This window comes from Streptomyces sp. NPDC043952 (assembly GCF_056435325.1).
This window is the reverse complement of record NZ_JBWKES010000001.1, coordinates 146,681-204,351: the sequence shown is the minus strand read 5'-3', so window position 1 is coordinate 204,351 and position 57,671 is coordinate 146,681. Positions and strand designations below refer to the sequence as shown.

45 protein-coding genes and 3 pseudogenes (1 of these 48 cut by a window edge) are annotated in these 57,671 nt (G+C 72.3%); 27 read left to right on the top strand and 21 right to left on the bottom strand.

Features of this window, described 5'->3' with window-relative positions:
* Window positions 1–882, bottom strand: partial view of a carboxyl transferase domain-containing protein gene (locus AC069R_RS00935; RefSeq protein WP_478763386.1) — the 5' portion only. Its footprint begins 735 nt before the window's first position; only the first 882 of its 1,617 coding nucleotides appear in the window; it begins with the start codon at window positions 880–882; the stop codon falls past the left edge of the window.
* 97 nt (window positions 883–979) lie between these two features.
* Here AC069R_RS00935 and AC069R_RS00930 point away from each other — a divergent pair, with 97 nt between their 5' ends.
* The 5 genes and pseudogenes from AC069R_RS00930 to AC069R_RS00910 all read left to right on the top strand — a co-directional run bounded on the left by AC069R_RS00930 (window position 980) and on the right by AC069R_RS00910 (window position 5,130).
* Complete coding sequence (locus AC069R_RS00930) at window positions 980–1,582, top strand: SACE_7040 family transcriptional regulator (protein WP_397985826.1); 603 nt, start codon at window positions 980–982, stop codon at window positions 1,580–1,582.
* A 52-nt stretch (window positions 1,583–1,634) separates the two neighbouring features.
* A pseudogene (locus tag AC069R_RS00925) lies at window positions 1,635–2,210 on the top strand (Uma2 family endonuclease).
* A 147-nt stretch (window positions 2,211–2,357) separates the two neighbouring features.
* Complete coding sequence (locus tag AC069R_RS00920) at window positions 2,358–3,515, top strand: acyl-CoA dehydrogenase family protein (RefSeq protein ID WP_425947295.1); 1,158 nt, start codon at window positions 2,358–2,360, stop codon at window positions 3,513–3,515.
* A 34-nt stretch (window positions 3,516–3,549) separates the two neighbouring features.
* Window positions 3,550–4,467, top strand: coding sequence for an acyl-CoA thioesterase (locus AC069R_RS00915; RefSeq protein ID WP_478763383.1), 918 nt, complete (start codon window positions 3,550–3,552; stop codon window positions 4,465–4,467).
* Between the two features lie 285 nt (window positions 4,468–4,752).
* A complete protein-coding gene (locus AC069R_RS00910; protein WP_478763382.1) occupies window positions 4,753–5,130 on the top strand; it encodes a hypothetical protein in 378 nt (125 codons plus the stop codon).
* A 92-nt stretch (window positions 5,131–5,222) separates the two neighbouring features.
* On the opposite strand, the gene AC069R_RS00905 is transcribed toward AC069R_RS00910, so the two are convergent.
* Together AC069R_RS00905 and AC069R_RS00900 are read right to left on the bottom strand one after the other, a co-directional pair.
* Window positions 5,223–6,023: a phosphatase gene (locus AC069R_RS00905; RefSeq protein WP_478763381.1), complete on the bottom strand. Its 801-nt coding sequence runs from the start codon at window positions 6,021–6,023 to the stop codon at window positions 5,223–5,225.
* Between the two features lie 89 nt (window positions 6,024–6,112).
* Window positions 6,113–7,744: a PucR family transcriptional regulator gene (locus AC069R_RS00900; RefSeq protein WP_478763379.1), complete on the bottom strand. Its 1,632-nt coding sequence runs from the start codon at window positions 7,742–7,744 to the stop codon at window positions 6,113–6,115.
* 191 nt (window positions 7,745–7,935) lie between these two features.
* On the opposite strand from AC069R_RS00900, the gene speB reads away from it, so the two are divergent.
* On the top strand, window positions 7,936–8,907 hold the full coding sequence (speB, locus tag AC069R_RS00895; protein WP_478763377.1) for an agmatinase: 972 nt from the start codon (window positions 7,936–7,938) through the stop codon (window positions 8,905–8,907).
* Between the two features lie 5 nt (window positions 8,908–8,912).
* On the top strand, window positions 8,913–10,598 hold the full coding sequence (locus AC069R_RS00890) for a thiamine pyrophosphate-binding protein (protein ID WP_478763375.1): 1,686 nt from the start codon (window positions 8,913–8,915) through the stop codon (window positions 10,596–10,598).
* Between the two features lie 28 nt (window positions 10,599–10,626).
* Here AC069R_RS00890 and AC069R_RS00885 read toward each other — a convergent pair whose 3' ends face one another.
* A complete protein-coding gene (locus AC069R_RS00885) occupies window positions 10,627–11,382 on the bottom strand; it encodes a hypothetical protein (protein WP_478763373.1) in 756 nt (251 codons plus the stop codon).
* A complete protein-coding gene (locus tag AC069R_RS00880) occupies window positions 11,379–11,708 on the bottom strand; it encodes a hypothetical protein (RefSeq protein WP_478763372.1) in 330 nt (109 codons plus the stop codon). The genes AC069R_RS00885 and AC069R_RS00880 overlap by 4 nt, the downstream gene beginning before the upstream one ends.
* Window positions 11,709–12,309: 601 nt before the next feature.
* On the opposite strand from AC069R_RS00880, the gene AC069R_RS00875 reads away from it, so the two are divergent.
* Window positions 12,310–13,068: a GntR family transcriptional regulator gene (locus AC069R_RS00875; RefSeq protein WP_478763370.1), complete on the top strand. Its 759-nt coding sequence runs from the start codon at window positions 12,310–12,312 to the stop codon at window positions 13,066–13,068.
* A gap of 4 nt (window positions 13,069–13,072) precedes the next feature.
* Here the strand turns inward: AC069R_RS00875 and AC069R_RS00870 are convergent.
* Window positions 13,073–13,417, bottom strand: a pseudogene (locus tag AC069R_RS00870) (hypothetical protein).
* A 450-nt stretch (window positions 13,418–13,867) separates the two neighbouring features.
* Between AC069R_RS00870 and AC069R_RS00865 the strand changes: the two are divergent.
* From AC069R_RS00865 to AC069R_RS00845, 5 genes are all read left to right on the top strand, one after another.
* A complete protein-coding gene (locus AC069R_RS00865; RefSeq protein ID WP_478763369.1) occupies window positions 13,868–14,788 on the top strand; it encodes a serine hydrolase in 921 nt (306 codons plus the stop codon).
* Between the two features lie 71 nt (window positions 14,789–14,859).
* On the top strand, window positions 14,860–15,936 hold the full coding sequence (locus AC069R_RS00860; RefSeq protein WP_478763368.1) for an esterase-like activity of phytase family protein: 1,077 nt from the start codon (window positions 14,860–14,862) through the stop codon (window positions 15,934–15,936).
* Window positions 15,937–16,019: 83 nt separating this feature from the next.
* Window positions 16,020–19,796, top strand: a complete 3,777-nt coding sequence (locus AC069R_RS00855; RefSeq protein WP_478763367.1) for an ABC transporter ATP-binding protein — start codon at window positions 16,020–16,022, stop codon at window positions 19,794–19,796.
* A 142-nt stretch (window positions 19,797–19,938) separates the two neighbouring features.
* Complete coding sequence (locus AC069R_RS00850) at window positions 19,939–20,328, top strand: hypothetical protein (protein ID WP_478763365.1); 390 nt, start codon at window positions 19,939–19,941, stop codon at window positions 20,326–20,328.
* Between the two features lie 119 nt (window positions 20,329–20,447).
* On the top strand, window positions 20,448–22,385 hold the full coding sequence (locus tag AC069R_RS00845; protein WP_478763363.1) for a glycoside hydrolase family 3 protein: 1,938 nt from the start codon (window positions 20,448–20,450) through the stop codon (window positions 22,383–22,385).
* Between the two features lie 41 nt (window positions 22,386–22,426).
* Here AC069R_RS00845 and AC069R_RS00840 read toward each other — a convergent pair whose 3' ends face one another.
* Window positions 22,427–23,221, bottom strand: a complete 795-nt coding sequence (locus tag AC069R_RS00840) for a sugar phosphate isomerase/epimerase family protein (RefSeq protein WP_478763362.1) — start codon at window positions 23,219–23,221, stop codon at window positions 22,427–22,429.
* 175 nt (window positions 23,222–23,396) lie between these two features.
* Between AC069R_RS00840 and AC069R_RS00835 the strand changes: the two genes are divergently transcribed.
* Window positions 23,397–24,824, top strand: a complete 1,428-nt coding sequence (locus AC069R_RS00835) for an alkaline phosphatase family protein (protein ID WP_478763360.1) — start codon at window positions 23,397–23,399, stop codon at window positions 24,822–24,824.
* 1,065 nt (window positions 24,825–25,889) lie between these two features.
* On the opposite strand, the gene AC069R_RS00830 is transcribed toward AC069R_RS00835, so the two are convergent.
* Window positions 25,890–26,936 carry a LacI family DNA-binding transcriptional regulator gene (locus tag AC069R_RS00830; protein WP_478763358.1) on the bottom strand — a complete coding sequence of 349 codons (1,047 nt, stop codon included), beginning with the start codon at window positions 26,934–26,936 and terminating at the stop codon, window positions 25,890–25,892.
* A gap of 292 nt (window positions 26,937–27,228) precedes the next feature.
* Here AC069R_RS00830 and AC069R_RS00825 point away from each other — a divergent pair, with 292 nt between their 5' ends.
* From AC069R_RS00825 to AC069R_RS00815, 3 genes are read left to right on the top strand one after another with little or no spacing between them, the layout of a single operon-like run.
* On the top strand, window positions 27,229–28,353 hold the full coding sequence (locus tag AC069R_RS00825) for a Gfo/Idh/MocA family protein (protein WP_478763684.1): 1,125 nt from the start codon (window positions 27,229–27,231) through the stop codon (window positions 28,351–28,353).
* Window positions 28,350–29,501 carry a dihydrodipicolinate synthase family protein gene (locus AC069R_RS00820; RefSeq protein ID WP_478763356.1) on the top strand — a complete coding sequence of 384 codons (1,152 nt, stop codon included), beginning with the start codon at window positions 28,350–28,352 and terminating at the stop codon, window positions 29,499–29,501. Before AC069R_RS00825 ends, AC069R_RS00820 begins: the two co-directional genes overlap by 4 nt.
* A gap of 32 nt (window positions 29,502–29,533) precedes the next feature.
* A complete protein-coding gene (locus tag AC069R_RS00815) occupies window positions 29,534–30,331 on the top strand; it encodes a sugar phosphate isomerase/epimerase family protein (protein ID WP_478763683.1) in 798 nt (265 codons plus the stop codon).
* 13 nt (window positions 30,332–30,344) lie between these two features.
* On the opposite strand, the pseudogene AC069R_RS00810 reads toward AC069R_RS00815, so the two are convergent.
* From AC069R_RS00810 to AC069R_RS00770, 9 genes and pseudogenes are all read right to left on the bottom strand, one after another.
* Window positions 30,345–30,866 (bottom strand): annotated as a pseudogene (locus tag AC069R_RS00810) (hypothetical protein); the annotation flags it as partial.
* Window positions 30,867–31,320: 454 nt separating this feature from the next.
* Window positions 31,321–31,737, bottom strand: coding sequence for a DUF6221 family protein (locus tag AC069R_RS00805; protein WP_478763354.1), 417 nt, complete (start codon window positions 31,735–31,737; stop codon window positions 31,321–31,323).
* Window positions 31,738–31,763: 26 nt separating this feature from the next.
* Window positions 31,764–32,144 carry a D-ribose pyranase gene (gene rbsD, locus AC069R_RS00800; RefSeq protein WP_478763353.1) on the bottom strand — a complete coding sequence of 127 codons (381 nt, stop codon included), beginning with the start codon at window positions 32,142–32,144 and terminating at the stop codon, window positions 31,764–31,766.
* On the bottom strand, window positions 32,141–33,040 hold the full coding sequence (locus tag AC069R_RS00795; RefSeq protein WP_478763351.1) for a ribokinase: 900 nt from the start codon (window positions 33,038–33,040) through the stop codon (window positions 32,141–32,143). The genes rbsD and AC069R_RS00795 overlap by 4 nt, the downstream gene beginning before the upstream one ends.
* 122 nt (window positions 33,041–33,162) lie before the next feature.
* Window positions 33,163–35,112, bottom strand: coding sequence for an ABC transporter permease/substrate-binding protein (locus AC069R_RS00790; protein ID WP_478763350.1), 1,950 nt, complete (start codon window positions 35,110–35,112; stop codon window positions 33,163–33,165).
* Window positions 35,102–36,643 carry a sugar ABC transporter ATP-binding protein gene (locus AC069R_RS00785; protein WP_478763349.1) on the bottom strand — a complete coding sequence of 514 codons (1,542 nt, stop codon included), beginning with the start codon at window positions 36,641–36,643 and terminating at the stop codon, window positions 35,102–35,104. The genes AC069R_RS00790 and AC069R_RS00785 overlap by 11 nt, the downstream gene beginning before the upstream one ends.
* On the bottom strand, window positions 36,640–37,698 hold the full coding sequence (locus AC069R_RS00780; protein ID WP_478763347.1) for a LacI family DNA-binding transcriptional regulator: 1,059 nt from the start codon (window positions 37,696–37,698) through the stop codon (window positions 36,640–36,642). The genes AC069R_RS00785 and AC069R_RS00780 overlap by 4 nt, the downstream gene beginning before the upstream one ends.
* A 282-nt stretch (window positions 37,699–37,980) precedes the next feature.
* Window positions 37,981–38,250, bottom strand: coding sequence for a hypothetical protein (locus AC069R_RS00775; protein ID WP_478763345.1), 270 nt, complete (start codon window positions 38,248–38,250; stop codon window positions 37,981–37,983).
* Between the two features lie 28 nt (window positions 38,251–38,278).
* Window positions 38,279–39,175 (bottom strand): hypothetical protein, encoded by an 897-nt coding sequence (locus AC069R_RS00770; RefSeq protein ID WP_478763344.1) that lies wholly within the window; start codon window positions 39,173–39,175, stop codon window positions 38,279–38,281.
* A 73-nt stretch (window positions 39,176–39,248) separates the two neighbouring features.
* Between AC069R_RS00770 and AC069R_RS00765 the strand changes: the two genes are divergently transcribed.
* From AC069R_RS00765 to AC069R_RS00755, 3 genes are all read left to right on the top strand, one after another.
* Window positions 39,249–39,725: a hypothetical protein gene (locus AC069R_RS00765; protein WP_478763342.1), complete on the top strand. Its 477-nt coding sequence runs from the start codon at window positions 39,249–39,251 to the stop codon at window positions 39,723–39,725.
* Window positions 39,726–39,784: 59 nt separating this feature from the next.
* Window positions 39,785–42,058, top strand: coding sequence for an SF1B family DNA helicase RecD2 (recD2, locus tag AC069R_RS00760; protein ID WP_478763341.1), 2,274 nt, complete (start codon window positions 39,785–39,787; stop codon window positions 42,056–42,058).
* Between the two features lie 178 nt (window positions 42,059–42,236).
* On the top strand, window positions 42,237–43,526 hold the full coding sequence (locus AC069R_RS00755) for a citrate synthase (protein WP_397985861.1): 1,290 nt from the start codon (window positions 42,237–42,239) through the stop codon (window positions 43,524–43,526).
* Between the two features lie 516 nt (window positions 43,527–44,042).
* On the opposite strand, the gene AC069R_RS00750 is transcribed toward AC069R_RS00755, so the two are convergent.
* The 3 genes from AC069R_RS00750 to AC069R_RS00740 all read right to left on the bottom strand — a co-directional run bounded on the left by AC069R_RS00750 (window position 44,043) and on the right by AC069R_RS00740 (window position 47,704).
* On the bottom strand, window positions 44,043–46,337 hold the full coding sequence (locus AC069R_RS00750) for a heavy metal translocating P-type ATPase (protein ID WP_478763339.1): 2,295 nt from the start codon (window positions 46,335–46,337) through the stop codon (window positions 44,043–44,045).
* Window positions 46,338–46,423: 86 nt separating this feature from the next.
* A complete protein-coding gene (locus AC069R_RS00745) occupies window positions 46,424–46,663 on the bottom strand; it encodes a heavy-metal-associated domain-containing protein (protein WP_478763338.1) in 240 nt (79 codons plus the stop codon).
* An 87-nt stretch (window positions 46,664–46,750) separates the two neighbouring features.
* The gene (locus AC069R_RS00740) at window positions 46,751–47,704 is read right to left on the bottom strand and encodes a PrsW family glutamic-type intramembrane protease (protein ID WP_478763337.1); all 954 of its coding nucleotides are present in this window, start codon (window positions 47,702–47,704) and stop codon (window positions 46,751–46,753) included.
* 188 nt (window positions 47,705–47,892) lie between these two features.
* On the opposite strand from AC069R_RS00740, the gene AC069R_RS00735 reads away from it, so the two are divergent.
* Window positions 47,893–48,936, top strand: coding sequence for a zinc-dependent alcohol dehydrogenase family protein (locus AC069R_RS00735; RefSeq protein ID WP_478763335.1), 1,044 nt, complete (start codon window positions 47,893–47,895; stop codon window positions 48,934–48,936).
* 22 nt (window positions 48,937–48,958) lie between these two features.
* Here the strand turns inward: AC069R_RS00735 and AC069R_RS00730 are convergent, their stop codons facing one another.
* Window positions 48,959–49,159, bottom strand: a complete 201-nt coding sequence (locus AC069R_RS00730) for a helix-turn-helix transcriptional regulator (protein ID WP_478763334.1) — start codon at window positions 49,157–49,159, stop codon at window positions 48,959–48,961.
* Between the two features lie 351 nt (window positions 49,160–49,510).
* On the opposite strand from AC069R_RS00730, the gene iolC reads away from it, so the two are divergent.
* The 6 genes from iolC (at window position 49,511) to AC069R_RS00700 (ending at window position 57,560) form a co-directional block, all read left to right on the top strand.
* Window positions 49,511–50,461 carry a 5-dehydro-2-deoxygluconokinase gene (iolC, locus tag AC069R_RS00725; protein ID WP_478763332.1) on the top strand — a complete coding sequence of 317 codons (951 nt, stop codon included), beginning with the start codon at window positions 49,511–49,513 and terminating at the stop codon, window positions 50,459–50,461.
* 191 nt (window positions 50,462–50,652) lie between these two features.
* Window positions 50,653–51,549, top strand: coding sequence for a Cgl0159 family (beta/alpha)8-fold protein (locus tag AC069R_RS00720; protein ID WP_478763682.1), 897 nt, complete (start codon window positions 50,653–50,655; stop codon window positions 51,547–51,549).
* A complete protein-coding gene (gene iolB / locus AC069R_RS00715; protein WP_478763330.1) occupies window positions 51,546–52,370 on the top strand; it encodes a 5-deoxy-glucuronate isomerase in 825 nt (274 codons plus the stop codon). The genes AC069R_RS00720 and iolB overlap by 4 nt, the downstream gene beginning before the upstream one ends.
* Window positions 52,367–54,238, top strand: a complete 1,872-nt coding sequence (gene iolD / locus AC069R_RS00710; RefSeq protein WP_478763328.1) for a 3D-(3,5/4)-trihydroxycyclohexane-1,2-dione acylhydrolase (decyclizing) — start codon at window positions 52,367–52,369, stop codon at window positions 54,236–54,238. Before iolB ends, iolD begins: the two co-directional genes overlap by 4 nt.
* 17 nt (window positions 54,239–54,255) lie before the next feature.
* Complete coding sequence (gene mmsA, locus AC069R_RS00705; protein WP_397985870.1) at window positions 54,256–55,758, top strand: CoA-acylating methylmalonate-semialdehyde dehydrogenase; 1,503 nt, start codon at window positions 54,256–54,258, stop codon at window positions 55,756–55,758.
* 398 nt (window positions 55,759–56,156) lie between these two features.
* Window positions 56,157–57,560 carry an APC family permease gene (locus AC069R_RS00700; RefSeq protein WP_478763325.1) on the top strand — a complete coding sequence of 468 codons (1,404 nt, stop codon included), beginning with the start codon at window positions 56,157–56,159 and terminating at the stop codon, window positions 57,558–57,560.
* Window positions 57,561–57,671 lie beyond the last annotated feature (111 nt).

The following is a 57,671-nucleotide window of genomic DNA, read 5'->3' as shown; positions in this document are numbered from 1 at the left end:
GCCGTACAGCCCGGCCGGGTCCACCTTCGGCTCGACGGCCGGGGCGACCTCCCAGGGCGGCGACTTCCGGGCCGGGAGGGTGGCGACGATGTTCCGGACGATCCGCAGCGCGTGCGCGTCGTCCTCCGCGAGGTGGTCGGTGACGCCGGAGATCCGGGAGTGGACCTCGCCGCCGCCCAGCTCCTCGGCCGTGACCACCTCGCCGGTGGCCGCCTTCACCAGCGGGGGGCCGCCCAGGAAGATGGTGCCCTGATTGCGGACGATGACCGCCTCGTCGCTCATCGCCGGGACGTACGCGCCGCCCGCCGTGCACGAGCCGAGGACGGCCGCGATCTGCGGGATGCCCGCTCCGGACATCCGGGCCTGGTTGTAGAAGATCCGCCCGAAGTGCTCGCGGTCCGGGAAGACCTCGTCCTGCATCGGCAGGAAGGCGCCGCCGGAGTCGACCAGGTAGACGCAGGGCAGCCGGTTGTCGAGGGCGACCTCCTGGGCGCGCAGGTGCTTCTTGACCGTCATCGGGTAGTACGTGCCGCCCTTGACGGTCGCGTCGTTGGCGACGATCACGCACTCGCGCCCGCCGACCCGGCCGATCCCGGCGATCACACCGGCGGCCGGCGCCTGCCCGTCGTACAGCCCGTCGGCCGCGAGCGGGGCCAGCTCCAGGAACGGCGAGCCCGGATCGAGCAGGGTGTCGACCCTGTCCCTCGGCAGCAGCTTGCCGCGCGCGGTGTGCCGGGCGCGCGCCCGCTCCCCGCCGCCGAGCGCCGCCGCGGCGAGCTTGCCGCGCAGCTCCTCGACCAGCGCCAGATGGGCCTGTTCATTGGCCCGCCAGGCCTCCGACGCGGGCTCGGCCGTGCTCCGGAGTTCCGGTGCCTCCTGCATCCTGCGGTCCCCTCACCCGGTGCTCGAACCGGTTAATGAGCGTTAACCATCTCCTTCAGGTTAACGACCGCTAACCTCGCTGTCTAGAATTGTCTTCATGGCCAGAACCGACGCCCCCACCCGCCGCGAGCAGATCCTCAAGGAGGCCGCCCGCCTCTTCGCCGAGCGCGGCTTTCACGGCGTCGGCGTGGACGAGATAGGAGCGGCGGTCGGCATCAGCGGCCCCGGTCTGTACCGGCACTTCCCCGGCAAGGACGCGATGCTCGCCGAACTGCTCGTCGGCATCAGCGGCCAGCTGCTCACCGGGGCCCGGCGGCGGCTCGCGGAGGCCGACGGGGACGCGCGCGCCACCGCGGTCCTGGACTCCCTGATCGAGGGCCACATCGACTTCGCGCTGGACGACCGGCCGCTGATCACCCTGCACGACCGCGAGCTGGACCGGCTGCGCGACAGCGACCGCAAGCTGGTGCGCCAGCTCCAGCGGCAGTACGTGGAGCTGTGGGTGGGCGTGGTCCGCGAGGTCTACCCGCCACTGACCGAGCCCGCCGCCCGCTCCGCCGTCCACTCCGTCTTCGGCCTGCTCAACTCCACCCCCCACCTGGGCCGCGCGGGAACGCTCCCCGGCCGGGGCGCGACGGCGGAACTGCTGCACCGGATGGCACGCGGGGCGTTCGAGGCGGCGGGTTCCTCCGGGGGGTGAGGGAGGCGTTGGGGGCGGGCGGGGGAGTGACGTGCGCCACTATCATCGGGCCGTGGACTACGCGAAGATGCGCGCGATCGCCGAGGAGCTGGGTGCCTACGCGGAGCGGCTTGAAGGGGCCTGGAGCGTCGAGATCGGACCGTCGGGCCCGATACTGGCCATGATGTGCCCGTCGAAGCGGCACGAGGGCACGGTTCACCGCATCCGCGAACAGCTCGACCAGCAGGTACCCGTCACTCATCCGGGTTGCGTCTGCGCGACGGGTCCCGAGATCGAGCACCCGGCGCTCGGCCGTATGCGGCTCCCCGACGCGGTGGTCATCCCCGAGGCCGTCCTGGACGAGGAGGGCATCGCCGTCGACGCGACGCAGGTCCTCGCCGTGGTGGAGGTCGTCTCGCCGTCCAACCCCACCAACGAGTACATCGAGAAGCTGGCCGACTACCCGGCCATGGGCATCGCGCACTAGCTGATCGTCGACCCCCGCACCGGCACCATCGAGGTCCACTCCGACCCGTGCAAGGGCCGCTACGCGCGCAAGGACTCCTACATCTACGGCGACTCGGTCCCCTTCGGGCCCTGGACGGTCGAGACGTCCGCCTTCCGGCGTTACGGCAAAGCGGGGAACTGACCGGGACGGCCTGGCTGCCCGAGTGCCGCCTGCCTCGTGGCGCAACTCACCCTGGACGCCCCCCGTACCCGCCGGTATCTTCGAATCTGAGCAAGCGCTTAGACATGCCCCTTGCCGGCATGCCCGAGGTACGTGGAGGTGGGCGGCGTGCGCCGTACGGTGTTCAACGAGGATCACGAGGCGTTCCGGGAGACCCTGCGCGCCTTCATCGAGGCCGAGGTCGTACCGGTGTACGACGAGTGGTTCGCGGCCGGCCAGGCGCCCCGCGACTTCTACTACAAGCTCGGCGAGCTGGGCATCTTCGGCATCAACGTGCCCGAGGAGTTCGGCGGCGCGGGCATGGACAGCCACAAGTTCGAGGCCGTCCTCTACGAGGAGACCGCCCGCGCGGGCGTCCAGTTCGGCGGCTCCGGCGTGCACGTGCTGCTCGCCCTGCCGTACATCAAGATGCTGGCCACCGACGAGCAGAAGAAGCGCTACCTGCCGAAGTTCGTCACCGGCGAGGAGATGTGGGCCATCGCGATGACGGAGCCGGGCACCGGTTCCGACCTCGCGGGCATGAAGTCCACCGCCAAGCTCAGCGAGGACGGCACGCACTACGTCCTCAACGGCGCCAAGACCTTCATCACCGGCGGCGTGCACGCCGACCGCGTGATCGTGTGCGCCCGCACCGCCGCGCCCACCGCCGAGGACCGCCGCCACGGCATCTCCCTGTTCGCGGTGGACACCAAGTCCGAGGGCTACTCCGTCGGCCGCAAGCTGGACAAGCTCGGCCTGAAGACCTCCGACACCGCCGAGCTGGCCTTCGTGGACGTCAAGGTCCCCGTCGAGGACCTGCTGGGCGAGGAGAACAAGGGCTTCTACTACCTCGGCCACAACCTGGCCTCCGAGCGCTGGGGCATCGCCTTCGGCGCCTACGCGCAGGCCAAGGCCGCCGTCCGGTTCGCCAAGCAGTACGTGCAGGAGCGCACCGTCTTCGGCAAGCCGGTCGCCCACTTCCAGAACACCAAGTTCGAGCTGGCCGCCTGCCAGGCCGAGGTGGACGCCGCCGAGGCCGTCGCCGACCGGGCCACCGAGGCCCTGGACGCCGGCGAGCTGACCCCCGCCGAGGCCGCCTCCGCCAAGCTGTTCTGCACCGAGGTCGCCCACCGCGTCATCGACCGCTGCCTCCAGCTGCACGGCGGCTACGGGTACATGAACGAGTACCCGATCGCCCGCCTGTACGCGGACAACCGCGTCAACCGCATCTACGGCGGCACCAGCGAGATCATGAAGACGATCATCGCCAAGGACATGGGCCTGTAAGGTCCCCGCGATCACTGGCCGGTACAGACCCGTCATGAGCCAGGCACTCCAGGACCTCCTCGATCTGCTCGACCTCGAACAGATCGAGGAGGACATCTACCGCGGCCGGTCCCGCTCCGCCGTCGTACCCCGCGTCTTCGGCGGGCAGGTCGCGGCGCAGGCCATGGTCGCCGCCGGGCGGACGGTCCCCGCGGACCGCCCCGCCCACTCCCTGCACGCCTACTTCCTGCGCCCCGGCGACCCCGGCGTGCCCATCGTCTACACCGTCGACCGCATCCGCGACGGCCGGTCCTTCACCACCCGCCGCGTGGTCGCCGTCCAGCACGGCAAGCCGATCTTCCACCTCTCGGCGTCCTTCCAGACGTACGAGGAGGGCCTCGACCACCAGGTGCCGATGCCGCCCGCGCCCGACCCGGCGACCCTGCCCACCTCCCAGGAGCGGCTGCGCGGCTACGCCCATCTCGCGCCCGAGGTGGTGGAACGCTTCCTGGAGGCGCGCGAGGCGGTCGACCTCAGATACGTGGACGAGCCGCCGTACGGCCGCTACGGCGAGCCGCGCGAGCCGCACAGCCAGGTGTGGTTCCGCACCAACGGCAAGCTGGCCGACGATCCCGCCCCGGACTCCGTCTGGGGCGACCCCCAGCTGCACGTCGTCCTCGCCACCTATGTCTCCGACATGACCCTGCTCGACTCCGTGCTGCTCGCGCACGGCCGCGGCGGCTGGGCGGTCGGCGACGTGGTGGGCGCCTCCCTGGACCACGCGATGTGGTTCCACCGCCCCTTCCGCGCCGACGAATGGCTGCTGTACGACCAGGAGTCGCCGTCCGCGCACGGCGGCCGCGGCCTCGGCCAGGCCCGCATATACACCCGTGACGGGCGGCTCGCCATCACCGTCATCCAGGAGGGCGTGGTCCGCGTCCCGCGCCCGCCGGACGGCAAACCGGTTTGCTGAGGTGCCAAGCGGCGGGTGGGGTACTAGGCTCGATCAGTGAAAGCCGCGAGTGCACGGCATGAGCGGCCGGCGAGGTTCCGGGACACCTCGGACCTCAGCCGCGGCACCTGACGACGCGCCAGCGTCCGGGTGGGCCGCAGGCGTCGACCGTACAGATGTGCCGTACGCACACATGATCTCTCGCGGTGATATCCGAAGACCGCTCCGTGCGTTTTCCGTGCGGCGGCGGCCATCCACCTCGCGTGTCCCTCCGGGGGCCGCGAGAGACGATGGAGGGTAATTCCCATGCGAGCAACACGCGCGCGGCGCCTTGTCGCGCTGTCCGCCACCGGCCTGCTGCTGGCAGGCGGAGCCGCGATCGGCGCGGCGGGCACCGCCTCGGCGAGCCCGTCCAACGTGCACAGCTCCTACAGCAGTGACTGGGGCGGCGGCCACGGCGGCCACGGAGACCACGGCCGCGGTGGACACGGCGGCTGGTGGGGCGACGACGATGACGACTGGGGCTACGGCGGCTACGGCGGCTACGGCCACGGAGACCACGGTGGCTATGGCGGCCACGGCGACCATGGTGGCTACGGCGGTCATGGCGGCTACGGCGGTCATGGCGGAGGCCACGGAGGCGGCCACGGTGGCGGCCACGGTGGTGGAGGCCACGGTCGCTGAGCCGGGTCCCGATCCGATGTGACACGATGTGCGGCTCCGTGCGCGGGGCCGCACATCCTTTTGTTTCCGGGGCCGGCCGGCCCCGGTCGGACCTACTGGTCCAGGCCGGTCAGCCCCGCCGCGGCCAGCAGATACGCGGTCATCGGGTCGTAGTGGCGCGGGCTGACCACATGGTCGTCCAGCGGCACGGCGACCTGCAGGGTGCCCTCGGCCTCGGCGAGGAACAGCGCGGGGTCGTTGCAGTCGGCGTAGCCGACCGAGTCCAGGCCGTGCTGCGCGGCGTACCCGGCCCAGCCGTGGTCGGCGACCACCAGGTCGGGCAGCGGCCGCCCGGCCTGCTCAAGTCCCTTGAGAATGGCCCGCATCGGCGCCCCGGAGTGGGTGTGCCACAGGGTCGCTCCGTGCTCCAGGACGGCCACGTCCGCGAACTGCATGACGTATCCCTCGTCCGTCCGGAGCCCGTCCGGGATGACGACGATCTCGCAGCCGGCGGCGCGCAGCGCGGCGGCCGTGGCCCGGTGCACATCCAGCAGCCCGCCCGGATGCCCGGTCGCGAACAGCACCCGCTCGCGCCCCTCGGCCGCCTTGCGCAGCCGCGCCGCGAGCCGGTCCAGGGCGTCCACGGTCAGTTCCGGGTCGATGGTGTCCTGGCCGTACCGGTACTCCGGGTCGTCGTTGACCCCCACCCGCTCGGCCATCACCGCGAGCACGTCCTGCTCGTCCGCCCAGCGCTCGCCCAGCTCCAGACCGAGCCAGAAGTTGCGGTCCCCGTTGGCCAGCAGGCGGTAGTGGGAGAGGTTGTTCTCGCGGGGCGTGGCGACGTCCCCCGCGATACGGGTCCTCACCAGGTGGTCGACGAGCTGGGCGCGGCTGGGTGTCCCGGATATCGGCATGGCACCCATTGTGGGGCAGCCCGGCGCGGGCGTCCCCGTGGTTTCGCCCGCTGGGACGGGCGTCACCCTCGCCCGAGCGGCACGCGGCGTCAGGAGTGCCGCAGCGCGAACCACAACTCCATGCGTACGTCCGGGTCGTCCAGGTCGGCGCCGAGCAGCAGGGCGGCGCGGGCCACGCGTTGACGCACGGTGTTGCGGTGCACCCCCAGGGCCACCGCGGTGCGGTCCCAACTGCCGTGCAGGGAGAGCCAGGTGCGCAGGGTGTCCACGAGGGCGGGCCCCGCGGCCAGCGGCGCGAGCAGGGCCTCGGCGTGGGCCCGCGCCTCCGTCTCGGGCACCAGGTCGGACAGCCCGTGCCGGGTGCCGTGGCCGCTGCCGTGCCGGACCAGCGGGACGCGGGTGGCGCGGGCGCGGGCCAGCGCGCGGGCCGCCCGGGCGTCGGCGGCCGGCCAGCCGCCGGGGCCCGCGGGCGCGCTGACCCCGAGCGTCCAGCCGGGCACCGGGCCGGGTTCCCGGCCGGCCGGCACCAGCACCCGTACGACCTCGCCGTCCACGTCGACCAGGGGGGAGCCCAGGGCGGTGCCGAGGGCGGCGGCGGCCACGGCGTCCGGCGTCCCCCGCTCGGGCCGGGCGTGTACGACGATCCGCTCGCCGTCCTCCGCGTCGTCCCCGGTGCCGTCGCCCGCGCCGTCGCCGGTGCCGAGCAGCGGCGCGACCTCCTCCGGCGTGGCCCCGAGCAGCAGCCGTACCAGCGCGGAGGAGCGGGCGGCCCCGGCGCCGCTGTGGTGCTCCCCGGTCAGCAGCGACAGCAGCACCGCGCCGACGGAGGCGATGGTGTGGTCCCCGCCCTCGCGGTGCCCGGCGGCGACCCCGAGCACGAAGCCCCCGCCGGAGCCGAGGGCGTAGGCGGACAGGCGGGTGCCGTCGGCGGTGTCGGTGGCGGAGGCGGGCCGGGGCGGGCCCGTGGGGGAGAGGTTGGCGGGTGCGGTGGGGCCGGCCGGGTGGGCGAGCGCGGGGCCGGTCCGTCCGGTCGGGCGTACCACCGCGGCCAGGTCGCGCAGTGCTTCCCCGGCGGCGGGCGCGGGTGCCCGGCCCGCCGAGGCGATGGCGGTGCCGTCGGGGCCGTAGAGCACCGCGTGCCCGCCGAGCCGCTGGGCGAGCCGGCGCAGCACGGCCGGCACCGGATCGGGGTGGGCGGCGGCCGCGGCGAGGCTCTGCTGGGCCTCGGTGACCCGGCGCAGTTCGGCGAGCCGGGCCTGCGCCATCAGCTGCCACACCGCACGGGCCACGCCCGAGAAGGTGGTGCCCGGCGGGACCTCCAGCAGCGGCAGCCCGTGGGCTTCGCAGGCGGCCACCAGGGCGTCCGGCACCGTGTCGTGCACGGGGGCGAGCCCGAAGCCGAGGGCGGCGCCGCCCGCGGCGACGACACGGGCCACGTAGGCGTCGAAGAAGGTGTCCGGCGAGGGGGTGTCGGGGATCTGGACCCCCGCCGTGAGGAGCAGTTCGCCGCCGAGGAGATAGGGGAAGGGGTCCGCCATCTCGGAGGTGTGCGCCCAGTGGACGACGATGTCCGGGCCGGTGGGCCCGGCGAGCTGGCGCAGGGCGAGGTCGTCGCGGGCGAGGAGGGCGGAAAGGGGGATCGGCGGGGTGGGCGGGACGGAGGCAGCGGCGGCAGGGGCAGTGGCCGGGGCTGCCGGGACCGTGGGGCGTGTTTCGGCCATGGTGTGCACTTCCTCCACTCCAGGTCCCCTGTGTGGATAAAACGTACACTTCGTAGTGGCTGCCCGGCCACCTAATGTCGATCCCAGGAAAACGCGGCGAGAAGCCGGTCAGGCCGCGGCCGGGCCCCGGTCGGGCCGCTGCCGGGCCGAGCCGGGCCGCAGTCAGGACGCAGGAAAGAAGGCACACCCCCATGAGCAGCAACGAGACGCCCCGCGGCCCCGTCGACTCCTCCCGCGTCCCCCGGTACGCCGGCCCCGCGACCTTCGCCCGGCTGCCCCGCCTGGACGAGGTCGGCGCCGCCGACGTCGCCGTCGTGGGCGTGCCCTTCGACTCCGGCGTCTCCTACCGGCCCGGCGCCCGCTTCGGCGGCAACGCGATCCGCGAGGCGTCCCGGCTGCTGCGCCCCTACAACCCCGCGCAGGACGCGTCCCCCTTCGCGCTCGCGCAGGTCGCGGACGGCGGTGACATCGCGGTGAACCCGTTCAACATCAACGAGGCCGTCGAGACGATCGAGGCCGCGGCGGACGACCTGCTGGGCACCGGCGCCCGTCTGATGACCCTGGGCGGCGACCACACCATCGCGCTGCCGCTGCTGCGCTCGGTGGCGAAGAAGCACGGCCCGGTCGCGCTGCTGCACTTCGACGCCCACCTGGACACCTGGGACACGTATTTCGGCGCCGAGTACACGCACGGCACGCCGTTCCGCCGCGCGGTGGAGGAGGGCATCCTCGACACCTCCGCCCTCTCGCACGTGGGCACCCGCGGCCCGCTGTACGGCAAGCAGGACCTCACCGACGACGAGAAGATGGGCTTCGGCATCGTCACCTCGGCGGACGTCTACCGGCGGGGCGCCGACGAGGTGGCCGACCAGCTCCGCCAGCGCATCGGCGACCGCCCGCTGTACATCTCCATCGACATCGACTGCCTCGACCCGGCGCACGCCCCCGGCACGGGCACCCCGGAGGCGGGCGGCATGACCTCCCGCGAGCTGCTGGAGATCCTGCGCGGCCTGGCGTCCTGCAACCTGGTCTCGGCGGACGTGGTGGAGGTCGCCCCGGCCTACGACCACGCCGAGATCACGTCCGTGGCGGCCAGCCACACCGCGTACGAACTGACCACCATCATGTCCCGCCAGATCGCGGCGGCCCGGAAGGACGCGTAACCGACGTGACGCACGACCACGACCTGGTACTCCGCCCGACCGCCGCCCAGCGGGAGGCCGCGCTGAATCCTCCCGCCGGACGCGTCGGCGGAGACCTGGTCGTGGAGACCCTGGCCGGGCTCGGCGCGACGACCGTCTTCGGCCTGCCCGGCCAGCACGCGCTCGGCATGTTCGACGCCCTGCGCAGGTCCTCCCTCCGGTACGTGGGCCTGCGGGTGGAGAACAACGCGGGCTTCGCGGCGGACGCGTACGGCCGGATCACCGGCGAGGCCGCGCCGCTGCTCCTGTCCACCGGCCCCGGCGCGCTGACCTCGCTGGCCGCGCTCCAGGAAGCGGCCTGTGCCTCCGCCCCGGTCCTGGCGATCAGCAGCCAGGTCCCGACGCCCGGCCTGGGCGGCGGCCGCCACGGCTATCTCCACGAACTCCCCGACCAGGCCGCCTCGTTCCGGGGCGTGGTCAAGTCCGTGCACACGGCCCGCACCCAGTCCCAGATCCCCTCGGCGATCGCCGCGGCCTGGAAGTCGGCGCTGACGGCCCCGCACGGCCCGGTGTGGGTGGAGATCCCCCAGGACGTACTGGCCGCGCCGGCGTCGCTGCCGGTGGTGACGGCGCTGGACGCGACCCCGGACGACCTGGCCCCCCGCCCCGAACTGACCGCCGTGGCCGCCGAGTTGCTGTCCCGTTCGGCCCGCCCGGCGATCATCGCGGGCGGCGGCGTCGTACGCTCCGACGCCTCGGGCAAGCTGCGGCGGCTGGCGGAGCTGCTGGACGCCCCGGTGGTGACGACGTACGGCGGCAAGGGCGCGTTCCCCTGGGAGCACCCGCTGTCCCTCCAGTCCTGGATGGAAGACCGCCATACGACCGACTTCCTGGAAGACGCCGATGTCCTGCTGGTCGTGGGCTCGGGGCTGGGCGAACTCTCCTCGAACTACCACACGTTCAGGCCCCGCGGCCGGGTGATCCAGATCGAGGCGGACCTCGGCAAACTGGAGTCGAACCACCCCGCGCTGGGCATCCACGCGGACGCCCGCCTGGCGCTCCAGGCGCTCCTGGAGACGGTGACGGAGCGGCACGACCCGGAGGCACCGGAGCGCGTCCGCTCCCTCCTCGCCCGCGTTTCCGACCGCATCGCCTCCCAGGAACTCACCCTGGAACAGTCGCTGTTGACCGCCGTCCGCCGGGCACTGCCGGCCCGCGCCCCGTCCTTCTGGGACATGACGATCCTGTCCTACTGGGCGTGGTGCGCGTTCGACCCCCGCGGCACGAACCTGATGCACTCCGCCCAGGGCTCGGGCGGCCTCGGCTACGCCTTCCCGGCGGCCCTGGGCGCGGCGGTCGCCGACCCGTCCCACCCGGTCCTCGCGGTCTCCGGCGACGGCGGCGCCCTCTACTCCCTCGCCGAACTGGCCACGGCCCGCCAGCACCACCTCCCCGTCACCTGGCTGATCATCGACGACGGCGGCTACGGCATCCTGCGCGAATACATGACGACCGCCTTCGGCAAACCAACGGCCACGGACCTGTCCCGCCCCGACTACGTCGCCCTCGCGCAATCCTTCGACGTCCCGGCGGTCCGCACGACCCCGGAGACCCTGGAAAGCGACCTGGCGAAGGCACTCGGCACACCGGGCCCGTCGGTGGTGGTGCTGCCGGCGGCACTGCGGATGTTCGCGCCGACGCACTTGGACTAACGGGTCGACGCCGGTCGATGACCTGGCTTCAGGAGTCGTGATCCTCGATGAGCCGGCTGATGACGTCGTGCAGCAGATCCCTGCGACGCTCGTCGTCCGCCTGCTCGCGCAACGCGCGCTCGGTCTCCCGAAGGCTGCGCCAGACGTCCGGGTCCTGGTCCATCACCTTGTCCACAAGCGGTTCGGAGATCAGGGCCATGCACTCGGCGAGCCGACGCCGAGTGGCGGAGGACGGCGGGGCGGGGCGGGGCTCGGCGAAGCCGGGGGTCAGGTATCGCGCGGGGTCGGCGAGGCTCCAACCGATCATCCTGCCGTCACTCACCAGAAGCACCAGATCCCGCGCGACACCGATGCATGCGTCCGGAACGACACCGAGCAAACGTGCGTCCCGCACGCACCTCAGTTCGGTCGCATCAGCATCGCAATGGAAGGCGGCTGTTTGCGGCAGCCCGAAGGACTCCGCGACATCTGCACGGAGGCCCGACGAGGACACCGGTGGCCCAGCGGGCAGACGATTGCCCTCCATGGAGGCGAAATGCGGCGGCACGAACAGGCTGAGGCCGACCAGTTTCCGGGATGCCTGATCGAAATAGACGTCGTCGGTCTCCGCCCACAGCCACTGCGTACTGCCAAAAGTTGCCCCCGACAGCCGTTCCCGTCCCTCCCTGTCCGTGTACTCGGCAACGGTGACGGCAGGGACGGTGATATCGAAGCGGGGCGTATACGGCAGCGGGTTCCCCGTCGTTTCGACATTCACGGTTCCGGTGACCGTGAACTTCGTCATACCTGCCGCCCGGCATCTCCAGTTCGAGATGTTTGCAGCCTTTCGTGCGGCATGCTCAGGAACTCGGTGGAGCTGTCCTCGACGGCCGCAGTGATGACGCCGCCCGTTTTTTCGAGCCGCACTTCCTTGCGCCCCGGAGGGCTCCAGCCGTACACCGACACGTTCCGTACGTCGGTGAAGGTGAGGAAGAACTCGAAGGCCTCGTGGCCCCCCTGGGCGGTGAAGCCGAGGGTGGCGGAGCACTGCCGCTCGTCAAGAGGTACGTAGAACAGGTCATGGCTGCTCAACGCGGCTGGTTTCGTCAGTGCGGCGACTTCAGCGTTCATAGAAGGTCTTCTCGCAGGGATCGGGGACCGTCGAGTGCAGTCTGGCGTCAACCTTGCTGAGGAAGAAATGCGGGCCACCGTCCGAACCGTCCGGCCCCAGCCGGAACCCACTCGCGTGCCTGGCGTCGAAATCCGGGCCGTTACGGGCGGTTCCCAGGTGGACAGTACAGGGTCGGCTACCGCCAGGAACCGCACCGACGCACTTGGACTAGGCGGAGGGGTCCAGCGGTAATTCGGCCCAGACGGCCTTGCCGACGCCGTGCAGGCGGGGGCAGTAGCCCCAACAGTCGGCGAGCGCGGCGACGATGGCGAGACCGCGACCGCGCCGTGCGGATTCCGCGCGTGCTGTATGGCGTTGCTCACCAGCTCCGACAGTAACAGCTCGGCGTCGTCCGCGACTTGGGCGTCGCCCTTCCACTCGATGAGCTGTGGGCGCAGCAGCGCGCATGCGCGTCCGGCGCTGCGGGGACTGTGAGGCAGCCGCCGGTTCGCCTCGGCCATGCCGGGGACGAGTACCTCCGGAGCCGGCGTCGTGCCGCTCGACTGGGTGGCCGTGTCTGATGCCTAGGATGTCTAGAGATCATCAGGAGGAGAGGTCTGGATGAGCAGCCGGGAGACGGGGCGGCAGCCCAAGTACCAGCGCATCGCGGCTGAGCTGCGGGCCGCCGTCGAGGCCGGGCAGTACGGTCCCGGAGACCGGCTGCCTGGTGAGAACGACCTGATGACCGAACACGGCGTCGCCCGTATGACGGCCCGCCAGGCGCTGGGGCTGCTCCAGACGGAGGGCATCGCCGAAGCCCGCAAGGGTGCCGGTGTGTTCGTACGGGACTTCCGCCCGATCCGCCGCCGTGGCATCGAGCGGCTCGCGCGGGCGGGTTGGAGTGAGGGGCGGTCCGTCTGGGCGGCGGATGTGCAGGGCCGCGAACTCGCCGTCGACTCCGTCGAGGTGGCGCATGAGCCCGCGCCGGAGGCCATCGCCGGGGTCATGGGTCTGGACGAGTCCGCGAACCTCTGTGTCCGCCGCCGTCGCTTCGTCCTCGACGGCAAGCCGGTGCTGCTGTCCACGTCCTACCTGCCGGCCGACCTCGTCGCGGGCAGCCCGATCATCCACCTGGACACGGGTCCGGGTGGCGTCTACGCCCGCCTCGCCGACCTCGGCCACGCCCCCGTCCGCTTCCGCGAGGAGATCCGTTCCCGGATGCCCGGCCAGGCCGAGGCCGAACGCCTGTCCCTGCCGCCCGGCGTCCCCGTGATCCAGATCGCCCGCACGGCCTTCGACGCGGAGGGCCGGGTGGTCGAGGTCAACGAGATGGTCCTCGACTCCGCCGCGTACGTCCTGGAGTACGACTTCGAGGCGTGAGCCGTCAGTTGCCGTGCCGTTGGCCCAGTAAACGCGCCTGTTCGCATTTCAGGCGGGTGAAGCCCGTGCGCGCGTAGTGGCGATCTCGGCGCTGGGGAACGGCACGACCGAGAGGTGCTGGTCGTAGTCGCCCGCCGCCCACCGGGCGGCCGTGATGTTGGGGAGGAAGACGGTCGCCACCCACAGCCGCCACTCGGCCAGTTCCTCTTCGGTGGTCGGTGTCGAAGTCGCTGAGTTGGCGGTTCACCCGAGCGGGACGCTCCTCGCGCTGCGACAGCCGCAACCCGTTGGGATAGGTGACGACGTAGCCGACGAACGCCAGCCCGATAGTGACGACCTCTGCGACCATGAGGGGAGATGCTAGCGAGCGGCGACAGGCACCGGTCGCGCGGTCACCCCGGCAGGTCGGGGAACTGCGTTCGGAACAAGGCCATTTGCGCCTCGTACCCCGCCCTGTGCTCCACAAGTCCCTGCTCCGGCATGGGCCCCCGCGGCATCGGCCCCCGTCGAAGAAGTCCGGGATGGCGCGGAACGCCCCGCCGCGGCCGGCCGGTGGTGCCCCGCACGGGACGTGACGAGGAAGTCGTACGGAGCCTGCCTGTGGAGGACGTCCAGGTGGCCCGACCGCGTGCAGCGAGATTCGTTCTGCTCCGGCATGAACGAAGCATTGCCACCCCTTGGTCAGTTGGAACACGCACCTTGAGAACATGTGTGCAACTTCCGACCACCCCTGCGAGTCAAAGGGCCGTACGCGCCCGCCAGGGGTGCGTGCACACGTCGTTCTCAGGGGGACCCCTCCATGACCCACCGCTTCAGCCGGCGCGCCAAGGCGTCGGCCGCGGCGCTCGGTGCCGCGCTGCTCATACCCACCGTCGCCGCCGCCACCCCGGCCGCCGCGACCACGCCCGCCGTGAGCTGTACGTCGGGCAAGGCCGGCCTCGCCGCCAAGCTCACCAAGGACATCACCGCGGCGCTCGCGAACCGCAAGAGCACCGTCGCCCTCGGCCTGTACGACCGCAGCACCAAGACCACCTGCACCCTGCGCGGCACCTCCGCCTACGACTCGGCCAGCACCGTCAAGGTCACCGTGCTTGCCACCCTGCTGTGGGACGCCAAGAAGCACAACCGGTACCTGACGAGCACCGAGGCCTCGCTCGCCACCGCGATGATCACCCAGTCGGACAACGACGCCACCAGCAAGCTGTGGAAGCAGCTGGGCCTCACGAAGATCAAGGGCTTCCTGGCCGCCGCCAAGATGACCAAGACCGTGCCGGGTGCGGGCGGTTACTGGGGCCTGACCCAGGAGAACGTCACCGACGAGCAGAAGCTGCTCCAGCTCGTCACCGCCAAGAACAGCGTGCTCAGCGACAACTCGCGTGCTTACATTCAGCAGTTGATGGGGAACGTCGAATCCGACCAGCGGTGGGGCACCCCCGCCGGCGCCCCGTCCACCGTCTCCGTGCACGTCAAGAACGGCTGGCTCCAGCGCTCCACGCACGGCTGGCGCGTGCACAGCCTCGGCACCTTCAACGGCGCCGGGCACGACTACATGATGTCCGTGCTGACCCAGGACAACAGCACCATGGACTACGGCGTCACCACCATCCAGAACGTCGCCAAGGCCATCCACAAGGACCTCGTGCCGACCACCGCCAAGACGGCACGTTACGTCCCCACCAGCAAGCCGAGCGAGGCGTTCGTCGCCACGCCCGCGCAGTAGCCGGGATTTTCAGCACATCGTCAACCCGTGGTCTCACACGCGTAGTTGACCAGCGGATACGGTGACCGACCATGCGACTGAGACATGTCATCGCCACCGTCACCGCCGGCCTGGCGGCCGTCACCACGCTGACCGCCGCCGGGCCCGCCGCCGCCCAGCCTGCCGCCAAGCCCGCCGCCGTCCAGCCCGGACACTCCGCACCCAACTCACGGGCGAGCCACGCCTGTTCGCCACGCGTCTCCCTCGACCGCTTCTCCGACGCGCTCGACAAGACGACGTACGACAACACCTTCGTCGGCAACTTCTCCGCCCTCGCCGTGGACCGCGACGGCTCGCTCGCCGCCCTGGCGGACCGGTCCTTTCTCTTCGGCCTGGACGCGAAGACCCTCGCGCCCCGGTCCGTCGTCCACCTCGCCGACGAGAACGGCGCCGACCTCGACTCCGAGGGCCTCGTCATCGATGGCGACGGCACCCGCCTCGTCACCTCCGAGACCGAGCCCTCCATCCGCCGCTACTCCCGCGACGGCCGGATCCTCGACCGGCTCCCCGTGCCGTCCAGCCTCCTCGTCGCCCCCGCCGGCCGCGCCACCGCCAACCAGACCTTCGAGGGCCTGACCCTGCTGCCCGGCGGCCACACCCTCCTCGCGTCCATGGAGGAGCCGATCGCGGGCGACGACCCCGGCCTCGTCCGCTTCCAGACCTGGACCCGGACGAAGGGCGGCCACTTCCGGCTCGGCGCGCAGTACGCGTACCGCATCGACCCCGGACTCGGCGTCCCCGAGGTGCAGGCCACGCCCGACGGCCGCCTCCTCGTCCTGGAGCGCGGCTTCACCGCCGGCGTCGGCAACACCGTCCGCCTCTACCTGGCCGACCCGCGCCACGCCACCGACACCAGCGGCATCGAGCACCTCACCGGGCAGCGCGGCGTCCGGCCGGTCGGGAAGACCCTGCTCGCCGACCTCGCCGCCTGCCCCTCCCTCGGCGCCACCGCCAGGCAGCCGCAGCCCAACCCGCTCCTCGACAACATAGAGGGCATGACCATCACCGGCCGCGACCGCACCGGCCGCCTCACGGTCCTCCTGGTCAGCGACGACAACCAGAACCCGGCCCAGACCACACGCTTCTCCTACCTGCGGGTGCGCGCCTGAGGGCCGATTGTTACGGCGGGATGAAATCATCCCCCGCCCGCGTTGGTGCCTTCCGGATAAGTACGACGATCGGGAGGCACCGCGTGGGACCACAACGGGGATGGGCACGACGGCTCGCGGGCTACGCCTGGCGCTATCCGAAGGACGTCGTCCTGGCCCTCGGCTCCGCGCTCGCCGGCATGGCCGTCACCGCCGTCGTCCCCCTGATCACCAAGGTGATCATCGACGATGTGATCGGCGCCCACACCCGCTCCATGGCCCCCTGGGCGGGCGCCCTCGTCGCCGCCGCCGTCCTCGTCTACGCCGCCACCTACGTCCGCCGCTTCTACGGAGGCCGGCTTGCCCTCGACGTCCAGCACGACCTGCGGACGGAGATGTACGACACGATCACCCGCCTCGACGGCCGCCGCCAGGACGAGCTGTCCACCGGGCAGGTCGTGGGCCGCGCCACCAGCGACCTCCAGCTGATCCAGGGCCTGCTGTTCATGCTCCCGATGACCATCGGGAACGTCCTGCTGTTCCTGGTCTCCCTGGTGATCATGGCGTGGCTGTCGCTGCCGCTGACCCTCGTCGCGCTCGCCGTCGCCCCCGCGCTCGGCTGGATCGCCCGGCGCAGCCGCACCAAGCTGCACCCCGCCACCTGGTACGCCCAGGCCCAGGCCGCCGCCGTCGCCGGTGTGGTCGACGGCGCGGTGAGCGGCGTACGCGTGGTCAAGGGCTTCGGACAGGAGGCGCAGGAGACCCGCAAACTGCGCGAGGTCGGCCGCAAGCTGTTCGCCGGCCGGCTGCGCACCATCCGCCTGAACAGCAAGTACACCCCCGCCCTCCAGGCCGTCCCGGCGCTCGGCCAGGTCGCCATGCTGGCCCTCGGCGGCTGGCTCGCGGTGCGCGGGCACATCACGCTCGGCACCTTCGTCGCCTTCTCCACCTACCTCGCCCAGCTGGTCGGCCCGGTCCGCATGCTCGCGATGGTCCTCACCGTCGGCCAGCAGGCCCGCGCCGGCACCGAGCGCGTCCTGGAGCTGATCGACACCGAGCCGACCATGAGGGACGGCACCCTGGAGCTGCCCGCCGACGCGCCCGCGACCGTCGAGTTCGACGACGTGTCCTTCGGGTACGCCGAGGACGCCAAGGTCCTGGACGGGCTCAGCTTCGAGATACGCCAGGGTGAGACGCTGGCCGTCGTCGGCTCCTCCGGCTCCGGCAAGTCCACCCTCTCCCTGCTCCTGCCGCGCTTCTACGACGTCACCCACGGCGCCGTCCTCATCGGCGGCCACGACGTCCGCGAGCTGACCCTCTCCTCGCTGCGCGCCGCCATCGGACTGGTCCCGGAGGACTCCTTCCTCTTCTCCGACACGGTCCGCGCCAACATCGCGTACGGCCGCCCCGACGCCACCCAGGACGAGATCGAGGCCGCCGCCCGCGCCGCACAGGCCGACCGCTTCATCCGGGAACTGCCCGAGGGCTACGACACCAAGGTCGGCGAGCACGGCCTCACCCTCTCCGGCGGCCAGCGCCAGCGCGTCGCGCTCGCCCGCGCCCTGCTCACCGACCCCCGCCTGCTGGTCCTGGACGACGCCACCTCCGCCGTGGACGCGCGCGTCGAACACGAGATCCACGAGGCCCTCAAGGAGGTCATGCGGGGCCGCACGGCCGGCCCCTCGCCCGACCACCACCCCTCAACGAGCGCTGGCGCGCGCACCACCTTGTTGATCGCCCACCGCCGCTCCACCCTGAACCTCGCCGACCGCATCGCCGTACTCGACCGCGGCCGGCTCGCCGACCTCGGCACCCACGAGGAACTCCAGCGCCGCTCCGCCCTCTACCGCAGGCTGCTGACCGACCCGGACGAACTGGGCGGCGTCTCACCCGGCCACACCCCGCCGGACGACGAGCCGGCCGAGGACGACGCGGGCCTGCGCGCCGAGCTGGACGCCGAGTACGACGCCGAGCGCGGCGTCACCCCCCGCCTGTGGACCGGCGACCGTGCGCCGAAGGACACGGCGCTGGCCGGCACCCCCGCCACCCCCGAGCTCCTCGACCGGGTGGCCGCCCTGCCCCCGGCCACCGACACCCCCGGCGTCGACGAGGAGAAGGCGGTACGCCCCGAGGACTCCTACGGACTGCGCCGCCTGCTGCACGGCTTCGGGCTGCCCCTGCTGGCCAGCCTCGCGCTGGTCGCCGTCGACGCGGGCGCGAGCCTGGTCCTGCCGGTGCTGATCCGGCACGGCATCGACGCGGGCGTCACCAAACTGGCCATCGGCGCCGTCTGGTCGGCCTCGCTGCTCGCCCTGCTGGTGGTCCTGGTGCAGTGGGCCGCGCAGATCGGCGAGACCCGGATGACCGGCCGTACCGGCGAACGCGTCCTCTACACGCTCCGGCTCAAGATCTTCGCGCACCTCCAGCGGCTCGGCCTCGACTACTACGAGCGCGAGCTGACCGGCCGGGTGATGACCCGCATGACCACCGACGTCGACGCGCTGAGCACGTTCCTCCAGACCGGTCTGGTCACCGCGTTCGTCTCGGTCGTCACCTTCTTCGGCATCATGGTCGCCCTGCTGGTGCTCGACATCCAGCTCGCGCTGGTCGTGTTCACCACGCTGCCCCCGCTGATCGTCGCCACCTTCTTCTTCCGCCGGGCGAGCGTGAAGGCGTACGAACTCGCCCGCGAGCGCGTCTCGGCGGTCAACGCCGACCTCCAGGAGTCGGTGTCCGGGCTGCGGATCGTGCAGGCGTTCCGCCGCGAGCGGGACGGCGGGCGGCGGTTCGCCGAGCGCAGCGACGGCTACCGCGCCGCCCGGCTGCGCGGCCAGTGGCTGATATCGGTCTACTTCCCGTTCGTCCAGCTGCTGTCCGCCGTCGCCGCGGCCGCCGTGCTGATCGCGGGCGCGGGCCGGGTCGAGGCCGCCACCCTCACCACCGGCGCCCTGGTCGCCTACCTCCTCTACATCGACCTCTTCTTCGCCCCCGTCCAGCAGCTCTCCCAGGTCTTCGACGGCTACCAGCAGGCCACCGTCTCCCTCGGCCGCATCCAGGAACTGCTGCGCGAACCCACCTCCACCAAGCCGGCGCGGCAGCCGCGGGACGTCACCTCGCTGCGCGGCGACATCGCCTTCGAGCACGTGCACTTCGCGTACGGCGACGGCGAAGCGGCCCTCGCGGACGTCGACCTGACGATCCCCGCGGGCCAGACCGTCGCCTTCGTCGGCGAGACCGGCGCCGGAAAGTCCACGCTGGTCAAGCTGGTGGCCCGGTTCTACGACCCGACGGCCGGGCGGGTCACGGTCGACGGCACCGACCTGCGCGACCTGGACCTGACCGGGTACCGGCACCGGCTCGGGGTGGTGCCGCAGGAGGCGTACCTGTTTCCCGGCACCGTCCGGGACGCCATCGCCTACGGCCGCCCCGACGCCACCGACGCCGAGGTGGAGGCGGCCGCGCGGGCGGTCGGCGCGCACGAGATGATCGCCACCCTCGACGGCGGCTATCTGCACGAGGTCGCCGAGCGCGGCCGCAACCTCTCCGCTGGCCAGCGCCAGTTGATCGCGCTCGCCCGCGCCGAACTGGTCGACCCGGACATCCTGCTCCTGGACGAGGCCACGGCCGCGCTCGACCTCGCCACGGAAGCCCAGGTCAACCAGGCCACCGACCGCCTGGCGGGCCGCCGTACCACCCTGGTGGTGGCCCACCGGCTGACCACCGCTGCCCGCGCCGACCGGGTGGTGGTCATGGACCACGGCCGGGTCGCCGAGGACGGCACCCACGAGGAACTGCTCGCCCTCGGCGGCCGGTACGCCGAGCTGTGGCGGACCTTCGCCGGGCGCTCCGAGCCGGAGGAGCCGGTGGGCGCGGTCCGCTGAGCCTCCGGGGGCGGCCGGGTCCGCCGAGCCCCCGCCGGTGCGCGCCGGTGACGGCCGTGCAACCATCCGACACACCCCCTGCGTCGTACATGCGTACGGCCGCCGGGGGACGGCCTGGACACGCTACGGGGAGGACGAACACGTGGAAAAGGGTGCGATACGCCGGCGACTCACGCTCGGCCCGGCCCTGCTGGCCGCGGCCGGGCTGCTGGCCTTCGCGGCTTCCGGCACCGCACAGGCCGCGCCCAGCACCTGCTCGGGGCAGCAGGTCAGAACCCTCTCCTTCGCCTCGGGCGTCACCCGCGTCTACCGCAGCGGTGACTACGTCTGCGCCATGACCGTCGCCCGCGTCCCCGGCACCGTCCGCGCGATGTCGGTCAGCGTCCAGGCCCGCGGCAGCCGCCCGGCCAGGGACGCCGGCCACTACCTCCACCACGCCGGTCCGGTGACCGTGCACGCCGGGCACCGCTGTGTCTGGATCCGCGGCGCGGTCGGCCGGAACAGCGTCAGCTCGGGCTGGATCCTCTGCTGAACCGCCGGGCCCACCGACACGCTGGCTCCCGCGCCTTCCCTTGACGGAAAGAAACTTCCCGGATATTCGTGACTCCTTGGAAGTTTCCTTCAGCAGTTCTCCTCTGGGAAGGAGCGCACGTGCCCGACACCAGCACGGGAAGCGACACCAGCAAGAGAGGCACAGGAAACACCGGGGACGGGGACGACGGCGTCCGGCTGTCCCGGCGTACCGTCCTCGCCGCGGGCGCCGGGATCACCGCCGCGCTCACCGTCCCGGCCACCGCCCGCACCGCCACCGCCCGCGCCGCCACCCCCGACGAGCGCCGGCTCAGGGCCCTGGTCTCCGGGATGTCCCTGGAGGAGAAGGTCGGCCAGCTGTTCGTGTCGCGGGTCTACGGCGCCTCCGCCACCGCCCCCGACCAGGCCGACATCGACGCCAACCTGAGCGAGCTGGGCGTGCGTACCGCGGCCGAGCTGATCCGTAAGTACCGGGTCGGCGGGATCATCTACTTCACCTGGACCCACAACACCCGCAACCCGCACCAGATCGCGGAGCTGTCCAACGGCATCCAGAAGGCGTCCCTGGAGCAGCCGCGGGGCCTGCCGATGCTGATCGCCACCGACCAGGAGCACGGCGCGGTGTGCCGGGTGGGCGCGCCCGCGACCCTGTTCCCCGGCGCCATGGCGATCGGGGCGGGAGCGAAAGGGCGCGAAGCGCTTCCCGGCGAGGACGGGGGCGGCAGACGGGCGGCCGGCTCGGCCGCCGACGCGCGCACCGTCGGCCGTATCTCCGGCACCGAACTGCGCGCCCTCGGCATCAACCAGGACTACTCGCCCGACGCCGATGTGAACGTCAACCCGGCCAACCCGGTCATCGGGGTGCGCTCCTTCGGCGCCGACCCGGCGGCGGTCGCCGAACTGGTCGCGGCCGAGGTGGCGGGCTACCAGTCGGCCCGCGTCGCCGCCACCGCCAAGCACTTTCCGGGCCACGGGGACACCGCCGTGGACAGCCACTACGGCTTCCCGGTCATCACGCACAGCCGGGAGCTGTGGGAGAAGCTGGACGCGGTGCCCTTCCGCTCGGCGATCGCGGCGGGCATCGACTCGATCATGACCGCCCACATCCAGTTCCCGGCCCTGGACGACTCCGGCGACCCGGCCACCCTCTCCGGGCCGATCCTCACCGGCATCCTGCGCGGTGAACTCGGCTACGACGGCGTGGTGATCACCGACTCCCTCGGCATGCAGGGCGTGCGCACCAAGTACGGCGACGACCGGGTGCCTGTGCTCGCGCTGAAGGCCGGCGTGGACCAGCTGCTCGACCCGCCCTCCATCGACCTGGCCTGGAACGCGGTCCTGAAGGCCGTCCAGGACGGCGAGCTGACCGAGGCCCGCCTCGACGAATCGATCCTGCGCATCCTGCGGCTGAAGTCCCGGCTCGGCCTGTTCGGCGATCCGTACGCGGACCGGGCGGCCGTGGACCGGGTGGTGGGCACCGCGTCCCACCTGGCCGCGGCCGAGCGCATCGCCGACCGTACGACGACCCTGCTGGTCAACGAGGACGCGATCCTGCCCCTCGACCGGCACCGGGAGCCCCGCCTGCTGGTGGTCGGCGCCGACCCGGACTCCCCGTCCGGTACGACGGGCCCGCCGACCGGCGTCCTGGCCGCCGCCCTCACCGAGGCGGGCTTCACCGCGACCGCCCTGTCCACCGGTACGAGCCCGTCCGCCGCGACCATCGAGGAGGCGGTCGCCGCCGCCCAGGACGCCGACGCGGTGGTGGTCGGCACCTACAACGTGACGGCGGGCAGCTCCCAACGCACCCTGGTGGAACGGCTGCTGGCGACCGGCAAGCCGGTGGTGGCGCTCGCCCTGCGCAACCCGTACGACATCGCCCAGCTCCCCTCGGTCCGGGCCTGCCTGGCGTCGTACTGCTGGACCGACGTCGAACTGCGCGCCGCCGCACGGGTGATCGCCGGCCGGGTCAAGCCGCGCGGCAGGCTGCCGGTACCGGTGCAGCGGGCCGACGACCCGAGCCAGGTGCTGTACCCGATCGGCCACGGCCTGACCTACTGAGACGGAGGGAGGCACCGGGCTGCACGGGCGGGGGTGCCGGGCTACGCCGCCTCGCCGAGCAGTCGTACGAGGTGATCGCGGCCCGCGGCGAGCAGGCCGGGCAGCGGCGCGGCCCGCTCGTACCACCGCTTCTCGTACTCCCAGCACAGCCAGCCGTCCCAGCCGCCCCGGCTGAGCACCTCCACGCACTCGGTGAGCGGCAGCACGCCCGCGCCGAGCGGCAGCGGGGTGGTGTCCTCGGCCGAGGCGATGTCCTTGACCTGCACATATCCCAGGTGGGGGGCGAGCGCCGCATACGTCTGCGCGGGCTGCTCGCCGCCCAGCCAGGTGTGCATCACGTCCCACAGCGCCCCCACCTGCCGGTGCCCCACCGGGCCCAGCACCCGGATGGCCTCGGCGCCGGTGCGGTGCGAGTCATGGGTCTCCAGCAGGATCCGCACCCCGAGCGCGGACGCGTCCTCGGCGGCGGTCCCGAGCCGCCGGGCCGCGATCGCGTCGGCCTCCTCCTGCGGGCCCTCCCCGCCGGGGAAGACCCGGACGAAGGGCGCGCCGAGATCGTGGGCGAGCCGCAGCAGCCCCCGCAGCTCGCCGAGCACGGCCGCGTCGTCACCGGGCGCGGCGACCCGCGCGTACCCGGCGACGCACAGCGGTTCGATGCCCGCACTCCTGAACAGAGCGGCCGTATCGGCGCGTTCGGCGGGGGAGAGGCCGGGGTGGACCGGTTCCTCGGGGTGGGCGCGCAGTTCGACACCGTGGTAGCCGTGCTCGGACGCGAGCGCCAGGACGTCCGGGACGGGCAGGCCGGGGACACCGAGAGTGGAGAACGCCAGCTTCATGCACGACGAGCCTACTCGCCCGCCGGGCGCCCCGCCGTCGCGCCGCAATGTCACGACTTCTCCAAGAAGAACCCAGGTATTGCCGCTTTTTCGCCGACAACCGATGTCACCCGATCTGCCGGGGTAGGGATCGACCGCTCATCCGGTCCGCAAAGACCCACAAGAAGGTCGATACATGGCAGAGTTGACTCGACGCAGACTCCTGGGCTCGGGCGCCGGAGCGCTGGGCGCCGCGGCGGCCCTCTCCCTGCTCCCGCCGAGCGTCCAGAAGGCGGTCGCCGCCGACGCGCCCGGGCGCGGCTCGTTGCACGACATCGAGCACGTCGTCCTGCTGATGCAGGAGAACCGGTCCTTCGACCACTACTTCGGCACGCTCTCCGGCGTACGCGGCTTCGCCGACCCGCGCGCGCGACGGCTCGACACCGGGCGCAGCGTCTTCTACCAGCCGGACGCCGAGAACCCGAAGGGCTATCTGCTGCCCTTCCACCTCGACACCCGCAAGTCCAGCGCCCAGGCGATCCCGTCCACCAGCCACGCCTGGTCGGTGCAGCACCAGGCGTGGAACCACGGCAAGATGGACCGGTGGCTGCCCGCCCACCGCGAGGCGGACGGCGCCAACGGCCCGTATGTCATGGGGTATTACACGCGTGAGGACATCCCGTTCCAGTTCGCGCTCGCGGAGACCTTCACCGTCTGCGACAACTACTTCTGCTCGGTCCTCGGCCCCACCTGGCCCAACCGCCTGATGTGGATGACGGGTTCGATCGATCCGGGCGGCACCAGGGGCGGCCCGGTCATCAGCAACGCGGCGCCGACGCCGTACCGCTGGACGACGTACGCCGAACGGCTCCAGGCGGCCGGGGTCAGCTGGCAGGTGTACCGGCAGGACGACGACTACGGCTGCAACATGCTGGAGCAGTTCGCCGCGTTCAGGAACGCCAAGCCAGGCTCCGCCCTCTACGAGCGCGGGGTGCGCCCGCGGCCCGCGGGGGCCTTCGAGGACGACGCCCGCAACGACCGGCTGCCGGCGGTGAGCTGGATCATGCCGACCAGCCACCAGTCGGAGCACCCCGACTATCTGCCCGCCGCGGGCGCGGACTTCGTGGCGTCGAAGATCGAGGCCATCGCCGCCAACCCGAAGGTGTGGCGCAAGACGGCCTTCATCCTCAGCTACGACGAGAACGACGGCCTCTTCGACCACGTCGCCCCGCCCACCCCGCCCGCCGGGACCAGGGACGAGTTCATCGGCGGCCTCCCCATCGGCGGCGGGTTCCGGGTCCCGGCCATCATCATCTCGCCCTGGACGGTGGGCGGTTGGGTCGCCACCGAAGCCTTCGACCACACCTCGGCCCTCCGGTTCCTGGAGCGCTTCACGGGGGTCGAGGAGCCGAACGTCAGCGCCTGGCGGCGGCACACCTTCGGCGACCTCACCAGCGCCTTCCGCTTCTCCCGGAGCGCCACGCGCGCACCCCGGCTGCCCGCGGGCACGGCGGCTCAGCTGAAGAAGGCGAAGGAGGGGGTGGCGACGCTGCCCGCACCGCGCCTGCCCGCCGCCGACCAGACCTACCCGCACCAGGAACAGGGCCACCGGCCGCAGGTGTGAGCGCGTCCGGGCCCACCGGGGCGAGGCGACACGGGCCGCCGGCCCGACTCCCACCGGTCACCGGTACCCGACCACACCGAATCCGGCCGGCCGCGCCCCGGTGGGAGCCCTTCGCGCCGCGCGGGAAGAGACCGGCCGCGCCCCGGTGGGGGCCCTTCGCGTCGGGGGGGCAGGCCGACCACGTGGCGCGCCGACGGGGAAGCCGAACGGCCGCCCCGGCACCGCGCGCGACGGTGGTTGCTCGTGGGTGCGTCGGCATGGGGACGTGGGCCTGTCGGGTGCGTGGTGCACTTCTCCGTGCGGGGCCGGGCGGCCGTTTTGGCGCTGCGTGTGACGGTGGTTGCTCGTGGGTGCGTCGGCATGGGGACGTGGGCCTGTCGGGTGCGTGGCGCACTTCCCCGTGCGGGGTCGGCCGGCTGCCCCGGCACCGCGTGCGACGGCGGTTGCCCGTGGGTGCGTCGGCATGGGGACGTGGGCCTGTCGGGTGCGTGGTGCACTTCTCCGTGCGGGGTCGGCCGGCCGTTTTGGCGCTGCGTGTGACGGTGGTTGCTCGTGGGTGCGTCGGCATGGGGGCGTGGGCCTGTCGGCCGCGTGGTGCACTTTCCCGTGCGGGGTCGGCCGGCTGCCCCGGCACCGCGTGCGACGGCGGTTGACCGCGGGCGCGTCCGCACGAGAACGCGGGCCCGTGCGGACGCGCGGCGCACTACCCGGACGGTCGCAAGCTTTCCTGCGACGGGGACGCGCCGTGGCCGTGTGCACGGGTGACGCGAGCGGCGTGACCGGGCTTCCACCGGGGGCGCGGGTACGGCCGTCTTCCACGGCCCGTCGGCAGGCCGGGCGCCCGCCTGCCGATCAGCGTCAGCGGCAACCTAGGTCCGGGGGCGTCCAGGTGACGATCGGCGGCCTCCCGGCGCAGGTCACCACCGAGGACGGCCCCCACCTCCTCCGGCGGTGCCGGGAACGGCTGCCGCCTCCGGCCACCAGCCTCTTCAGCCCGCGTACGCCGGCGCCGAGCCCCCGATCGGTTTGCGGCCGCCCTTCACGGCCGCCACCAGCCCGCCCCCCTCAGCCCCGCGCCACCCCCGTCGACCCCCTGACCACCAGTTCCCCCCGCACCTCCGCCGTCCCCCCGGCCGGTGCCTCCTCACGGCCCATGGCGACGCGCCCGGCCCGCGCTCCCGCCTCGGCCAGCGGCAGGCGGACCGTCGTCAGGCCGGGTACGACGTCCACGGCCACCGGGAGGTCGTCGAAGCCGGTGACGGACACGTCCTCGGGGATGCGCAGGCCGGAGTCCCGCAGGGCGGCGCACGCACCGGCCGCGACGGAGTCGTTCGCGGCGACCAGGGCCGTCAACGACGGGTCCCGGCGCAGCAGTTCACGCGCGCCCTCGTACCCCGAGCGCCGGTCGAACCGCCCGTGCACCGTCCACCGCGGGTCCTCCCCTATCCCCGCCGCGGCCAGCGCGGCGCGATGCCCCTCCAGCCGGTGCCGCGTGGTCGAGCGCTCCTCGGGCCCGGCGATGCACCCGAGCCGCCGATGCCCGAGGCCCACCAGATGCTCGGTCACCGCCCGCGCGCCGCCGAGGTTGCCGAAGCTGAGCGCGACCGCCCCCGCGTCCGGCACCGGGGGCCGGCCGCACAGCACCACCCGCGTGCCGCCCTCCCCGAGCTTGCGCAGCTTCGCCGCCACGGCCGCCGTGTGCGGCGCGTCCAGGACCGCGCCGCCGGTCAGCACGACCGCGGCCGCCCGCTGCCGTTGCAGCAGCGTCAGGTACTTCAGCTCCCGCTCCGGCGAACCGCCCGTGTTGCAGACGACCGCGAGCCGCTCGCCGCCCGCCCGGCCCCCGGTGCCCCCGATCTCCGCCTGGATCGCGCTCGCCATGATCCCGAAGAAGGGGTCGGCGATGTCGTTGACGAGGATGCCGACCAGGTCGGACGTGGCGGCGGCCAGCGCGCTCGCGGGCCCGTTGAGGACGTAGTCCAGCTCGTCCACCGCGCGCAGCACCCGCTCGCGGGTCGACGCCGCGACCGGGTAGTTGCCGTTCAGCACGCGGGACACCGTCGCGGGGGAGACCTGGGCGCGCGCGGCCACGTCCGCCAGGGTCACGGTCATTCTCGTCGTCCTTTGGTCGCGCCGATCGTCGTCTCGTCAGGGCAGGTAGACGGCCTGAACAGGACTTCGGTTCCCGCGCCCCGCCGACGCCCCTGCCGGTGGAAAGGGGCACCGGAACCCGGACAGGTCTTGTGCCGACCGCCGTCCCGAGGCTAGCTTCCTCCCCGGTGGAAAGCGCTTGCTATGACGATTGTCGCAGTGGCGGACAGGGCGCTCGGCGCCCCGGAAGAGGGTCCGGCGAGGGCCCGTGGAGGGGACCTGCGTGAGACGTAAGACGACCGTGCGCATCGCCATGAACGGCGTGACCGGGCGCATGGGCTACCGCCAGCACCTGCTGCGCTCGGTCCTCGCCCTGCGCGACCAGGGCGGCCTCGATCTCGGCGACGGCACCGTGCTGTGGCCGGAGCCGATCCTGCTCGGCCGCCGCGAACACGCGCTCCGCGAGATCGCCGGCCGGCACGGATTGGAGCACGTCTCCACCGACCTGGACGCGGTGCTCGCCGACCCGTCCGTCGACGTCTACTTCGACGCGCAGGTCACCGCCGCCCGCGAGGACGCGCTCCGGAAGGCGATCGCCGCGGGCAAGCACGTCTACACCGAGAAGCCCACCGCCACCGGCCTCGACGGCGCCCTCCGACTCGCCCGTCTGGCGCGGGAGAAGGGCGTCCGGCACGGCGTCGTCCAGGACAAGCTGTTCCTGCCGGGCCTGCGGAAGCTGAAGCGGCTGATCGACGGCGGCTTCTTCGGCCGGATCCTGTCCGTGCGCGGCGAGTTCGGCTACTGGGTCTTCGAGGGCGACTGGCAGGACGCCCAGCGTCCCTCCTGGAACTACCGCGCCGAGGACAGCGGCGGCATCGTCGTGGACATGTTCCCGCACTGGGAGTACGTGCTGCACGAACTGTTCGGCCGCGTCACCTCCGTCCAGGCCCTGACCGCGACCCATATCCCGCGCCGCTGGGACGAGCACGGCAAGCCGTACGACGCGACGGCCGACGACGCCGCGTACGGCATCTTCGAGCTGGCGGGCGGCGCGGTCGCGCAGATCAACTCCTCCTGGGCGGTGCGCGTCCACCGCGACGAACTGGTCGAGTTCCAGGTCGACGGCACGGAGGGTTCGGCGGTGGCCGGCCTGCGCAACTGCCGCGTCCAGCACCGCTCCGCGACCCCCAAGCCGGTCTGGAACCCCGACATTCCCGCCACCGAGGCGTTCCGCGAGCAGTGGCAGGAGGTCCCGGACAACGGGGAGTTCGACAACGGCTTCAAGGCGCAGTGGGAGCTGTTCCTACGGCATGTGTACGCCGGCACCCCGTACCACTGGGACCTGCCGGCCGGGGCGCGGGGCGTCCAACTGGCCGAGCTGGGCCTGAAGTCGGCGGCCCAGGGCCGCCGCATCGCGGTGCCGGAGATCACGCTGTGACCATCCAACTCCCCTACGCCGACGGCACCTTGCGGACGTACGAGCCGCGCCCCGAGCCCTTCCGGGCCGCCCCCGGTACGGTCCTCGCCTCCCGCACGGTCTTCTCCGCGGCCCATGTCGTCGCCGACCCGTACGCGGACGTCTCGCCCGACTCGCCCGCCGCCGTCGACTGGGACGCGACCCTCGCCTTCCGCCGCCATCTGTGGGCGCACGGCCTCGGGGTCGCCGAGGCGATGGACACCGCGCAGCGCGGGATGGGCCTGGACTGGCCGGCGGCCGCCGAGCTGATCCGGCGCAGCTCGGCCGAGGCGAAGGCGGTCGGCGGGCGCATCGCCTGCGGGGCCGGCACCGACCAGCTCACCGGCGGGAGTCTGACGGACATCCGCGCGGCCTACGAGGAACAGCTCGCGGTCGTGGAGGAGTCCGGCGCCCGGGCGATCCTGATGGCCTCCCGCGCCCTGGCCGCGACGGCCAGGGGCCCCGAGGACTACCAGGAGGTCTACGGCCACCTGCTCCGCCAGTGCGCCGAGCCGGTCGTGCTGCACTGGCTCGGCCCGATGTTCGACCCGGCGCTTGAGGGCTACTGGGGGTCCGCTGACCTGGACGCCGCCACCGAGGTGTTCCTCGACGTGATCGCCGCCCACCCGGACAAGGTCGACGGCGTCAAGGTCTCCCTGCTGGACGCGCGCCGGGAGGTCGGGCTGCGCCGCCGTCTGCCGGAGGGCGTGCGCTGCTACACCGGCGACGACTTCCACTACCCCGAACTGATCGCGGGCGACGCGCGGGGCTTCAGCCACGCCCTGCTCGGCGTCTTCGACCCGCTCGCCCCGCTGGCGGCACGGGCGGTACGCCACCTCGACACCGGTGACGTGCCGGCGTTCCGCGAACTCCTCGACCCCACCGTGGAGTTGTCCCGCCACCTGTTCCAGCCTCCCACCCGCTTCTACAAGACCGGCGTCGTCCTGCTCGCCTGGCTGGCCGGCCACCAGTCGCACTTCACGATGGTGGGCGGCCTCCAGTCGGCCCGCTCGCTCCCGCACCTGGCCCGCGCCTACGAACTCGCCGACGGACTGGGCATGTTCCCGGATCCCGGTCTCGCCGAGGACCGCATGAAGTCCCTCCTCGCCCTGTACGGAGTCCAGCAGTGACCGGTGACCTCGCCCGCCTCTCCGTCAACCAGATGACGGTGAAACAGCTGTCCTTGCCCGAACTGGCGCAAACCTGCCGTCAGTTCGGCATCGGCAAGGTGGGCCTGTGGCGCGAGCCGGTCCAGGCGTACGGCGTCGCCAAGACGGCCGCGCTGGTGCGGTCGGCGGGGCTGGAGGTGACGACGCTGTGCCGGGGCGGCTTCCTCACCGCGACCGGTCCCGGTGAGCGGGCCGCCGCCCTGGCCGACAACCGCCGCGCGGTGGAGGAGGCGGCGGCGCTCGGCACCGACACCCTGGTCCTGGTCTCCGGCGGCCTCCCGGCGGGCGGCAAGGACCTGTGCGGGGCCCGCGAACGCGTCGCCGACGCCCTCGCCGAACTGGCACCCTACGCCGAGTCCCACGGCGTCCGCCTCGCCATCGAGCCGCTGCACCCGATGTTCGCCGCCGACCGCTGCGTCGTGTCGACCCTGGCCCAGGCACTCGACCTCGCGGAACGCTTCCCCGCCCGCCAGGTCGGGGTGACCGTGGACACGTACCACGTCTGGTGGGACGACCGGGCCCCGGCGGGGATCGCCCGTGCGGGCGCTGCGGGTCGTATCCACGCCTTCCAACTGGCCGACTGGACAACCCCGTTGCCCGCCGGGGTGCTCAACGGCCGGGGGCAGCTCGGGGACGGTTCGATCGACCTGCGCGAGTGGCGCGGGTACGTCGAAGCGGCGGGCTACTCCGGCCCGGTCGAGGTGGAGCTGTTCAACGAGGAGTTGTGGGCGCGGGACGGCCGGGAGGTGCTGAAGGAGACGGCGGCGCGCTTCCTGGAGCACGCCGCCTGAGCCCGGCGCCGGGTCAGTAGGTGATCCGGTCGAGCAGCCAGTCGCCCAGTTCCCCGGTGACGGCGGTGTGCGTGGTGGTCGTGGACGAGCAGATGAAGTCGTCCAGGTCGCTCTCGTCCGGCGGGAGTTCGTCCACCGCCACGTAGAGGTCGTCCTGCCGGCCGATGTCCCGGACGGACACCGCGCTGATCGTGGGCACGAAGCAGATGTCCGGGTGCCGCAGGTCCACCGTGCCGCCGGCCTTCTCCAGCGCGTTGGCGAGGATGCGGTACGTGTTGAGCGTGCCGCCGGGCGCGCCGTCGAGTTCCGGGAAGCCGTCGGTGGTGATCGTCTTCTCGGCCTTCGGGAAGCGGCGGTTGAGGTAGGCGGCGGTCACGTCGTCGCCCTGGGCCTGGGTGTAGAAGGTGGTGCCGGGGTAGACCCGCTCGACGCGCAGCGCGGTCTCGCCGGGCCGCACCTCGGGCAGTCCCACGCCGTCCCCGCGTCCGCTGGCGACCCCGAGCAGCCGGGGGATGCGGGGCCAGCCGCCCAGCCGGGTCGCGAGGCGGTTGACGGCGTCGCCCTCGATGTGGAGGGAGGTGACGCGATCCCAGGTCCAGCCGGCGGCGCCCCGCCGCGACCCGTGGACCAGGCCCCGCTCCCGCACCTCGAAGTACTCTCCGGGCTCGCCGCGCAGCGCCCGCGCGATCTGGGTCACCGCGACCCATACGGCGCCCAGCGCGAGACCGATCAGCAGGCCGATCGCCCGGTTGCCGCGGGCCGACCCCTCGCCGGCGGCCGGGAGACCCCACACCCCGAGCCAGCCCGACGGGACGGCGACGAGCAGGGCCCAGGCGGCGTTCACCCACCGCTTGCGGTGGCCGACCGGATGCCGGCTGAGCACCGGCCCGAGCCGGTCCAGAGCGCTCGCTCCCTCGATGGCAGTCACCGGCCAAGTCAAACACCGGTGGGTGCCAGCGCTCAACACCCGGACTATGGAAAGGAGTTGCCTACGGCCGCCATGCGTCCCGGTAGTCCGGGTGGTCCGCGTACGTCAGCGCGATCAGCCGGAGCGGACCCTCCAGGACGCCCGCCTGGTACTGGGTGCGGTCCCACGCCTCCAGATCTGCGCCGGACACCCGGTCCCCCCGCTCCCCGATCCGTGCCACGGCCGCGTCCCGCCGCCGGGCCGCCGCCGCGTACGCGTCCACGATCCCCTTCAGCGCCTTCGCGCCGCGCAGCACCCGCGCCGGGTCCTGCCCCGCGATGTACCGGCCGGTCTCCTCGTCCCCGACCTCGCACACCCCGCGCGCGTCCTCGTCGAACACCCACCCGGCGGCGAAGCCCCACTCCCGGCCCACCACCGAGCGCGCCCCCCGCGCGGCGTCGCCGAGCCGGGCGTACAGAAACCGCACGAGTTCGTCCATGACCCGCCCGCCCCCCTTCCCGGTCCCTAGAAGAACACCCCGCACCGCAACAGCACATTGGCATACGGGCTCGCCTCACCGGTACGCACGATCAGCCTCGCCCCCGCCGACAACTCCTTGAGCCGCTCGTGCGGTACGACGTCCAGATGGGCGAACTGCCGCCGCACCAGGCCCAGATGGTCTCCGCGCAGCTCCTCCGCCACCGTGGCGCCCTCCAGCACCAGTTCGTCCACCAGGCCGGCGAAGACCTCCGCGAAGGACGGCACCCCGGCCCGGAAGGCCAGGTCCACCACGCGCGGCCCGGCCGGGATCGGCATGCCCGCGTCGCAGACCAGCACCTCGTCCCCGTGCCCCAACTCGGCCAGCGCCCCCGCCAGATGACGGTTCAGGATGCCCGACTTCTTCACAGCCGCCCGACCTCCTCGGCCGTCGGATACGACTCCTGCGCCCCCGCCCTCGTCACGGCCGCCGCGCCGACGCGGGCCGCGTACGCCGCCGCCTCCGCGAGGCTCCAGCCCGTGCCCAGCTTCCAGGCCAGCGCCGCCGTGAACGCGTCGCCCGCGCCCGTGGTGTCCACCGCGTCGACCTTCACCGACGCGACCCGCCGCGCGCCCGAGCCGTCGTACACCAGCGCGCCGCGGGCGCCGAGCGTGACCACGACCGAGCGCGGGCCGAGGGCCAGCAGCCCGCGCGCCCAGTCCTCGGGTTCCGCCCCGGCGGCCTCGCCCAGGATGACCCGCGCCTCGTGCTCGTTGACGATCAGCGGGTCGCAGGCGGCCAGCACCTCGGCGGGCAGCGGGCGCGGCGGGGAGGGGTTGAGCACGAACCGGGTGCCGGACGGCAGGGTCCGTACGACCTCCTCCACCGTCTCCAGCGGGATCTCCAGCTGGGCCGAGACCACGCGCGCGGCCCGGACCAGCGAGCCGGCCGACCGGACGTCCGCCGGGGTGAGGCGGGCGTTGGCGCCGGGTGACACCACGATGCTGTTGTCCCCGGACGGGTCCACGGTGATCAGCGCGACCCCGGTCGGCGCCCCGCCTTCGAGCACCCCCGCCGGGTCCACCCCGGCCGAGCGCAGGGAGTCCAGCAGCAGCCGGCCGTGGCCGTCCGCGCCGACGCGCGCCAGCAGGGCCGTACGGGCGCCCAGCCGGGCCGCCGCGACCGCCTGGTTGGCGCCCTTGCCGCCCGGATGCGTGGACAGATCCCCGCCGAGCACCGTCTCACCGGCGGCCGGCCGCCGCTCGACCCCGATCACCAGGTCGGCGTTGGCCGAACCCACGACCAACAGGTCGTAGTCGTACATCAGTTGACTCCCATGAACCCTTTGAATCCGAGAACCCGTGGAACGAGCCGGGGCGGACGGCCGCCCCCATGGCGCGTCCATGGTGTACGACCGTCCGCCCGCGCCCGCTTCGCCCGCCGCCGTCAGCCGGTGAATCCGGCCACGTTGTCCTTGGTGACCACCTTCACCGGCACCTTCACCGTCGGCTGCACCTTCTTGCCCCGCGACGCCTTGAGCGCGTTGTCCACGGCGATCCGGCCGAGCTGGGTCGGCTGCTGCGCGACGGAGGCGTACAGCGTGCCCGCCTTGACCGCGTTCAGGCCGTCCGGGGTGCCGTCGAAGCCGACCACCGGCACCGACGTACCGGCCTTCGAACCCAGCGCCTTGATCGCGCCGAGGGCCATCTCGTCGTTGGCGGCGATCACGCCCTGCACGTCCGGGTGGGCCTGGAGCAGGTTCGACATCACGTCGAGGCCCTTGGTGCGGTCGAAGTCGGCGGGCTGCTGCGCCACCACCTTGATGCCGGGGTACGCCTTCAGACCGTTGGCGAAGCCCTGCGCACGCTCACGCGCCGCCGAGGTGCCCGCCTGACCCTGGAGGATCACGATCTTGCCTTTGCCGCCCAGCTTCTCGGCGATCGTCCTGGCCGCCTGCTCGCCGCCGGCGATGTTGTCCGAGGCCACCAGGGCGTCCACAGCGGCCTTGTTGACACCGCGGTCCACCGCGATCACCGGGATCTTCGCTCTGTCGGCGGCCTTGACCGAGTTGCTCGCCGCGTCCGAGTCGACCGGGTTGACGATGATCGCGTCGAGGCCCGAACTGGTGAAGTTCTGGAGCTGGTTGGCCTGCTGGGAGGCGTCGTTCTGCGCGTCGGTGACCGTCAGGTCCACGCCCAGCTTCTTCGCCTCGGCCTGCGCGCCGGAGCGGATCTGCACGAAGAACGGGTTGTTCAGGGTGGACAGCGACAGACCCATCTTCGGCTTGTTGGAGGCACCGGAGCCGTCGTGCAGGAAGGAGGTCGCGCCGACCACCGCCACCGTCACCACGGCCGCGAGCCCGTACGTCGCCGCCTGCCTGCCCTTGTTGCCGCCGCCCCCGCTGGTCACAGGGGTGGCACCCGCCTTGCGGCGCACCGTGTCGAGCAGCACCGCCAGCGCGATCACGACACCGATCACCACCTGCTGCCAGAACGCGGAGACGTTCAGCAGGTTCAGGCCGTTGCGCAGCACCGCCAGGATCAGCGCGCCGACCAGGGTGCCGGACGCCTTGCCGGTGCCGCCGGCGAGCGAGGCGCCGCCGATGACGACGGCCGCGATCGCGTCCAGCTCGTAGCCGTCGGCGGCCTGCGGCTGCGCGGAGGACAGCCGGGAGGCCAGCACGATGCCCGCCACCGCCGCGAACACCCCGGACAGGGCGTAGATCGCGAGCTTCTGCTTCTTCACCCGCAGACCCGACAGGCGCGCGGCCTCCTCGTTGCCGCCGATCGCGTACATCGAGCGGCCGATGTAGGTGCGGCCGAGCACGAACGCGGCCAGCAGCCCCATCACGATCATGACCAGGACCGGCACCGGCAGCCAGTCGCCGAGCGTGTCACCGAGGTGCGAGACCGAGTCCGGGAACGGGATCGGCACACCACCGGAGATCACCAGCGACAGACCGCGCCCCACCGACAGCATCGCGAGCGTCGCGATGAACGGCGGCAGCTTGCCGTAGGCGATGAGGAAACCGTTCACCAGACCGGCCGCCACACCCGTGGCCACCGCGAGGACGACGGCCAGCGCGACCGGCACCCCGTGCTGGGTGGCGCTCCACGCCAGCACCGTCGCCGACAGCGCGGCCACCGAGCCGACCGACAGGTCGATGCCCGCCGCCACGATCACGAAGGTGACACCGAAGGCCAGGATCGCCGTCACGGCCGCCTGGACACCGATGTTGAGCAGGTTGTCCGTCGTCAGGAAGTCGCCGGACAGCGCCGACAGGGCGATGACCAGGACGATCAGCGCGGTCAGCGCGCCGTTGTCGAGCAGCAGCCGGCGCAGGCCGCCCGGCGCGCCACTCGCTCCCGTCGTGCTCTTGAGCGTGTCAGTGGCCACGGTCGGCCTCCTTCGCGGTGTTGTCGTTCGTGTCGCTGGTGGTGGGGTTGGATACGGCGAGTGCCATCACGGCGTCCTGCGTGGCCTCGCCGGCCGCGAGTTCGCCGGCGATCCGGCCCTGGGTCATCACCAGCACCCGGTCGCTCATGCCGAGCACCTCGGGCAGATCGCTGGAGATCATCAGGACGGCGGCACCGGCGGCCGTCAGCTCGTTGATCAGCTGGTAGATCTCGACCTTGGCGCCGACGTCGATGCCGCGCGTCGGCTCGTCCAGGATCAGCACCCTGGTGTCGGCCAGCAGCCACTTGCCGATGACGACCTTCTGCTGGTTGCCGCCGGACAGCGTGCGCACATGCTGGCCGAGGCCGGCCATCCGCACGCCCAGCTGACCGGCGATCCGCTCGGCCGCCACGTGCTGCGCCCTGCGGTCGACCAGCCCGGCGCGGGTCGCCGCGCGCAGGGTGACGAGGCCCAGGTTCTCCTCCACGGAGGCGTCCAGCACCAGCCCCTGCCCCTTGCGGTCCTCGGGCACGAGCCCGATCCCGGCCGCCATCGCGGCGTTCACGTCGGAGCGCCTGAGCGCGGTGCCGCCGACCTTCACGGTCCCGTCGTCGTACGGGTCCGCGCCGAACACGGCCCGGACGACCTCGGTGCGTCCGGCGCCCACGAGACCGGCGATGCCGACGACCTCCCCGGCGTGCACCTCGAAGCTCACGTCGTGGAAGACGCCGTCGCGGGTCAGCCCCTCGACGCTGAGCAACGCGGCGCCCCTGTCCGGGCGTCGGCGCGGGTACTGCTGCTCGATGGAGCGCCCGACCATGAGCCGTACGAGCTCGTCCTCGGGCGTGGTGGCGGGCACCTGGCCCACACTCTTGCCGTCCCGGATGACGGTGACCCGGTCCCCGAGGGCGGCGATCTCGTCGAGATGATGCGTGATGAAGACGATGCCCACCCCGTCCGCCCGCAGCTGCCGCACGATCGCGAACAGCTTCTCGACCTCCTCCGAGGTCAGCACGGCGGTCGGCTCGTCCATGATGAGCACGCGCGCGTCCAGGCTCAGAGCCTTGGCGATCTCCACCATCTGGAGCCGGGCGATGCCCAGTTCCCGCACCCGCGCACGCGGCGAGACCCGCACGCCGACCCGCTCCAGGAGCTTCGCGGCCTCGGCCTCCATCCGCTTCCGGTCGATCATCCCGAGGCGGCGCGGCTGCCGGCCGAGGAAGATGTTCTCGGCGACGGTCAGGTCCGGCACCAGGTTGAACTCCTGGTAGATGGTGGCGATCCCGAGCCGCTCGGAGTCCTGCGCGCCGTGGATGCGCGTCTCCCGGCCGCCGACGAGGATCCGCCCGGAGTCGGGCGTATAGGCGCCGGAGAGCATCTTGATGAGCGTGCTCTTGCCGGCGCCGTTCTCACCGAGCAGCACATGCACCTCGCCCCGGCGCAGATCGAAGTCGACACCGTCGAGCGCGACCACGCCGGGAAAGGTCTTGCGTATGCCCTCGATGCGCAGCAACTCGTCCGGGTTGCTCACGTCGTGCTCCTTTGCACTGGGGGGAGGGGCAGGGTGGGGATGATCCGGGGCTCGGTCTCCTCCGGTGTCTCACCGCAGGAGCGGCGTACGACCAGCCGGGCGGCGAGGGTGACGGACGCGGCCGGCCGCCCCTCGATCCGGTCGACCAGGGCGCGTACGGCGGCCCGGCCCAGCTCGCCGGTGGGCTGGGCGATCGCGGTCACCGGGGGATCGGTGTGCACGAACCAGGGGATGTCGTCGAACGCGGCGAGCGCGATGTCGTCCGGCACCCGCAGCCCGCGCGCCCGGACGGCGTCCAGGGCGCCGAGCGCCATCAGGTTGTCCGCCGCGAAGACGGCGTCCGGCGGCTCGGGAAGGTCGAGGAACCCCTCGGTGACCCGGCGCCCGCTGGCGGCCTGGAAGTCGCCCTGTCCGATGTAGACGCCGGGGAGCGGGAGCCCGTACTCGGCCAGCGCGGCGCGGAACGCCTCGACGCGCTCGCTGCCGGTCGTGGTGGCGGCGGGCCCCGCGATGATCGCGACCCGCCGGTGCCCGAGGGCGTGGAGGTGCGCCACGAGGTCCTGTACGGCGGCTCGTCCGTCGGCGCGTACGACGGGGACGTCGACGCCGGGGATCCAGCGGTCCACGAACACCATCGGCGTTCCGGCGCGGGCGGCGTCCAGCATGAGCGGCGAGCCGCCGTCGGTCGGCGAGACGAGCAGGCCGTCGATCCGCCGGTCCAGCAGGTTCCGCACGTGGTGGTCCTGGAGATCGGGCCGCTCGTCCGCGTTCCCGATGATCACGCTGTACCCGAGCGACCGGGCCTCTTCCTCCACGGAGCGGGCCAGCTCGGTGAAGTAGGGATTCAGCACGTCACTGATGACGAGGCCGAGGGTATGGGTCTGATCGGTCCGCAGCGAACGCGCCACGGCGTTCGGCCGGTACCCCAGCGACTCCACGGCGGCCAGCACCCGGCCGCGCGCGTCCGCGCTGACCGACGGATGCGCGTTCAGCACCCGCGAAACCGTCGCAACGGACACACCCGCCACCGCGGCCACATCCTTGATACTCGCCACCTCCGGCCCACCTCCTTGTGAACTCGTGACGCTTGGAATCGATTACATCGAGACGCGGAAACGATTGGAATCGATTACATGAGGGGTGGCAAGGGGGTGGGAGGTGGCCGAAACCCAATCGTTACCGGGCGGGAAAGTGACGACTGGTGGGCGGGTGGCCCCTGGTGATCGGCGATCGGCGTGCGCCGATCACCAGGGAGGCGTGCCCGACGGGGCGCAGGCGCCGGTCGTACGGGGGAGCCCCGCCCAACCCTCTTGCGCGGCGCCGGTCGGGCCGCGGGCTCATTCCTCTGCGAACAACTCGCCGGCCTCCGCCACGTGTACGGCCCGCTCGGCCCATGCCTTCAGCTGGTCGAGGTCGGTGCAGGCTTCGATGCGTGCGCGGGCGGTGTCGGGGACGGGGATGCGGCGCAATTCGAGGAAGCGAAGGAGTGTCTCCTGCCAGCCCTCGATGCGGCCCTCTTCCCTGGCCTTCGCGCGAGCCTCTTCTCGACCTTCCTCGCGCACCTGTTCAGCCAGGGGGTGGCGCCAGAAGTAGTGAATCTGTCCCACTGTGCCACCCCCTATTTCCGGTGCTGGTTCACTTGTCGGTGAACAGTTCGTCGGCGTTCGCCGCGTGTACGGCCCGTTCGGCCCATGTCTCCAGTTGGCTGAGGTCGGTGCAGGCTTCGATGCGTGCGCGGGCGGTGTCGGGGACGGGGATGCGGCGCCATTCGAGGAGGCGAAGAAGCGTCTCCCGCCAGCCCTTGATGCGGCCCTCTTCCCTGCCCTCTTCCCGGCCTTCCTCGCGTACCTGTTCAGCCAACGGATGGCGCCAGAAGTACTGGACGGTTGTCATCAAGTCCCTCCACGTCTGCTTCGCTTGGGGGTTGGTCAGGCAGGAGTCGACGAACTGCGCGTAGACCGAGGCGGTGTCCGCGTCGATGGTCTTCAGGATGGCCACCAGGGATTCCAGTATGGCCGGAGCCTGGGGCCCCTGTCCGTGTGTCATCGCCGAGAGCACCGCGAGGGACGGGTCACGCTCGCCCCAGTGTTCGTCGGTGATCATCGGCACGTTGTCCGGCCCCAGCACCAGTGGCCGCACCGTCATCGAGTGCCAGTCACGGAAGCCGAACCGGATGGGCCGCGAGGCCCACTTGGCGGTCGTACTGCTCTGCGTGATCACGATCAGCACCGGCTCGCAGCGGTACTTCTCGTACAAGTAGGCGAGGTAGTAAGGCCAACTGCCCCGTTTCCGGTCGTCCACCTTCCCCTGCGACTCCACCACCAGCAGGTACGTGCCCTCGTCCGTCTCCGCCCGCATCAGCGTGTCCACTCGCCGTTCGACCGGTTCGATCTCGGTGAGGTCCACATTCAGCGCCGCGATCTCCCGCGGCTCCGGAAACGGCACGTGCAGTACCCGCTGCAACGCCTTGGTCAGCACCGCGGGATCCTTCTGAAAGATCCGGTGCAGTGCCTCGTGCGACGAGCCGACCATCGACCCTCCCTCCTGTCGTACGACGTGCTCAACGAGCCGGATCCCAAGAGGTTGCATATGCCAGGGGAAAATGATGTTCGACTTCGGAATCACCGGATACCGCCCCGAGTGGCTGGTCGGCCGGCGGGACGTGCAGCGGGCGCACGGAGAGCGGCTCGAAGGTTTTGTGGGGCGGCCGCTCACCAGAGTCTCGATGGCCTGGGACGTGGAGGACGACGAGTGGTTCCGCGACTGCCCGGTGCTGTTCGACTTCGACGGTGAGCAGGTCGAGATCAACCACTGGAAACTCGACGAGCTCTCCCTCACGTGGAACACCATCGACCCGGCCGGTCCGGTCCGCTGGCCGGGCTTCGATCTCCAGTGGCGGCCGGAACCACTCCCCGAGCTGCGCCGGCTGCGGGGAGCGGTCCTGAAAGGGGTCGAACTGCCCGTGTGGCCAGGGCAGGACGTCGCTCAGGGGAACGTCGACGTCGGCTTCGTCTTCGAGACGGTCCGGGTGACGGTCTTCAACGCCATGGACGAGAACGGGCTCGGTTTCGGCGTTCGCTGACAACCTCGGGCGTGGCACCGCCCCCACCCCCTGTCACCCCCCACCGCTACCGTCGTCCCATGGCGCAACAGGCGGGGAACCACACCGGTGAGCGGCGGATGGCTGTGGTCGAAGGGGTGCTGGAGAGGATCACATACGCCAATGAGGAGAACGGGTACACCGTTGCCCGGGTGGACACCGGCAGGGGCGGCGGGGAGTTGCTCACCGTCGTCGGGGCGCTCCTCGGGGCGCAGGTCGGGGAGTCCCTGCGGATGGAGGGGCGGTGGGGGAGCCACCCGCAGCACGGCAGGCAGTTCCAGGTGGAGAACTACAGCACCGTGCTCCCGGCGACCGTCCAGGGCATGCGGCGCTACCTCGGCTCCGGGCTCGTCAAGGGGATCGGGCCCGTCTTCGCCGACCGGATCACCCGGCACTTCGGCGTCGACACCCTCCGCGTCATCGAGGAGGAGCCCGGACGGCTGATCGAGGTGCCGGGGCTCGGACCCAAGCGGACCAGGAAGATCGCCGCGGCATGGGAGGAGCAGAAGGCGATCAAGGAGGTCATGCTGTTCCTCCAGACCGTCGAGGTCTCCACCTCCATCGCCGTGCGGATCTACAAGAAGTACGGCGATCAGTCGATCGACGTCGTCAGGAAGAACCCCTACCGGCTCGCCGCCGATGTCTGGGGCATCGGCTTCCTCACCGCCGACAAGATCGCCCAGTCCGTCGGCATCCCCCACGACAGCCCCGAGCGCGTCAAGGCCGGCCTCCAGTACGCCCTCTCCCAGTCCGCCGACCAGGGCAACTGCTACCTGCCGGAGGAACGCCTCATCGCCGACGCGGTGAAGCTGCTCCAGGTCGACACCGGTCTCGTCATCGAGTGCCTCGGCGAGCTGGCACGGGAGCCGGAGGACGGCGGCGACCCCGGTGTCGTACGGGAGAAGGTGCCGGGACCCGACGGGGGCGAGCCCGTCACCGCCGTCTACCTCGTCCCCTTCCACCGCGCCGAGCTGTCCCTGGCCGCCCAGCTCCTGCGCCTCCTGCGCACCGGCGAGGACCGGATGCCCGGCTTCCAGGACGTGGACTGGGGCAAGGCCCTCGGCTGGCTCCACCAGCGCACCGGCGCCGACCTCGCGCCCGAGCAGGAGGCCGCCGTCCGGCTCGCGCTCACGGAGAAGGTCGCCGTGCTCACCGGCGGCCCCGGCTGCGGCAAGTCCTTCACGGTCCGCTCCGTCGTGGAGCTGGCCCGCGCCCGGCGGGCCAAGGTGGTGCTCGCCGCGCCGACCGGCCGCGCCGCCAAGCGGCTCGCCGAGCTGACCGGCGCCGACGCGTCCACTGTGCACCGGCTGCTGGAGCTGAAGCCCGGCGGGGACGCGGCCTACGACCGGGAACGGCCCCTGGACGCCGACCTGGTGGTCGTGGACGAGGCGTCCATGCTGGACCTCCTCCTCGCCAACAAGCTGGTGAAGGCCGTACCGCCCGGAGCGCACCTCCTCTTCGTCGGGGACGTCGACCAGCTGCCCAGCGTCGGCGCCGGCGAGGTGCTGCGCGACCTGCTCGCCCCCGGCAGCCCGGTCCCCGCCGTCCGTCTCACCCGCGTCTTCCGGCAGGCCCAGCAGTCCGGCGTGGTCACCAACGCGCACCGGATCAACGCGGGCCGGCACCCCCTCACCGACGGGCTCAAGGACTTCTTCCTCTTCGTGGAGGACGACACGGAGGAGGCCGGGCGGCTCACCGTGGACGTGGCGGCGCGCAGGATTCCCGCCAGGTTCGGGCTCGATCCCCGGCGCGATGTGCAGGTGCTCGCGCCGATGCACCGGGGCCCGGCCGGCGCGGGGGCGCTCAACGGGCTGCTCCAGCAGGCCATCACGCCGGCCCGGCCCGATGTGCCGGAGAAGCGGTTCGGCGGGCGGGTCTTCCGGGTCGGCGACAAGGTGACCCAGATTCGCAACAATTACGAGAAGGGGAAGAACGGGGTCTTCAACGGCACCGTGGGCGTCGTCACCGCGCTCGACCCGGTCGACCAGCGGCTGACCGTCCTCACGGACGAGGACGAGGAGGTTCCGTATGAATACGACGAACTGGACGAACTCGCCCACGCGTACGCCGTGACCATCCACCGCTCGCAGGGAAGTGAATATCCCGCCGTGGTGATTCCCGTCACCACGGGAGCATGGATGATGTTGCAGCGGAACCTGCTCTACACGGCCGTGACACGGGCCAAGAAGCTGGTCGTCCTGGTCGGTTCGCGCCGCGCGATCGGCCAGGCGGTGCGCACGGTGTCGGCCGGACGGCGGTGCACGGCCCTGGACTTCCGGCTCGCCGGCAAAAATGATCGATCAAATGAGTCGTGAAGGTCACAGAGCACTTCCAGAAGGCCCTTCGAGGGGGCAGGATGGGCAGGCTGACGGCACTGAGTGCCGTCAATAGGCCCAATGGTCGACCCCGAGTGCACTCTCCTGAGCCAAATGGGGGATGGTAGAGACAGTCAGGGCACCTCGAAGATGAGGCACTACGTCGGTGAGGGAAGACGTGAGCGACAACTCTGTAGTACTGCGGTACGGCGACGGCGAGTACACCTACCCGGTGGTCGACAGCACCGTCGGCGACAAGGGCTTCGACATCGGGAAGCTGCGCGCCCAGACCGGGCTGGTGACCCTCGACAGCGGGTACGGCAACACGGCCGCCTATAAATCCGCGATCACCTACCTCGACGGCGAGGCGGGCATCCTCCGCTACCGCGGCTATCCCATCGAGCAGCTGGCCGAGCGCTCCACCTTCCTCGAGGTGGCGTACCTGCTGATCAACGGCGAGCTGCCCACCGTCGACGAGCTGACCGCGTTCAAGGGCGAGATCACGCGGCACACCCTGCTGCACGAGGACGTCAAGAACTTCTACAAGGGCTTCCCGCGCGACGCCCACCCGATGGCCATGCTGTCCTCGGTCGTCTCGGCGCTGTCCACCTTCTACCAGGACAGTCACAACCCGTTCGACGAGAAGCAGCGCAACCTCTCCACGATCCGGCTGCTCGCCAAGCTGCCGACGATCGCGGCGTACGCGTACAAGAAGTCGATCGGCCACCCGTTCGTCTACCCGCGCAACGACCTCGGCTACGTCGAGAACTTCCTGCGCATGACCTTCTCGGTCCCCGCCGACGAGTACGAGCTGGACCCGGTCGTCGTCTCCGCGCTGGACAAGCTGCTGATCCTGCACGCCGACCACGAGCAGAACTGTTCGACCTCCACGGTCCGCCTCGTCGGCTCCTCGCAGGCCAACATGTTCGCGTCGATCTCGGCCGGCATCAACGCGCTGTGGGGCCCGCTGCACGGCGGCGCCAACCAGTCCGTCCTGGAGATGCTGGAGGGCATCCGCGACTCGGGCTCCGACGTCGACACCTTCATCCGCAAGGTGAAGAACAAGGAGGACGGCGTCCGTCTGATGGGCTTCGGCCACCGGGTCTACAAGAACTTCGACCCCCGCGCCAAGATCATCAAGGCCGCCGCGCACGACGTCCTGTCGGCCCTCGGCAAGTCCGACGAGCTGCTGGACATCGCGCTCAAGCTGGAGGAGCACGCGCTCTCCGACGACTACTTCGTCTCGCGCAGCCTCTACCCGAACGTGGACTTCTACACCGGTCTGATCTACCGGGCCATGGGCTTCCCGGCCGAGATGTTCACCGTGCTGTTCTCCCTCGGCCGCCTGCCGGGCTGGATCGCCCAGTGGACCGAGATGATCAAGGAGCCGGGTTCCCGCATCGGCCGCCCGCGCCAGATCTACACGGGCGTGGTCGAGCGCGACTTCGTGCCGGTCGAGGCGCGCTGAGCCTGACGCGGGCATAGGAAGCCTGCTGCGGCATAAGAAGAAGGCGCCCTGAGCCGCCGGTCCCCCCACGGGCCGACGACCAGGGCGCCTTCCCATGTCCCGGTGCGGATTCCCCCCACGGGATCCGGGCCGGGCGCTCGGAGAGGACAGCGCCTGAATCGCTGTCGATGTGCGGTCTGCCGGGACAAGCACGCCGGGAGGGCCGCTCAAAGCTTCCCGGTGTACGTGCCCCGGCAACGCATCTCCGGGGACGTCCCCCAAGACATCCCCAGACGCCGGAACAGCGCCCCCCAAGACGCCGATCCGACATCGCCAACTTAGACCTTCGAACCCCTTCGATGGTTACGTTCACGCCACTGTGATCTGCGTCTCTTGCATATGTCCCTTTGGTGCGCAAGAGCCCCGATCCGTCGATCGGGACCCGAGCGTAAGGATGATGCGCGAGCCTTGTGAAGAGTTTATGGGAGGCTCGCGTCCGTCTCTAGAGGGACTCCGGTACCGGCTTCGAGTGCCTTGTCACCGGAACCGGCGCAGCCGCAGGCTGTTGGTGACCACGAATACCGAGGAGAACGCCATCGCGGCGCCCGCGATCATCGGGTTCAGCAGTCCCGCGGCGGCCAGCGGCAGCGCGGCCACGTTGTAGCCGAACGCCCAGACGAGGTTGCCCTTGATGGTGGCCAGCGTGCGCCGGGACAGCCGGATCGCGTCGGCCGCCGTCCGCAGATCGCCGCGGACCAGCGTCAGATCGCCCGCCTCGATCGCCGCGTCGGTGCCGGTGCCCATCGCCAGGCCCAGGTCGGCGGTGGCGAGGGCGGCCGCGTCGTTGACCCCGTCGCCGACCATGGCCACCACGCGGCCCTCGGCCCTCAGACGCCGTACGACGTCCACCTTGTCCTCGGGCAGCACCTCCGCGTACACCTGCCCGGCGTCGATGCCGACGGCCCTGGCGACCGACTCGGCGACCGTCCGGTTGTCCCCGGTGAGCAGCACCGGCGTCAGCCCGAGGGCGCGCAGCTCGCGGATCGCCTCCGCGCTGGTCTCCTTGATCGCGTCGGCGACCGCGAGGACCCCGCGGGCCCGTCCGCCCCAGCCCGCCAGGACGGCCGTACGGCCCTCCCGCTCGGCCTCGGCGGCCGCGCGGGCCAGCTCCTCGGGAACCTCGTCGTACAGGCGCCCCACGGCCACCTCACGGCCGTCCACGCGCCCGCGTACGCCCCGTCCCGGAACGTTCTCGAAGCGCTCGACCGCCGGGAGGGCGCCGGCGCTCTCCTCGGCGCCGGCCGCGATGGCGCGGGCGACCGGGTGCTCGGAGGCGTGTTCCAGGGCGCCGGCGAGGCGCAGCAGCTCCTTCTCGTCCTCGCCGGCGGCGGCGTACACCGTCTGGAGGGTCATCCGGCCGGTGGTGACGGTGCCGGTCTTGTCCAGGACGACGGTGTCGACGCGCCGGGTGGACTCCAGCACCTCGGGGCCCTTGATCAGGATGCCGAGCTGGGCGCCGCGCCCGGTGCCGACCATCAGCGCGGTCGGCGTGGCCAGGCCCAGCGCGCAGGGGCAGGCGATGATCAGCACGGCGACGGCGGCGGTGAACGCGGAGACCGCGTCCCCGGTGACGCCGAGCCAGACCCCGAAGGTGCCGAGCGCGATCAGGATGACCACGGGCACGAACACCGCGGAGACCCGGTCGGCGAGCCGCTGCACCTCGGCCTTGCCGTTCTGCGCGTCCTCCACCAGCCGGGCCATCCGGGCGAGCTGGGTGTCGGCGCCGACGCGGGTGGCCTCGACCACCAGCCGGCCGCCCGCGTTGACCGTGGCGCCGGTGACCCGGTCGCCGGGGCCGACGTCCACCGGCACCGACTCGCCGGTCAGCATGGACGCGTCGACCGCGGAGACGCCCTCGACCACGGTGCCGTCGGTGGCGACCTTCTCGCCGGGCCGTACGACGAACCGGTCGCCGACCGCGAGCGAGGAGACGGGCACCCGCACCTCACGCCCGTCCCGCAGCACCGCCACGTCCTTCGCGCCCAGCTCCAGCAGCGCCTTCAGAGCGGCACCGGCGCGGCGCTTGGAGCGGGCCTCCAGATAGCGGCCGAGCAGGATCAGCGCGATGACACCGGAGGCGACCTCCAGATAGATCGTGGCGGCGCCGTCCGTCCGGGAGACGGTGAGGCGGAACTCGTCGTGCATGCCGGTCATCCCGGCGCGGCCGAGGAACAGCGCCCACAGCGACCAGCCGAACGCGGCCAGCGTGCCGACCGAGACCAGGGTGTCCATGGTGGCCGCGCCGTGCCGGGCGTTGGTCCAGGCGGCGCGGTGGAAGGGCGCGCCGCCCCAGACGACGACGGGCGCGGCGAGGGTGAGGGAGAGCCACTGCCAGTTGTCGAACTGGAGGGCCGGGATCATCGCGAGCAGGACGACGGGCAGCGCGAGCAGCGCGGAGACGAGCAGCCGGTGGCGCAGTGCGCCGAGTTCGGGGTCCCGCTCGGCGGACTCCGGGGCCGCGGCCTCCGGTTCGGGCCGCGGCGGGGCGGGCTCCTCGGCGGTGTACCCGGTCTTCACGACGGTCGCGATCAGATCGGCGACGTCGACGCCCGCGCCGTAGCTGACCTTCGCCTTCTCGGTGGCGAAGTTGACGGTGGCGCTGACGCCGTCCATCCGGTTGAGCTTCTTCTCCACGCGCGCGGCGCAGGAGGCGCAGGTCATCCCGCCGATGAGCAGTTCGACCTCGGACACCGTACCGGAGGACGTCGTGCCGGAGGACGCCGCGCCGGGGGTTATGGCGGTGTCCGCTTGCTCTGCGATGGTGCTGGTCATGTCCGGACTCCAGACATCGGACCGGACCGCGCGGAGCCAGTATCAGCTGGTCGGCGCGGCCGGTCGGGACTGTGGAAGGGCGGTGCTCAGGCCTTGCCGGCCAGCTCGAAGCCGGCCTCGTCCACGGCGGCGCGGACGGCCTCGTCGTCCAGCGGGGCGGCGGAGACGACGGTCACCTCGCCGCTCGACGCGACGGCCTTCACCGCGGTGACGCCGGGGAGCTGGGAGATCTCGCCGGAGACGGATCCCTCGCAGTGTCCGCAGCTCATGCCGGTCACCTTGTAGACGGTGGTGACGGAGGCCGGGGTGTCGGTGTGGGCGCTCATGTCGTTCTCCTCGTCGTGGCGCATGGGGCCGGTGGGGTTCGCCGGTGTTGTTCCCGATGGTTTCCCCACCGTCCTCAGAGTATACCCCTAGGGGGTATTTCTCCAAGGGGGATACGAGGGATTCCGCCGGGCGAGTGACAGCGCCCAGGCGAGCGCGGCCAGCGCGACCAGGGCCGGGCCCAGGGCGGAGACGAGGGCGAGCAGGTGCTGCTGGGCGGCGCTCGGCTGCGGCGGGTACCCCGGCGCGAACAATCCGCTCTCCACGCCCCGGCCGGTGAGCCGTACGACCAGCCAGGGCGCGAGGCCGCGCGCCGTGTCCGCCAGGGCGTGCAGCAGGGTGGCGCCCATGCAGGCGGCGACCACCGGCGGGGCGTACCGGAAGCGGCCGTCGGGGCGGCGCAGCGCCAGCAGCACACCGCCCGCGGCCGCGGTCCAGGCCCCCTGCCCGAGGGGCGCGAGCAGCCCGCGCACCAGCTCCGTCTCCAACTGCCCCCAGGGGTCCGGGGCCCACAGGGCGGCGTCGAGGGCGTGCCCGGCGCTCTCCAGCGCCGCGAAACCGACACCGACGGCGGCGCCCAGCATCAGCCCGGCCCGCATGCCGCGGACGGCCGGCTGCCGGCGCAGCGCGAACACCAGCGCCCCCAGCTTGGCCGCCTCCTCGGCCAGGGCGACGGTCAGGTACCGGCTCAGGGAGGGGTGCGGTGCGGAGGAGGCCGCGAGCGAGGCGCCGAGCACGCCGAGCGCGCCGCCCGCCAGGAAGCAGCCGAGGACCGCGCTGACCCCGAGGTCGCGGGCGCCCCGCTCGTACGCCCACAGCACGAGGACCACCGGCACCAGGAAGGTGCCCAGCAGGGCGGGCGTCACGAGCGCCGCCGTGCTCCGGGTCGCGAGGGCCAGCCCCGCGGCCGGTCCCCACACCGCGAGCCCGCCGACCAGACAGCGCCGCCACAGGCCCGCGCCGATGCGGGGGTACGGGGGCGGGGGCTGCTGCGGATGGGGGATACGGGCCTTGGGCGTGCCGGGCGGCGGGGGGTGGCTCACGTGGGTCGTCCCCTCGGGCTGGGGCAGGGGCGGGTCGCCGGGGCGGTGCGTCGAGCGATGCGCTGGGCGGGTTCACGGACGGATCCCTCGCACCTTAGGCAGATGTCCCGAACCGCCGCCGTCCGGCTGCGCCGTCCGCGTGACGGTCCGTGGGTGGCGGCGGGCGCCGGCGTGAAAGGGTGGGCCGTATGCGAGCGGTGGTGTTCGAGGAGTTCGGGAAGCCGGCCGAGGTGCGGGAGGTGCCCGACCCGGCGCCCGCGGAGCACGGGGTCGTGGTGCGGGTGGAGGCGACCGGGCTGTGCCGCAGCGACTGGCACGGCTGGATGGGACACGATCCGGACATCGTGCTGCCGCATGTGCCCGGACACGAACTCGCCGGTGTGGTCGAGGCGGTGGGCAGCCGGGTGACCGGCCGGCGGCCCGGCGACCGGGTCACCGTGCCGTTCGTCTGCGCCTGCGGCACCTGCCCGGCCTGCGCGGCGGGCGAGCAGCAGGTGTGCGAGCGGCAGACCCAGCCCGGCTTCACCCACTGGGGCTCCTTCGCCGAGTACGTCGCCCTCGACCACGCCGACGTCAACCTCGTGGCGATCCCGGACGGCATGGCGGCCGCCACCGCCGCGGGCCTCGGCTGCCGCTTCGCCACCGCCTTCCGTGCCGTGGTGCAGCAGGGGCGGGCCGCGGCCGGTGAGTGGGTCGCGGTGCACGGCTGCGGCGGGGTCGGCCTGTCCGCGGTGATGATCGCGGCGGCGGCCGGGGCGCGGGTGGTCGCCGTGGACATCGCGCCCCAAGCGCTGGAGCTGGCCCGGACGTTCGGCGCGGCGCACTGCCTGGACGCGAGCGCGGTGCCCGACACGGGCGCGGCGGTACGCGAGCTGACCGGCGGCGGCGCCCACCTCTCCCTGGACGCCCTCGGCTCGCCCGCCACCTGCGCCGCCTCCGTGGGCTCCCTGCGCCGCCGCGGCCGGCACGTCCAGGTCGGGCTGCTGCCCTCGGCCGACGGTACGACCCCGGTGCCGATGGCCCGCGCGATCGCGCTGGAGCTGGAACTGCTCGGCAGCCACGGCATGGCCGCCCACGCCTACCCCGGCATGCTGGAGCTGGTCCGCTCCGGCGCGCTGCGCCCGGACCTCCTGGTGACCTCCGTCATCCCGCTCGACGCGGCCCCGGCGGCCCTCGCCCGGATGGGCCAGGCGCCGGGGGCCGGGGTGACGGTCATCGAGCCGTGGTCGTAACTCCCCTGGAAGCAGAGGACGTTCAGTCCGGCCGGCGGCCGCGGTTGCTCGGCCGGGAGGCGACCCAGGCGCGCACGGTGTCCGCGTACCAGTAGGGCTTGCCGCCCTCCACCTGGTCCGGCGGGGGCAGCAACCCGTGTTTGCGGTACGACCGCACGGTGTCCGGCTGCACCTTGATGTGCGCCGCGATCTCCTTGTACGACCAGAGCCTGCGGTCGGTCATGAGCTGCACCTCCCCGCGCGCACCGCGGGGGCGGCCGGGGACGGCCGTCGGGGGAACCGGGTGCTGCGCTGGCGATCATCAAGCCTGCGCCCGGACAACGACGCACCGTCACCAACGGTCAGCCCCTGTCGACCGGGTGTGACGCAGCGCCCGCGTAGGCGCGACATGTGTGACGGAAGAGGGGTATTTGTGACACGGCTGACGCAAAGTGGGGCGCGGATGCGCGGGTAGCCGGCCCCGGACCGGGGAACGAACCCGGCACTCCCTGTCGTCCGAATGTCCGGACAAAGCATTGACAGTGCTCCGCGGGCAGGAATAGAAAGCCGGGGGAGCCGGGACGAAGGGGAGCCGATGGCGTACGACCTGATCACCATGGGCCGGATCGGGGTGGACCTGTATCCGCTCCAGGCCGGGGTCCCGCTCGCGCGGGTGACGTCCTTCGGCAAGTTCCTCGGCGGCTCGGCGACCAACGTCGCGGTGGCGGCGGCGCGGCTGGGGCGGACCGCCGCCGTGATCACCCGTACCGGTGACGATCCCTTCGGTGCCTATCTGCACGACGCGCTGCGCGCCCTCGGCGTCGACGACCGCTGGGTCACCTCCGTGCCCGGCCTCCCCACCCCCGTCACCTTCTGCGAGATCTTCCCGCCGGACGACTTCCCGCTGTACTTCTACCGGCAGCCCAAGGCCCCCGACCTGGAGATCGAGGCCGGCGAGCTGAACCTCGACGCCATCGCCGCCGCCCGGATCTTCTGGATGACCGGCACCGGTCTCAGCGAGGAACCGAGCCGTACGGCCACGCTCGCCGCCCTGGCCCACCGGGACCGGGCCGGTGCCACCGTCTTCGACCTGGACTGGCGGCCGATGTTCTGGCGCGACCCCGAGACCGCCCGCCCTTTCTACGCCGAGGCGCTGCGGCACGCCACCGTCGCGGTCGGCAACCTGGACGAGGTGGAGATCGCCACCGGCACCCGTGAACCCCACGCCGCCGCACGGGCGTTGCTGGACGCGGGGGTCCGGCTCGCCGTGGTGAAACAGGGGCCCGAGGGGGTGCTGGCCGTCGGCGCGGACGGCGCGGCGATCGAGGTGCCCCCGCTGCCCGTCACCGTCCTCAACGGGCTCGGCGCCGGAGACGCGTTCGGCGGCTGGCTGTGCCACGGGCTGCTGGCCGGCTGGGACCTGGAGACCACCCTGCGCGGCGCCAACGCGGCCGGCGCCATCGTCGCCTCCCGCCTGGAGTGCTCCACCGCGATGCCCACCCCGGCCGAGGTGGCCGCCGCCCTCGCCGCCGGAGCCGTACGATGACCGCGCCCGACCCGCCGGGCCACACCGACGACACGGACCGGACCGACGGCGCGGGCCACACCGACGACACGGACCGGACCGACGGCGCGGGCCGCACCGGTGCCGCAGACCCGGCCGACGGCGTAAACGGCACCCGCACCCCACCCCGCGCCCCCACCCCCACCCACGCCCGCCCCCACCCCCGACCCGTCATCGACACCGCCGACCTGGCCCGCATCCGCGCCCGGAACCCCGAGGCCATCGCCGAGGCCGCGGCCCGGCGCCGGCGCCGTCCGCTGCTGGACGACACCGGCCGGCTGCTGATCGTCGCCGCCGACCACCCCGCCCGCGGCGCCCTCCGCGTCGGCGGCCGGGAATTCGCCATGGCCGACCGCGCCGACCTGCTCGGCCGCCTCTGCCTCGCGCTGTCGCGGCCCGGCGTCGACGGCGTCCTCGGCACCGCCGACATCCTGGACGACCTGCTGCTGCTCGGCGCCCTGGACGGCAAGGTCGTCATGGGCTCGATGAACCGCGGCGGGCTGCGCGGCGCGTGCTTCGAACTGGACGACCGGTTCACCGGATACCGCCCCGAGGACATCGACCGCCTCGGCTTCGACGCGGGGAAGCTGCTGCTGCGCCTCGACTACACCGACCCCGGCTCCCTGGCCACCCTGGAGTCCGCCGCCCGTGCCGTCGACGCCATGGCCGAGCGCCGGCTCCCGGTCTTCGTGGAACCCTTCATCAGCCGCCGCACCCCCGAAGGCGCCCTCGTCAACGACCTCTCCGCCGGGGCCGTCACCCGCTCCCTCGCCATCGCCTCGGGCCTGGGCGGCAGTTCGGCCTACACCTGGCTGAAGGTCCCGGTGACCGAGGACCCGCGGGACATGGCCCGCGTCATGGCGGCCTCCACCCTCCCCGCCGTCCTGCTCGGCGGCGACACGGGCGACGCGCCCGCCGACCGCCGCGCCGCCCACGAGAAGTGGCGCGCCGCGCTCCACCTGCCCACCGTGCGCGGCCTGGTGGCCGGCCGTTCGCTGCTGTACCCGGCGGACGGCGACGTGGCCGCCGCCGTGGACACCGCCACCGCACTGCTGCGAGGGGCCGTATGACCAGCACCGACCTGTATCTGCCGCGGGGCACCACCGCGAGCGCCGAGTACGCCCTCGACATCGGCCCCGAGCGCGCCGGATGGACGTACGGCGCGCTGCGTATCGTCGAGTTGTCCCCGGACGGTAGCCATACGTTCACCACCGGGAACAGCGAGTGGATCGTGCTTCCGCTGGAAGGCGGATGTACCGTTCGAATCGAGGAAAGCGAGTTCCAACTCCTGGGTCGGGACAGCGTGTTCGCGGGGGCCTCCGACTTCGCGTACGCGCCCCGAGCGGCCCGGGTCCAGATCGCCTCCGGCGCGGGAGGCCGCTTCGCCCTGGCAGGAGCGAAGTGCGAGCGACGACTCCCCGCCCGCTACGGCCCCGCGCCGGAGGTCCCCGTCGAGCGGCGCGGCAGCGGCGGCTGCGCCCGCCAGGTGCGCAACTTCGCCGCCGCCGACGCGTTCGAGTGCGACCGGCTGATCGCCGTCGAGGTCCTCACCCCCGGCGGCAACTGGTCCTCGTACCCGCCGCACAAGCACGACGAGCACCGGCCGGGCGAGGAGTGCGAGCTGGAGGAGATCTACTACTTCGAGATCGAGGGACCCGGCGGCCTCGGCTACCAGCGGGTGTTCCCCTCCCGGCCGGGCGGCGCCGATGTGCTCGCCGAGGTCCGCTCCGGCGACGCCGTCCTCGTCCCCGACGGCTGGCACGGCCCCTCCATCGCCCAGCCGGGACACGCCATGTACTACCTGAACGTGATGGCCGGGCCCGGCGAGAGCAGGGAGTGGCGGATCCGCTTCCACCCCGACCACACCGGGACCACCGGGGGCTACCGATGACGATCCGGCTCACCGTCGCCCAGGCACTCGTCCGCTTCCTCGCCGCCCAGCACACCGAACGCGACGGCGGGCGGCGCCGGTTGATCGCCGCCACCTGGGGCATCTTCGGCCACGGGAACGTGGCGGGCATCGGGCAGGCGCTGGTCGAGTACGCGGACGTGATGCCGTACCACCAGGGCCGCAACGAGCAGGCCATGGTGCACGCGGCCGTCGGCTACGCCCGCCAGTCGGGCCGCCTCGCCACCCACGCGGTGACGACCTCGATCGGCCCCGGCGCCACCAACCTCGTCACCGGCGCCGCCCTCGCCACCGTCAACCACCTCCCCGTCCTGCTGCTGCCCGGCGACGTCTTCGCCACCCGCCCCGCCGACCCGGTCCTCCAGCAGCTGGAGGTGCCGTACGCGGGCGACGTCTCGGTCAACGACACGCTGCGCCCGGTCTCCCGCTACTTCGACCGGATCACCCGCCCCGAGCAGCTCGTCCCGAGCGCGCTCGCGGCCGTGCGGGTGCTCACCGACCCGGTGGAGACCGGCGCGGTCACCCTCGCCCTGCCGCAGGACGTGCAGGCGGAGGCGTACGACTGGCCCGAGGAGTTCTTCGCCGAGCGGGTGTGGACCGTACGACGGCCGGGCCCCGACCCCACCGAACTGGCCCGCGCCGCACGGGCCGTGCGGGTCGCGCGCCGCCCCCTCCTCGTCGCGGGCGGCGGGGTGCGGCACAGCCGCGCCGAGGCGGCCCTCGCCGCGTTCGCCGGGGCGACCGGCATCCCGGTCGCGTCCACCCAGGCCGGCAAGGGCGCGCTGCGGTACGACCATCCGCAGGACGTCGGCGGGATCGGCCACACCGGCACCGCGACCGCCGACGACCTGGCGCGCACCGCGGACCTGGTGATCGGCGTCGGCACCCGCTTCACCGACTTCACCACCGCCTCCGGCACCCTCTTCCAGCACCCGGACGTCCGCTTCCTGCACCTGAACATCGCGCCCCACGACGCCCACAAACTGGCCGCGCTGCCCCTGGTCGCCGACGCCCGCACCGGCCTGGAGGAGCTGAGCCAGGCGCTGGCGTCCCACCAGGCGGACGGCGCGTACGTGGAGGAGTACACGGCGGGCAAGGAGCGCTGGGAGCGGCGGGTCGACGCCTGCTTCGCGAGCCCCGACCCCGAGGCGCGGCCGACCCAGGCGCAGGTCCTCGGCGCGCTGGACGCCCTGGTGGACGAGTCGGACATCCTGATCAACGCGGCCGGTTCGCTCCCCGGCGAGCTGCACAAGCTGTGGCGGGCGCGCTCCCGCGACCAGTACCACGTGGAGTACGGCTACTCCTGCATGGGCTACGAGATCCCGGCCGCGCTCGGCGTGAAGCTGGCGGCGCCGGAGCGGAACGTCTGGGCGCTGGTCGGGGACGGCACGTATCTGATGATGCCGACCGAGCTCGTGACCGCCGTCCAGGAGGGCATCGCGATCAAGGTGCTGCTGGTGCAGAACCACGGGTACGCGTCCATCGGAGGGCTCTCGGCGGCGGTGGGCGGCGAGGGGTTCGGCACCGCCTACCGGTTCAGGACGGAGGAAGGGGCGTATACGGGCGCCCCGCTGCCCGTCGATCTCGCGGCCAACGCGGCCAGCCTGGGGATGCGGGTTTTGCGGGCGGGCAGCGCCGGGGAGCTGCGCGCGGCGCTCGCCGAGGCGCGGACCGCCGACACCGCCACATGTGTCTACGTCGAGACCGAAACGTCCGACACTGTGTCGGGCGCGCCCGGCGCACAGGCCTGGTGGGATGTTCCCGTGGCCGCGACCGCGACCCGGACACCCGCGGTCACGGCACGCGAGCAGTACGAACGGCACGTCTCGACCCGACGCCGCCATCTGTGAGTAAGGAGTCTCTGGGCATGACGAAGATCGTCAACCACTGGATCGGCGGGAAGACCGCCGAAGGCGCGTCGGGCACGTACGGGCCGGTCACCGACCCGGCGACCGGCGCGGTCACCACCAAGGTCGCGTTCGCCTCCGTGGAGGAGGTGGACGCCGCGGTCGCCGCCGCCAAGGACGCCTTCGCGACCTGGGGCCAGTCCTCGCTCGCGCAGCGCACCACCATCCTCTTCAAGTTCCGGGCGCTGCTGGACGCGCACCGCGACGAGATCGCCGAGCTGATCACCGCCGAGCACGGCAAGGTGCACTCCGACGCGCTCGGCGAGGTCGCCCGCGGCCTGGAGATCGTGGACCTGGCCTGCGGCATCAACGTGCAGCTCAAGGGCGAGCTGTCCACCCAGGTCGCGAGCCGCGTGGACGTGGCCTCGATCCGCCAGCCGCTCGGTGTGGTCGCGGGCATCACGCCGTTCAACTTCCCGGCGATGGTCCCGATGTGGATGTTCCCGATCGCCATCGCGACCGGCAACACCTTCGTGCTCAAGCCGAGCGAGAAGGACCCCTCCGCCTCCGTCCGCATCGCGGAGCTGCTGGCCGAGGCCGGCCTCCCGGACGGCGTGTTCAACGTGGTGCACGGCGACAAGGTGGCCGTGGACCGGCTCCTTGAGCACCCGGACGTGCAGGCCGTCTCCTTCGTCGGCTCCACCCCGATCGCCCGCTACATCCACGCCACCGCCTCCGCGCACGGCAAGCGCGTGCAGGCCCTGGGCGGCGCCAAGAACCACATGCTGGTGCTGCCGGACGCCGACCTGGACGCGGCGGCCGACGCGGCCGTCTCCGCGGCCTACGGCTCCGCCGGCGAGCGCTGCATGGCGATCTCCGCGGTCGTGGCGGTCGGCTCCATCGGCGACGAGCTGGTGGCGAAGATCCGCGAGCGCGCCGAGAAGATCAAGATCGGTCCGGGCAACGACCCGGCCTCCGAGATGGGCCCGCTGATCACCGCCGCCCACCGCGACAAGGTGGCCTCCTATGTCGCCGGCGCGGCCGCCGAGGGCGCCGAGGTGGTCCTGGACGGCACCGGCTTCACGGTCGAGGGGTACGAGGACGGCCACTGGATCGGCATCTCCCTGCTGGACAAGGTGCCGACGACCGCCAAGGCGTACCAGGACGAGATCTTCGGCCCGGTGCTGTGCGTGCTGCGCGTGGACACCTACGACGAGGGCGTGGCCCTCATGAACGCGTCGCCGTTCGGCAACGGCACCGCGATCTTCACCCGGGACGGCGGCGCCGCCCGCCGCTTCCAGCTGGAGGTCGAGGCCGGCATGGTCGGCGTGAACGTGCCGATCCCGGTGCCGGTGGGCTACCACTCCTTCGGCGGCTGGAAGGACTCGCTGTTCGGCGACCACCACATCTACGGCAACGACGGCACGCACTTCTACACCCGCGGCAAGGTGATCACCACCCGCTGGCCGGACCCGGCGGACGCCCCCGCCGGCGTCGACCTCGGGTTCCCCCGCAACCACTGAGCGTGACCTAGCACCGCCGCTTCCCCCTCGTCAGGCCGTCCGGATACCGGACGGCCTGACATTTTTTTGAAACGTCGGCTGCGGTTCCCGTTCATGTGGAGGAAACGGGTGACGAAGGGGTGGCCGGGGGATGACCTTAGAAAGCAAGGTCAGATCACGCACAGGCTTGATGGATGCACCTATAGAGCCTTGTTGCCTGTGAATCTGATCCCCGGCGGCACGTGCCCCAGGTGCGGATTCCGAAGGCAAACACCCATTGACGTGGTGGTTTTCGTCGGGGTTCCCTATGGGCGCCGGGAGCGGACGAAGACGACCGTACGACGACGATCCGCCGGAGGCGATAGCGCTCCCGAACCCCCCACCCTCACGCACGACACGAGTCGATCGGATTCCGCCGCATGACCGACACGCTCCGCCCTGTCGAGACCGGTCTCCTCTCCGAGGCCACGGACAGCCCCCAGAAGCTCAAGCGCTCCATCGGCGTGGTCGGCGGCACTCTGCTCACCCTCTCGTGCGTCACACCGGCCTCCACCCTGTTCGTGATCGTGCCGGACCTCTTCTCCAGCCTGGGCACGGCGACCGCGCTCTGCCTCGCCATCGGCGCGCTGCTCTGCATCCCGGTCGCCTTCTGCTACTCGGAGCTGGGCACCCTGATCCCCAGCGCGGGCGGCGAGTACGCCATCGTCTCCACCCTCGCGGGACGGCTGTCCGGCTGGCTGGCCTTCGTGATGTCGCTGCTCGTCGTGATGATCGTCCCTCCGGTCATCGCGATGGGCACCGCCGACTACCTCGCCCCGATCGTCCACCTCGACCCGTCCTGGACGGGCGCCGGCGTGATGATCGCGGCCACCCTCGCGGGCCTGCTCGACCTGCGCGCCAACGCCTGGATCACCGGCATCTTCCTGGTCCTGGAGGTCATCGCGGCCGGTGTCGTCGCCGTGCTGGGCTTCGCCCACTCCCACCGCGGCCTGGGCTCCCTCACCTCCTTCCAGATCGCCGGCGAGCACGCCCACGTCAACCCGGTGACGGCCATGATGGTCCTCTCGGGGCTCGCCATCGCCCTCTTCGCCACCCAGGGCTTCTCCACCGCCGTCTACCTCTCCGAGGAACTGGAGAACCCGCGCCGCAACGTCGCCCGGACCGTCCTCGCGACGCTGGCCATCTCCAGCGTGGTCATCCTGGTGCCGGTCACCGCGATCACCCTGGGCGCGGGCAACCTCACCGCCCTGACCGGCGGCAACATCTCCAGCATGGTCATCGCCTGGAGCAACACGGCCGTCGGCACCTTCGTCAGCCTCTGCGTCGCCCTCGCCATCATCAACGCGGGCATCGTGATGGTCATCCAGAACTCCCGCGTCCTGTTCGCCTCCGCCCGCGACAAGGCCTGGCCCTCGCCGGTCAACAACGCCCTGTCCAAGCTCGGCCGGTTCGGCTCCCCCTGGGTCGCCACCCTGGTCGTGGGCGTCCCCGGCGCGTTCCTCTGCTTCGTCAACCTGGACACCCTCTACGGCGTGACCGGCGTCGCCGTCACCGCCCTCTACCTCCTGGTCGCCGTCGCCGCACTGCTCGGCCGCCGCGGCCACCACGGCACCCGCAAGGCCTGGCGGATGCCGCTGTGGCCCGCCATGCCGGTCCTGCTGATCGCCGTCCTGGTCTACATCCTGGTCGAGCAGGAGGTCTCGTACCTGATCTGGACCGGCGGCATCACCCTCGTCGCCACCCTCTACTGGGCCTTCTACCTCCGCCCGCGCCAGGAGACCCGCTGGCTGGTGTCCCTCCCCGAGGACACCCTGGAGAGCTGAGCCCCCCGGCGGGGGGGGGGGGGGGGGGGGGGGGGGGGGGGGGGAGGGGGGGGGGGGGAGGGGGTGGGGGGGGGGGGGGGGGGTGGTGAGGGGGGGGGGGGGGGGGGGGGA

Bases quoted from the DNA above. Each gene is read 5' to 3' on its own strand.
- AC069R_RS00930 (WP_397985826.1), top strand. From the start codon at position 980: ATGGCCAGAACCGACGCCCCCACCCGCCGCGAGCAGATCCTCAAGGAG.
- AC069R_RS00915 (WP_478763383.1), top strand. From the start codon at position 3,550: ATGAGCCAGGCACTCCAGGACCTCCTCGATCTGCTCGACCTCGAACAG.
- AC069R_RS00910 (WP_478763382.1), top strand. From the start codon at position 4,753: ATGCGAGCAACACGCGCGCGGCGCCTTGTCGCGCTGTCCGCCACCGGC.
- AC069R_RS00905 (WP_478763381.1), bottom strand. From the start codon at position 6,023: ATGCCGATATCCGGGACACCCAGCCGCGCCCAGCTCGTCGACCACCTG.
- AC069R_RS00900 (WP_478763379.1), bottom strand. From the start codon at position 7,744: ATGGCCGAAACACGCCCCACGGTCCCGGCAGCCCCGGCCACTGCCCCT.
- speB (WP_478763377.1), top strand. From the start codon at position 7,936: ATGAGCAGCAACGAGACGCCCCGCGGCCCCGTCGACTCCTCCCGCGTC.
- AC069R_RS00885 (WP_478763373.1), bottom strand. From the start codon at position 11,382: ATGACGAAGTTCACGGTCACCGGAACCGTGAATGTCGAAACGACGGGG.
- AC069R_RS00880 (WP_478763372.1), bottom strand. From the start codon at position 11,708: ATGAACGCTGAAGTCGCCGCACTGACGAAACCAGCCGCGTTGAGCAGC.
- AC069R_RS00875 (WP_478763370.1), top strand. From the start codon at position 12,310: ATGAGCAGCCGGGAGACGGGGCGGCAGCCCAAGTACCAGCGCATCGCG.
- AC069R_RS00865 (WP_478763369.1), top strand. From the start codon at position 13,868: ATGACCCACCGCTTCAGCCGGCGCGCCAAGGCGTCGGCCGCGGCGCTC.
- AC069R_RS00860 (WP_478763368.1), top strand. From the start codon at position 14,860: ATGCGACTGAGACATGTCATCGCCACCGTCACCGCCGGCCTGGCGGCC.
- AC069R_RS00840 (WP_478763362.1), bottom strand. From the start codon at position 23,221: ATGAAGCTGGCGTTCTCCACTCTCGGTGTCCCCGGCCTGCCCGTCCCG.
- AC069R_RS00835 (WP_478763360.1), top strand. From the start codon at position 23,397: ATGGCAGAGTTGACTCGACGCAGACTCCTGGGCTCGGGCGCCGGAGCG.
- AC069R_RS00830 (WP_478763358.1), bottom strand. From the start codon at position 26,936: ATGACCGTGACCCTGGCGGACGTGGCCGCGCGCGCCCAGGTCTCCCCC.
- AC069R_RS00825 (WP_478763684.1), top strand. From the start codon at position 27,229: ATGAACGGCGTGACCGGGCGCATGGGCTACCGCCAGCACCTGCTGCGC.
- AC069R_RS00815 (WP_478763683.1), top strand. From the start codon at position 29,534: ATGACGGTGAAACAGCTGTCCTTGCCCGAACTGGCGCAAACCTGCCGT.
- AC069R_RS00805 (WP_478763354.1), bottom strand. From the start codon at position 31,737: ATGGACGAACTCGTGCGGTTTCTGTACGCCCGGCTCGGCGACGCCGCG.
- AC069R_RS00795 (WP_478763351.1), bottom strand. From the start codon at position 33,040: ATGTACGACTACGACCTGTTGGTCGTGGGTTCGGCCAACGCCGACCTG.
- AC069R_RS00770 (WP_478763344.1), bottom strand. From the start codon at position 39,175: ATGGTCGGCTCGTCGCACGAGGCACTGCACCGGATCTTTCAGAAGGAT.
- AC069R_RS00765 (WP_478763342.1), top strand. From the start codon at position 39,249: ATGTTCGACTTCGGAATCACCGGATACCGCCCCGAGTGGCTGGTCGGC.
- recD2 (WP_478763341.1), top strand. From the start codon at position 39,785: ATGGCGCAACAGGCGGGGAACCACACCGGTGAGCGGCGGATGGCTGTG.
- AC069R_RS00750 (WP_478763339.1), bottom strand. From the start codon at position 46,337: ATGACCAGCACCATCGCAGAGCAAGCGGACACCGCCATAACCCCCGGC.
- AC069R_RS00745 (WP_478763338.1), bottom strand. From the start codon at position 46,663: ATGAGCGCCCACACCGACACCCCGGCCTCCGTCACCACCGTCTACAAG.
- AC069R_RS00735 (WP_478763335.1), top strand. From the start codon at position 47,893: ATGCGAGCGGTGGTGTTCGAGGAGTTCGGGAAGCCGGCCGAGGTGCGG.
- AC069R_RS00730 (WP_478763334.1), bottom strand. From the start codon at position 49,159: ATGACCGACCGCAGGCTCTGGTCGTACAAGGAGATCGCGGCGCACATC.
- iolC (WP_478763332.1), top strand. From the start codon at position 49,511: ATGGCGTACGACCTGATCACCATGGGCCGGATCGGGGTGGACCTGTAT.
- iolB (WP_478763330.1), top strand. From the start codon at position 51,546: ATGACCAGCACCGACCTGTATCTGCCGCGGGGCACCACCGCGAGCGCC.
- iolD (WP_478763328.1), top strand. From the start codon at position 52,367: ATGACGATCCGGCTCACCGTCGCCCAGGCACTCGTCCGCTTCCTCGCC.
- mmsA (WP_397985870.1), top strand. From the start codon at position 54,256: ATGACGAAGATCGTCAACCACTGGATCGGCGGGAAGACCGCCGAAGGC.
- AC069R_RS00700 (WP_478763325.1), top strand. From the start codon at position 56,157: ATGACCGACACGCTCCGCCCTGTCGAGACCGGTCTCCTCTCCGAGGCC.